We start from the raw sequence: 55,514 nt of genomic DNA on the forward strand, positions 1-55,514 counted from the left end.
GTCCGCGGCCGTGCTGCCGCGGTCGGTCCTCCGGCACATCCGCGAGCTCGCCGCCGAAGCCGCCGCGACGGGAGCCGACCCCGACGACGTCATCGACGTGCTGCGGGTCGTCTGGCGAACGGGCTCCGCGCCGCCGGACTGACACCGGCCAGGGGTGCGGTCAGTCCACTCGGCGCCCACCGATCGCGTGCCGCGGGGAGACGGACGAGCGAGCCGCGTGAGACCTCAGCCGCGCAGCGCGAGTGAGAACGGCAGGACGGCGGTCGCACCGGCCCTGCGCAGCTCGCGCGCAGCGACCGTCATGGTCCACCGGCTGTCCACGAGGTCGTCGACCAGCAGGACGGGACCGCGCGGGACGTCGAGACCCGCGGCGCTGAACCGTCCCCACACGCCCGCGAGCCGGAAGGCGCTGTTGCCACCGGGGCCACCCGTCGGGCCGCCGTCCACCGGGTCGAGGGCGCCCAGCATCGGCATGCGGCCGACCTCGGCGATGCCGCGCGCCAGGGTGGCGACGAGCTGCGGCTTCGAGCGCGACGGCATCGCGACGACGGCGACGGGACGCTCGGCCCAGCCCCAGTCGGCCAGCACGCGCACGCACGCGGCCAGCACGTTAGGCGGCACGGGGACATCGGAAGCGCCCGCCGCGAACATCTCGCGCAGGGTGCCGCCCCAGCCGAGGTCGGTAAGGCGGGCGAGCGCTCTGCCCTCGTCGGACTGCTCGTCGGCCGGGATGCGTCCGCGCGCCGGAACACCGAGCCGGTCGGCACCGGTCGGCCACTGCCGCCGGGGTTCGATCGGGACTCCGACGCGGTCCAGGGCGCCGGATGCGGCATCCGTCGCCTCTCTGCTCACCGTCGTCGGGAACCAGGCGCCCGCGCAGTTGTCGCAGCGACCGCAGGGCGTCGCGGTGTCGTCGTCGAGCGAGCGCTGCAGGAACTCCATGCGGCACGCGCCGGTCTCTTCGTACTCGATCATGTGCTGCTGCTCGGCGATGCGCTCCGCGGCGATCCGGCTGTAGCGGTCCTCGTCGTACGTCCAGGGCTCACCGGTCGCGCGCCAGCCGCCCTGCACGCGGACGACCGCCCCGTCGACGTCGAGCACCTTGAGCAGCAGCTCCAGCGGAGTGCGACGGATGTCGACCATGGCCTCGAGCGCGGGAGTCGAGAGCGGAGAGGTGGATGCCGACAGCGCGGAGAGGACGCGCTCGGCTCTGTCGCGGTCGGGCATCGAGGCTGTCGCGAAGTAGTGCCAGATGTCGTGGTCTTCGACGCCGGGGAGCAGCAGCACATCGGCGGAGGCCGTCGCGCGGCCCGCGCGCCCGACCTGCTGGTAGTACGACACGGGCGACGACGGCGCGCCGAGGTGGACGACGAAGCCGAGATCGGGCTTGTCGAACCCCATGCCCAGAGCGCTCGTCGCGACGAGCGCCTTGACGCGGTTGTCTTTGAGGAGCGCTTCGGACTCCTCGCGCTCGTCGGGGTCGGTCTGACCCGTATAAGCGCGGACGTCGTACCCGCGATCGCGCAGCAGCCGGGCGGTGTCGTTCGCCGCGGCGACGGTGAGCGTGTAGATGATGCCCGAGCCGGGCAGGTCGCCCAAGTGACTGATGAGCCACGCGAGCCGGCTCGGTGCGTCGCGCAGCCGCAGCACGCCGAGCCGCAGCGAGCTGCGCGCGAGCGGTCCGCGGATGACCAGGACATCGGAGCCGGCGCCCTGGTCGAGGTCGCCGAGCTGCTCGGCGACATCCGCCACGACTCGGCTGTTGGCCGTCGCGGTCGTCGCGAGCACGGGAACCCCGGCGGGGATGCGCGCGATCAGGTCGCGGAGCCGCCGGTAGTCGGGACGGAAGTCGTGACCCCAGTCGCTGATGCAGTGCGCCTCGTCGATGACGAGAAGACCGATGCGCGGCACGAGCTGCGGCAGCTGCTCGTCGCGGAACGACGGGTTGTTGAGCCGCTCGGGAGACACGAGCAGCACGTCGACCTCGTCACGGTCGAGCTGCGCGAGCACGTCGCTCCACTCGTGCGCGTTGGTGGAGTTGATCGCGACAGCCCGCACCCCGGCCCGCCGGGCCGCGGCGATCTGGTCGCGCATGAGGGCAAGCAGCGGCGAGACGAGCACGGTCGGCCCGGCGCCGCGACGACGCAGCAGCAGCGTCGCCACGAAGTAGACGGCGGACTTTCCCCAGCCCGTCCGCTGCACCACGAGCGCCCGGCGGCGGCCCTCGACGAGCGCCTCGATCGCCTCGAACTGGCCCTCGTGGAAGTCGGCGTCGTCACGGCCGACGAGCGAGCGGAGGACGTCGAGCGCCTGGGCCCGGGCGGATGTCGTCGCGGTCATGCGCTCTACTCTTCCTCGTGTCACGGACACCGGGCTCCCCGTGTCTGCGTCAGCCTCGCCGATCGGGCTGCCCGCGCACGCCGTCCAGGGCCCGCGACCAGGCGACCTCGCGCTCGAGCTGGCCGCTCACGGTGAAGAGTCGCACCTGATGGGCCAGCGGGAGCACCGAGGCGAGTTCGTCCCGGTCGGCCGGAGTGAAGCCGAGCTGCTGCCAGAACGGTCCCGATCGACGGGAGAACAGCCACGCACGATCCGCGCCGGCCGCGTGAGCCTGCGCCAATGCGTATCGTGCGAGCCGCACTCCCGCGCCCGCCCTGCGCAGCGGCGGTGCGACGGCGACGCTGCGGATCAGGGCATGCCGGTGGTCCGCGCTGAGCTCGAAGCCCGTGCTGCCGACGATGGCGCCGTCCTCACCGCGCTCCACCCACAGCCGGACGGTCGGTGCGTCGAGGCCCGCGACCGTCAGGTCGGCTTCGTGGAGGAACGCCTGCAGCGCCTCCACATCGTCCGCCGATACGCGCGTCAGGGCCACACGTCCATGTTCCCCGATCCGGCGGGCTGTCCGGGGCGTCGCGTAGTCTGACCCGCAGATCGGGTCGACGACGGCTGCCCGGCCGCTTGTGCGTCGGGTGGATTCCATGACGGCCCACGGAGGCCGCAGAATGCACGACGACCCACTCAGCCGATACGCGAGGGATCGCGCCGACGAACTGCCCGGCGCGGGGCTCGAGCACCCCTTCGGACCGGAGTGGGACGTCTTCAAGGTGCGGGGCAAGGTCTTCATGCTCATGACCTCGTCCACGGGCGACCCCATCGTCAACCTCAAGGTCGACCCCGAGGACGGCAAGGCGCTGCGCGAGGCGTACGCGAGCATCACGCCGGGGTATCACATGAACAAGCGGCACTGGATCACGCTGCGCCCCGACGGCAGCCTGCCGAAGGACCTGATCGACGACCTCGTCACCGAGTCGTACCTCCTCGTCGTGCGCAACCTGCCGCGCGCGAAGCGCCCCGTCGACCCGGACACCTTCGGGAGGTGACGCGGGCGCGTGGCGCATTCGTCAGCCGAGCCGGACCGCCATGCCGAGCTGCGCCAGGACGGCGTTCTCGACGATCTGCACGATGTTGTAGAGCACGAGCGTGATGAGCGTGATGATCGCGATCGCCCCCCACAGCTGGGCGAACTGCGCCTGCGCGTTGAACTTGAGGATCGCGCCGCCGATGCCCAGGCCCGTGGAGAGCCACTCGGCCAGCAGCGCGCCCGTCACGGCCGCGGGCACCGACACGCGCGCGGCTGCGAAGACCGAGGGCATCGCTCCCGGCAGGTTGACCTTGCGCATCGCCATGGGCCGGTTGCCGCCGAACACGTGCACGACATCCAGGCTCTGCTGACTGGCGCGGCTCAGGCCGAAGAGCACATTCGCGAGCGCGGGGAAGAGCACGACGATCGTCCCGATGACGGCGACGGACGCCGTGGTCCCGCGTCCCGTGATGAGGATGATCACGGGGGCGATCGAGACGAGCGGAATCGTGCGCAGCAGGAGGACGAGCGGCATGACGCCCGCCTCGACGGCCTTCGAGAGGCTGAACCCGATCGCGAGGATGACGGCGACCGTCATGCCGACGGCGAAGCCGATCGCGGAGTCCACGAGCGTCTGCCACACAAGAGGGAACAGGATGGCACGATGCTCGGCGGCGTCCTCGTCCACGAAGAGGTAGTTCCATACGTCGACGGGGCCCTTCGCGATGTAGGGCGAGATGCCGGTGAGGCTCACGACCGCCTGCCACAGCACCAGGAGGACGATGATCGTGATCGCAGCATTGCCGAGGGCGCGGAGCACGGCCTTCGAGAGGGCTCGTCGACGGTCCGCCTTCAGGCGGCTCTGGGCGGCGGCATCCGCTGCCAGCGCCAACTGGCCCGTGGGCGCTGCCGGCGGGTGGAGGGTATCGACCCGCTCGGGCTTTCCGGTCATGACGGCCTCCCCGCGACCCAGGGTGTGACGAAGCGGACCAGCAGGCCCACGAGGCCGTAGGCGGTGAGCGCGAAGACGCCGCACAGAAGGAACACCGACCACACTCCCGCCGAGTCGAGCTGACCCTGCAGCCGGATCAGTGTCGGTCCGACACCCGCCGTGATCGAGCCGAGGTACTCACCGAGGACGGCGCCGAGGAAGGCGGTCGGCACGGCGATCTGCAGGGAATTGAGGATCGAGGGCAGGGCGGCGACGAGCCGGACCTTGACGAGCTGAGTCCAGCCGCTCCCGCCGAAGACGCGGACGACGTCGAGCGAGGCCTTGTCGGCGGATTTGAAGCCGAGGATCGAGCCGACGACCGTCGTGAAGACGCAGACGATCGCCGCGAGGAAGATCGCGGTGGCCGAAGGATCGCCGGGATTCTTCGCACCGCCCGCGACGACGATCGAGATGCCGCCGATCGCGACGATCGGGAGGCAGTAGGTCACCACGGCGATCTGCGTGATGAGCGTCTCGAGCGCGGGGAGGAGCAGCACGAGCGTCGCCAGGATGAGCGCGATGCCGTTCCCCCACGCATAGCCGATCGCGGCCGCCGTGACCGTCGGCTGGAAGACGTTCCACGCGCCCAGGATGTTGCCCTGCACGAACAGCCAGTCGAAGACGGCGAACGGCGACGGCACGGGCGTGAAGGTCGTGCCCTCCTGCTGCTGGAAGGCGAGAAGCGAGAACACCCACCACAGCAGGAGGAGTGCGACCACGCCCAGGAGCGCCGACAGCCAGCCCGGGAAGCGCGTCCGGGTCACGTCAGGCCTCTGCCTCGGCGCGCCCGTCGACCCCGAAGAGCAGCTCGGAGGCGCGGTCCACGAGCGCGTGGAACTCGGGAGTCCGCATCATCTCGGGAGTGCGCGGGCGAGGAAGGTCGACCTCGATGATCTCCTTGATGCGGCCGGGCCGGGGCGACATGACTGCGACGCGGTCCGCGAGGAAGATCGCCTCGCTGATGCCGTGCGTCACGAGCAGCGTCGTCGCGGGCTTCTGGGTCCAGATGCGGAGGAGCTCGAGGTTCAGGTTCTGGCGCGTCATGTCGTCGAGTGCGCCGAAGGGCTCATCGAGCAGCAGCACGGAAGGCTTCAGCACGAGAGCGCGGGCGATGGAGGCACGCTGGCGCATGCCGCCCGAGAGCTGCGCGGGCTTGGCCGTCGCGAAGTCCTTGAGGCCCACGAGCTCGATGAGCTCGTCGACATAGTCCTTGTCGACCGGGCGTCGCGCGACCTCGAAGGGGAGCTCGATGTTCTTGCGGATGCTTCGCCACGGCAGCAGCGCATGATCCTGGAACGCGATGCCGAGCTCGCTTCCGGCGCGCATCTCGTCGGGTGTCTCGCCGTCGACCAGGACGGTCCCCGTCGTGGGGTGATCGAGCGCTGCGAGGATGCGCAGGATCGTCGACTTGCCGCAGCCCGACGGACCCAGGAGGGCCAGGAAGGATCCCTTCTCGGTGTGCAGATCCGTTCCCTGCAGGGCGAGGAGCGACTTGCCTCCGCGCAGCGTGAACGACTTCGAGACGCCAGTGATCTGGATGCCGGTGCCCGTGAGGGCACCGGCACCGGCATCCAGGTTTTCCGAGATTGTCATGATCCCTCAGGGGTGTGCGACAGCGAACCGGGGGTTCGGGGCGGAGCCCCGCTAGGGAAGGTAGTCCTTGAGCTCGGGATTCTCGCTGTAGATCTCGTCGATGATCGAGGTGTCGAACAGCTGGTCGGCCGTGAGCTCCCAGCCTGACGCCTTGAGCGACGCGAGAGTCTGCTTCTTCAGCGCGTCGGAGATCGTGAAGAGTCCGTTCGCCTCGGTCTCGTCGGTCGAGATGAGCAGCTTCTCCGCGTCGACCGCGGCCCCGGTCTTGTCGGGATCCAGATCACCGAAGGTCAGGTCGCCCGCCGCCGCCGACTCGTTGTAGTACTTGATCACGAGGTCGACCGTGTCTGCCGTCGGCTCGGTGAAGACGTCGGTCCAGCCCTTGATCTCTGCGATCAGGAACGCCTTGATGAGGTCGCGGTTCTCGGCGAGGTACTGGTCGGTCACCGTGAACGTCTCGGCCACGTACGGCAGGCCGTTCTCGGCGTAGGCGAGGTTCGTGACGGGGTAGCCCGACAGTTCGACGGTGATCGCCTCGTTGGTGAGGTACGCCATGAAGCCGTCGACCTCGCCGTTGATGAGCGGAGTGGGGTCGAAGTCGACCGGCACGATCTCGAGCTCACTCGGGTCGATTCCGTTCGCGGCGAGGAGCGCGGCGAACACCGACGCGTTCGAGTCCTGCACGCCGATCTTCTTGCCCTTGAGGTCCTCGGGCGTCTCGATGTTCCCGCCGTCCTTGAGCGACAGGATCGTGAACGGGTTCTTCTGGAACGTAGTGCCGATGATCTTGAGCGGCGCGTCCTGCTCGGCGACAGCGGCACCGACCGAAGCCGCGTCGCTCAGCGCGAACTGGACGGAGCCGGACAGCAGCTTCGCGACGCCCGTGTCGGGGCCCGCGATGCCCGTGACCTCCGAGAAGCCGGCCTCGTCGTAGTAGCCGTTGTCGTACGCGTAGAACTCGCCCGCGAACTCCTCGTTCTTGATCCACGAGTACTGCACGCTGATCTCGCCGTACGAGGCCGCCGCGCCGTCGCCGGAGGGGGCCGCCGAGCCGCTCGACGTGGCGCACGCGCCGAGCACGAGGCTCGACGCCGCCAGGCCGACGGCGAGGGCGAGGATGCGACCGCGGAGTCCGCGGCGCGCTGCTGTGGGATGTGATGCCATCGGAGGCCTTTCCAGGGTGGGTGCTGTTGCGCCGACGCTATTCCCCGCACGTTTCCGCACACGCCCTCGCGTGTTTCGGCGGTGTGACACTCGGCACGAAGGGTCGCGGGACTCAGGCTCGCGGCATCCCGAGCGTCCGCTGCGCCGTGCGCCACACGCGATCGCGCGAGAACGGCTGCTCGTAGACGCGGGCTCCGAGGGCGCGCGAGATCGCGTTGCCGATCGCGGGGGCGACGGGGTTGTACGGCGATTCGCTCATCGACTTCGCGCCGAACGGTCCGAGGTCGTCGGAGGTCTCGGCGAAGTACACCTCGGTCACGGGCACATCGCCCATCTGCGGCACGCGGTACAGGCGGAACACGGGGTTCACGACCTGCCCCTCGTCGACCATGACCTCTTCGTAGAGTGCGCTGCCGATGCCCTGCGCCGCGCCGCCCTCCACCTGCCCGCGGCACTGCGCGGGGTTCATGACGAAGCCCGCGTCGGCCGCCTGCACCGACTGCAGCACGCGCACCGTCCCGGTCGCGGGGTCGACCGCGACACGCACGGCGTGAACGTTGAAGACGAGCGAGCGCAGGTCGCCGAACTCGCGGCCGTCCGCGACGAGGCCTTCCGCCGTCCGCTCGGCGGCGGGGGCCGCCGCGACGATGCGCGCGAAGTCCACGAGACCCGCGGGGGTGCGGACGCCCTCCGGCGCGAGGGCGCATTCGTCGACGGATGCTCCCACGAGCACCGACGCGATGTGCAGCATCCGCTCCCGCAGTGCGACGCATGCCGCGTGCAGCGCCTTGCCCGCGACCGTGATGCCCGCCGACGCGAAGGCGCCCGTGTCGTGCTGGACGGCGTCGGTGTCGGAGCTGCGCAGTCGCAGGCGATCGAAGGATGCCGCGAGCACCGTCGCCGCGATCTGCCGGTGCACCGTGGTCGTGCCGTTGCCGAACTCGGCCGTGCCCGCCGCGAGCAGGTAGATGCCGTCGGGGCGCAGCGTCGCCGTCGTGTGCGAGATGTGCCCTCCGGGGGCCATCGTGGACAGCATCCCGAGCGCCATGCCCTCGCCCGTGAGCCAGCCGGCCGGCGCCTCGACGCCGTTGCCGCGGACCAGCGCCGCCTCGGCGAGGTCGAGGCACTGGTCGAGGCCGTAGCTGCCCCACACGAGGTCGCCCTCGTAGTCGTCGTCGGTCTCGTGCAGCGGATCGCCCTCCTGCACGACGTTGCGGCGGCGCAGCTCGAACGGGTCGATCCCGAGCCGCTCGGCGAGCAGATCCATCGCCGACTCGACGCCGAGCATGACCTGCCCGAGGCCGTAGCCGCGGAACGCCCCGGAGGGGATGTTGTTCGTGTACACGACCTCGGCGTCGACGCGCTTGATGGGCGCCTTGTAGACGGCGATCGACTCGGCGCATCCGTGGAACATGACGCCGATGGCGTGATTGCCGTACGCGCCCGTGTCGCTCAGGACGTCGACCTTCATCGCCGTCAGCTTGCCCTCGCGCGTCGCGCCGAGCGAGACCGAGACGCGCATGGGATGCCGCACCGACGAACGGCGGAACTCGTCGGTGCGCGAGAACTCGTACGCGACGGGCCGGCCCGTGCGCAGCACCGCGAGCGCCACGAGATCTTCCGTGAAGATCTCCTGCTTGCCGCCGAAGCCGCCGCCGACCCGCGCCGCGAAGACGCGCACGCGGTCGCGGTCGAGCCCGAACAGGTGCGCGATCTCGTTGCGGGTGAGGAACGGCACCTGCGTGCTCGAGCGGATGACGAGCCGCCCGTCCTCGTCGAGCCAGCCGATCGAGCCGTGCGTCTCGAGCTGCGCGTGCGACACCCGCTGCGTCTGCCACGTGCCGGTCACTGCCGCGTCGGCGTCGGCGAGCGCGGCATCGACGTCGCCGCCGAAGCCGTCGTGCAGCTCGGCGATGACGTTGCGGGATGCCGCGGCCACGCGGTCGGCCGAGGTGAGCCCGGGATGCACGAGGGGTGCGCCGGGACGCCGCGCCTCCTCGGGGTCGAAGACGGCCGGGAGCGTCTCGTAGTCGACGCGGATGCGCCGGAGGGCCTCTTCGGCCGCGGCGCTCGTCTCGGCGACGACGGCCGCGATCCGCTGCCCGACGTGGCGCACGATGTCGTCGAGCATGCGCATGTCGTCGGGGTCGTCCTCGCGGTGCTCGTGCCGAGCGCTCGAGTAGCGCAGCGGCGGGACGTCCTCGTGGGTGAAGACGGCGACGACGCCCGGTACTGTCCGTGCTGCGGCGGCGTCGATCGCGGTGATGCGCGCGTGCGCGTGCGGCGAGCCGAGGACGCGCAGCACGAGCGCACCGGGAACGACCGTGTCGAACGTGAAGGGCTCGAGCCCCTGCACGATCCGGTGCGCCGCCTCGGGGGTGGCGGAGCGGCCGACCCGCTGGTCCGGTGCGGAGGAGCGGCCGACCCGGTGGTCGGTCTGTCCCCGGTCGTCGAGCGTTCCGCCACGGCCGGTCTCACGGACGGGGCCGAGCACCGACTCCGTGATCGCATCGCGGATGGGGCGGTAGCCCGTGCAGCGGCAGAGGCTCCCCTTCATGCGCCGGTCGAGGTCGGGCAGGTCCTCCGCCGTGAGGGTCGAGGCCGTGACGCTCATGCCGGGCGTGCAGAACCCGCACTGGAATCCGAAATGCCGGGTGAGCGCCTCCTGCACGGGGTGCAGGTCGTCGCCGGGGGCGAGGCCTGTCGCCGTCGTGACGGCGGCGCCCTCGACCCGGACGGCCGGGATGAGGCATGAGTGCACGGGCTCGCCGTCGAGGATGACGGCGCACGCTCCGCAGTCGCCCGCGTCGCAGCCCTTCTTGACCTCGTGATGCCCGTGCTCGCGCAGGAGCGTGCGCAGGCACTGGCCCGGCCGCGGCTCTGTGTCGACCGGCTCGCCGTTGACCTCGAACCTCATGCGGCGGCGCCTTCGAGCTCGGCGCGGATCTGCTCCGCGAGCACGCCTGCGACGCCGCGGCGCCAGTCCGCGGCGCCGAGCGGGTCGGTGTAGTAGCCGCGGGCGGCCTGGATGTCGGCGGCGAGCGTCGCGCTCTCCGGCAGCGCGGCGTACCGCAGCACGACGGGAGTCAGGGTCGCGGCCGTGATCCCGAACACCGCGGCGCCGCCGACGTCGACCCGGCCCGTCACGACGGCGCCCGAGCGCCCGTGCTCGGCGAGCGCGATCTTGCGCAGCGCGGCGCGCGCTTCGAGCGCCCGCGCAGGCAGCTCGACGGCCCGCAGCACTTCGCCGGGCTCGAGGCTGTTCGTGCCGTTCCCCGTCACGAGATCGGCGACCGGGATGCTGCGTTCGCCGCCGTCCGGAGTCCACACGATCGCGACCCCGTCGAGCCCTGCGCACAGCGACACCATCGCCCCCGCGGCGAACGAGCGGCACACGTTCCCTCCGACGGTCGCGGTGTTCCAGATCTTGAACGAGGCGAGCAGCGCGTTCGCGGCATCCGGCACGATCGACAGTGCCGTCCACGCGGCGGGGGGCGCGGCATCCGTCGCCCGTCCCCGTGCCCAGGCGACCAGGCGCGCGATCGTGCAGGTCGCGCCGATGCGCAGCCCCTCGTCGGTGACCTGGAGGTCGGGCCAGTCGAGGGTCGTGAGGTCGACGAAGCCGGTCGTGTCGGGCTGCGGTTCGCTCATGAGCCACGTGCCGCCCGCCATCACGGTCTCGCCCGGCGCGAGGGCGAGGTCGGCGCGTGTCAGGGCCCGGCGATAGCTCGTGACGGTGTCGATGTCCACGGATGCCTCGCTACAGCCGCGCCGCGAGCGCGCGCGAGGCGGCCGCGACCTCTTCCGCGATGATCGGCTCCTCGGCGGTCGCGAGCGCGCCCTCGACGACGATCGCGCGGCCGCCGACGAAGAGGCGGTGCAGGGGAGGGAGCGCGCCGAGTCCGAGCGCCGCGACGGGATCCAGGATGCCGGCGTGCTCGACGCCGTCGACGCGCCACACGGCGATGTCGGCGAGCTTGCCCGGCTCGAGCGAGCCGATCTCCGCGTCGCGTCCGAGCACGCGGGCGCCGCCGATCGTCGCGACGCGCAGGCCGTCGCGCACGCTGAACGAATCGGCGCCCGTCCGCAGCCGGTTCATCAGGACGGCCTCGCGGATCTCGACGCCCAGCTGTCCCGACTCGTTCGACGCCGCGCCGTCCACTCCGAGCCCGACGGGCACGCCGGCGCGCAGCAGGTCCCGCACGGGCGCGATCCCCGAGGCGAGTCGTCCATTCGACGACGGGCAGTGCGCGACGCCCGTGCCGGTTGCGGCATATCTCGCGATCGCGGTGTCGTCGAGGTGCACGCAGTGCGCCATCCACACGTCGTTCCCGAGCCATCCGAGGTCTTCGAGGTACTGCGTCGGCGTCTTGCCGAAGTGCTCCGCGCAGTACGCGTCCTCTTCGATCGTCTCGGACGCGTGCGTGTGCAGCCGCACATCGAGCGACCGCGCGAGCACGGCGGCCTCGCGCAGCAGATCCGCCGTCACCGAGAACGGCGAGCACGGCGCTATCGCGACCCGCACGAGGGAGCCGAACGACGGGTCGTGCCAGCGTTCGACCGCCTCGCGCGAGGCCTCGAGCGCGGCATCCGTAGTCTCGACCGCGAAGTCCGGCGGCAGTCCGCCCTGCGAGGCGCCGAGGTCCATCGACCCGCGTGTCGCGTGCAGACGCACCCCGACGCGCGTGGCCGACTCGACGATCGCGCCGACGATGTCGCCCGAGCCCTTCGGGAAGATGTAGTGGTGGTCGCCGACGGTCGTGCACCCCGAGCGCGCGAGGACGGCCATCGCACCCGCCGCGCCCGCGCCAGTGAGTCCCGCGTCGATGCGCGACCACAGGGGATACAGCGCCGTCAGCCAGTCGAAGAGGATCGCGTCCTGCGCGTAGCCGCGCGTGAGCCACTGGTACAGGTGGTGGTGCGTGTTGACGAGACCCGGCGTGACGAGGCATCCCGTCGCGTCGACGATGTCGGCTCCCGCGCGCAGATGCTCGGGAGCGCGACCCGCGCCGACCGCCGAGATGATCCCGTCGTCCACGACGACGTGGCCCGCCGCGTGCTCGGTGCCCGACGGGTCGACCGTCGCGATGAAGCCGCCTTCGATGATGGTGCGCGTCATACCCAGAACCCTTCGTGGACGGTGCGGGCGCCCTCCCGCGCAACGGGCCCGATGACGTCGACCGGGCGCCCGCCGCGGGCGAACACCTCTCGGCACGGCAGTGCCAGAGTGGGTATGCCCTCTTGGGCATGTACCAGCTCGCGCAGCTCGTCCTCGCCGAAGGCGTAGACGATCCGGGCGATCCCCGCCCAGTAGATCGCGCCCGCGCACATGGCGCACGGCTCGGTGCTCGTATAGAGGACGGATGCCGCGAGCGTCGCCGCATCGAGGGCCGCGGCGGCCGCGCGCACGACGTTCGTCTCGGCATGCCCCGTCGGGTCGCGCCGGGTGACGACCGAGTTGAGGCCTTCGACGACCGTGCCGTCCGGAGCCACCACGATCGAGCCGAAGGGGTGGTCGCCGCGATCGCGCGCGCTCTGCGCGAGAGCGATGGCGTGATCGAGGTGCGCGATGTCTGCCGGTGACGCGTGGGTCATGGTGCCGTTCGGATCGGGGTGCAGGAGGCAGCGGCATCGAGCTCGGGAGCGCCCGCCGCATCGCGGGAGTGGAGGGGGCCCTCGCGCTCCCGGAGGGGCAGACCGCTTCCGCCGTGCTGCGCCGCGACGATCTCGGCGAGCACCGAGACGGCCGACTCGAGCGGGGACGCTCCGCCGAGGTCGAGACCGAGCGGGGAGTGCAGTCGCGCGAGCGTGACGTCGTCGACACCCGCGTCGCGCAGGAGGGCCGCGCGGTGCGCGACGGTCGGCCGCGCGCCCATCGCGCCGACGAAGCCGACCGGCAGTCGGAGTGCGGTCGCGATGGCGGGGACGTCGATCCGCTCGTCGTGCGTCAGGACGCACACCGCCGTGCGGGCGTCGAGCGCCGACTGTTCGAGAGACCCGAGGTACTCGTGGGGGAGCGCGACGACGACCTCGACGGCGTCGGGGAACCGCTCGCGCGTCGCCATGGTCTGCCACACGTCGCACACCGTGACGGCGAAGCCGGCAGTGGCCCCGACGCGGCACAGGGCCGCCGCGTGCTCGCCCGCGCCGACGATGATGAGGCGCGGGCGCGGTGCGTGCGACAGGACGAGCGTGCCGTCTGGGAGGAGAAGGCTCTCGCGGTACGCGACGGCGTGTCCGAGCGCGTCGGCGGGGTCGCCGGCCGCGACGGCGCGGAGGCGCGGGTCGGCGGCGAGGTCGAGGGCGATCGTCACGGCCTCGTCCGCCGCGGCGGCTTCGAGGGCCGCGCGGGCTGCGGCATCCGTCGATCCGATCCGATACGCGAAGACCTCGACCGATCCGCCGCACGCGAGGCCCGCGGCGTGCGCCGCGTCGTCGCTGAAGCCGAAGCCCGCCGTGCGGCCCTGACCGTCGGCGAGCACCGCGAGGGCGAGGGCGACCGCCTCGGACTCGACGCAGCCGCCCGAGATCGATCCGATGACCCGGGCGTCGCGGGTCACGGCCATCGACGCGCCGACCCCACGCGGAGCGCTGCGGGCGACGCGGGTCACGGTCACGACCGCGACCGGCTCGTCCGTGCTCAGCACGGGGAGCAGATCGCGCGCGATTTCGAGCATGACGTCACGCTAGTCCCGACGTGTTTCCTCCGCGCTACGCTGTCGTGACCATGAGCGAATCCGCGCCGGCGCTGTGCGGGCTCGTGCTCGCGGCGGGTGCGGGAACGCGCTTCGGTGGTCCGAAGGCCCTCGCCCGCACGCCCGACGGAACCCCCTGGGTCGCCCGGGCTGTTCAGACGCTGACGGATGCCGGCTGCCGCCGCGTCGTCGTCGCGCTCGGGGCCGCCGCGACCGAAGCGCGGGTGCTCGTCCCCGCCGCTGCCGAGGTCGTCGAGGTGCCGGATTGGGCGGAGGGCCTCTCGGCGACGCTCCGCGCGGGGCTGCGTGCGGCCGTCGCGGGCGCCGACGCTGCCGTCGTGGTGCCGGTCGACACTCCGGAGCTTCCTGCATCGGCCGTGCGTCGGGTCGTGGCGGCGGCGGGTCCCGCGCGGCGGGCGCTCGCGCAGGCGGTGTACGGCGGCGAGCCGGGTCATCCGGTCTTCATCGGCGCCGACCATGTCGACGCGCTCGTCGACGGTCTCTCGGGCGATCGCGGGGCTCGGCGATTCCTCGTCGCGCACGGCGCCGTCGAGGTCGAGTGCGAAGACCTGTGGTCAGGCGCCGACGTCGACACCCGCTGACCCGACCAGCCTCCCGGCCGCCGTTCGCCCTCGGATGCGGCACGTCGCGCTCCGCTCGCCACATCGACTCGCACGTCGACGCGCCGGCAGGCTCAGCGACCGTGGCCGGGCGCTGCGGCTCAGCCGATGACGACGTTCTCGGGCTCCTCGCCCGCGAGCAGGTGTCCGATCTGCCGGCGCACGAGCCGCGCGATGCGGGGCCGCATGGCGGTCGAGGCTCCTCCGACGTGCGGCGAGATCAGCACGCCGGGCAGGCCCCACAGCGGGTGGCCGTCGGGGAGCGGCTCGGGGTCGGTCACGTCGAGCGCCGCGCGGATCCGCCCCCGCTGCACGTGCTCGACGAGCGCGTCGGTGTCGATGAGGGGACCCCGGCCGACGTTGACGACGAGCGCGCCGTCCGGAAGGGCCGCGAGGAACGCGTCGTCGACGATGTGCCGTGTCGACTCGCCACCCGGCAGCGAGACGATGACGATCTCGGCGTGGGGGAGCAGGTCGGGCAGTTCGGAGACGGCGTGCACCGGCATCCCGTCCTCTTCGCGTGCCCTGCTCGCGACCGCCGTGAGCTCGACCTCGAATCCGGACAGTCGCGCTGCGATCGCCTTGCCGACGCCGCCGAAGCCGAGCAGCAGCACGCGCCGGTCGGCGAGGCTCTCGGCGAACACCGGCGCCCAGACGCCGCGGTCCGTGTTGACGGCGAAGACGTCGATCTGCCGCTGCGCCGCGAGCGTCAGGGCGACGGCGAGCTCGGCGGTCGAGGTCTCGTGCACGGACGCGGCATTGGCGAAGCGGAGACCGTCGGGCAGCACGTCGGCGACGCCCTCGTAGCCGATCGACTGGCTCTGCACGAGCCCGACGCGCACGTCGCGCAGGCGCTCGAGCACCCTCGCCATCTTCATGTACGGCGGCACGACGAGATCGAAGGCGTCGCGCGGCGCGGGGTCATCCATGGTCCAGACGACGACCTCGACGCCCTCGGGGAGGGGCTGGATGTCGTGGGCGAGCTCGTCGGTCGGCACCGAGACAGCGAGCCGACGTGTGCGGGTGTTCACGGTGCAACGCTACCGGCGCGACCCGGCGCGGCGCCCGGAGGCGGTCGGAGCCCGGCGATACGCTCCGGGCAGCGGACCGCCTGCCCGGGCGGCGGTCGTAAGGAGGCGGACGATGGTTCCCGAGATCAACTACTGGGCCGTGCTCATCGCGACGGCGTCGAGCATGGTCGTCGGCTCGATCTGGTACACGCCGAAGGTCTTCGGCACGCGCTGGGCGGCCCTCGCGAAGGTCGACATGAACAGGCCCGGAGCGAGCGCCGTCATCCCCATCATCGTGACGGTGGTCGTGAGCTTCGTGACGGCGTGGGTGCTCGCGGGCGCCTCGGCGATCGCCTGGCACTTCTACGGCGGCAGCTGGCTGTGGGGCGCCGTCATCACCGCCGCGACGCTGTGGGCGGGATTCACGGCGGCGCGCTTCATCACGCACGACGCGTTCGAGGGCCGCCCGACGGCTCTCACGACGATGAACATCGCTCACGAGCTCGTGACGGTGCTGGTCATGGCGCTCATCATCGGCGTCTGGCCGCCCGCCGGCACGGTCTGACCACCGGACGGTCTCCCCAGCCCCGCATGAGATCAGGTGATCTCACCGGTGCAGGATGATCAGCCGACCGAAGCTCCTGCAGCCGTGACATCACCTGTTGCGGTGACGCCGATCGAGAGCAGGGAACGGATGCTGCGCCGCTAGGCCGCGGCGCCGACGACGGCCGCGACGGCCGACGTGAAGAACGACAGGCCGTCGACGCCGGAGCGCATGGCGGCGGCGGTGTCGGGGCCGAAGCCCGGCTCGACGGCGTGCTCGGGGTGGGGCATGAGGCCCACGACGTTGCCGCGCTCGTTGGTCAGGCCCGCGATGTCGTCGACCGACCCGTTGGGGTTGACGCCGAGGTAGCGGAACGCGACGAGGCCCTCGCCGTCGATGCGCGCGCGGGTCTCGTCGTCGGCGATGTAGCCGCCGTCGCCGTTCTTGAGCGGGATGACGATCTCCTGGCCCGCCTCGAAACCGCTGGTCCACGCCGTCGACGCGTTCTCGACGCGCAGGCGCTGATCGCGGCAGATGAACTGCTGGTGCGCGTTGCGGATGAGGCCGCCGGGCAGCAGGTGCGCCTCGACGAGCATCTGGAAGCCGTTGCAGATGCCGAGGATCGGCATGCCTTTGGCGGCGGCATCCTTCACTTCGGCCATGATCGGCGCACGCGCCGCGATGGCGCCGGCGCGCAGATAGTCCCCGTAGCTGAAGCCGCCGGGCAGGATGAGCGCGTCGACGCCCTGCAGATCGTGGTCGCCGTGCCAGAGCGGGACGGCTTCGGCGCCTGCGACGCGGACGGCGCGCTGCGCGTCGCGGTCGTCGAGTGAGCCGGGGAAGGTGATGACGCCGATTCGGGCGGTCATTCCACGACCTCGACGCCCACGACGTCCTCGATCACGGAGTTCGACAGCACGTCGGCCGCGACCTGTCGGACGGTCGCGAGCAGTGCCTCGTCGACCGCGCCCTCGACGGCGAGCTCGAAGCGCTTGCCGATCCGGACACCGCTGAACCCCTCGACCCCGAGACGGGAGAGAGCGCCGGCCACGGCCTTCCCCTGCGGGTCCAGAAGCTCGGCCTTGGGCATGACGTCGACGACGATCGTGGGCATAGGGATCCTCCTGGCTGCCGCCTGCGGCCGCAGCTGTCGGTCGTTGTGCGACGAGCGCAGCGAGGAAACGAGGCGCCGGATGTCGCGGGAGGGTGTGCGACTCCAGTCTACGGCCCCCGACCACCCGTGTTTCCCGGCGTCCGCAGAGGGCACTCGCACCGGTGTCGAAGGCCCGTGACGCATCCGTGATCGAACCGTGACCAATTTGTGGGAGCGCTCCCTTGACATCCGTGGGAGCGCTCCCGTAACGTCCACTGACAGACGTGAGAGCGCTCCCACCGCGGAGTCGATCACGTTACTGGGGGCACCCGTTTCCGATGCCCTGGACCCGCACCAAACACCTGAAACACACAAAGGAGTGACCGTGAAATCACACGCTTTCCGGCGTACTGCCGCAGCCGTCGCCGCTGTCTCGGCTACGGCCATCGTTCTGGCCGGCTGCAGCAGTGCAGGGGAAGAGGCTGAAGGCTCGAGCGAGCCCACGACGCTGACCCTCGCGACGTTCAACGACTTCGGCTACACCGACGAGCTGCTCGCCGAGTTCACCGCCGAGACCGGCATCGAGGTCGTGCACAACAAGGCGGCGACGTCGAACGACGCTCGCGCCAACTTCTTCCAGAAGCTCGGCAAGGGCGGCCTGGCCGACGTCGAGGCGATCGAGATCGACTGGCTCGCCGAGGGCATGCAGTACGCCGACCTGCTCACGCCGGTCGCCGACGACCTCAAGGGCCGCTGGCTCGACTGGAAGGAAGCCGCCGCGACCGACAGCGACGGCAACCTCGTCGGATACGGCACCGACATCGGCCCCCAGGGCGTCTGCTTCCGCTCCGACCTGTTCGCGGCGGCGGGCCTGCCCACCGACCGTGAGGCCGTGGCAGACCTGTTCCCGACGTGGGACGCCTTCTTCGAGGTCGGCGCGCAGTACACCGCTGCCACGGGCAAGCCCTTCATCGACTCGGCCAACGCCGTGCTCCAGGGCATCATCAACCAGGAAGAGTTCACGTACGAGGAGCCGGACGGCACCATCATCGCGACGGAGAACCCCGCGGTCGAGGACGCCTACAACACGGTCGTCGAGAACGCGATCCCGATCTCGGCATACGCCGGTCAGTGGAGCGAGGACTGGTTCGCCTCCCTCGCGAGCGGCGAGTTCGCCACGATGCTCTGCCCGGGCTGGATGCTCGGCGTCATCTCGGGCAACGCGCCCGACACGACCGGCTGGGACATCGCGAACGCGTTCCCGGGTGGCGGCGGCAACTGGGGCGGCTCGTACCTCGTCGTCCCCGCTGACGGCAAGAACACCGAGGCGGCTTCGAAGCTCGCTGCATGGCTGACCTCGCCCGAGGTCCAGGTCAAGGCGTTCGAGAACGCCGGCACCTTCCCGAGCCAGGTCGAGGCCCTCAAGAGCGACACGCTCCTGAGCGCGACGAACGAGTACTTCAACGACGCGCCGACCGGTCAGATCCTGACCGACCGCGCCGACGCCATCACGGTCAGCCCCTACAAGGGACCGAAGTACTTCCAGTACCACGACGCTCTCCAGAACGCCGTGACGCGAGTCTTCGACGGTCTCGAGGACCAGCAGACCAGCTGGGACACCTGGGTCACCGAGGTCTCGGCCTTCTAAGCCGAACCCCTGCCGGGGTGCGGGGCGCGTGCAGCGCTCCGCACCCCGGTGCACACCCCGAACCCCTCACCCGAAGGACGTGACGTGACCACTACAGAATCGCGCCCGGCGCGCACCGAGGCATCCGCCCCGCCGCCTCGACCGCCCCGCGTGCTCTCGTTCTCGCAGCGACTGAGCAAGTGGGATCTCAAGATCTCGCCCTACCTGTACATCTCGCCGTTCTTCATCATGTTCGCGATCGTGGGCCTGTTCCCGATCGGGTACACCGCCGTGATCTCGTTCATGGACTGGGATCTTGTGCGCAACTCCGGCACGTTCGTCGGATTCGACCAGTACATCTGGATCCTGACGCAGCCACACTTCTGGACGGCGCTGCGCAACACCTTCAGCATCTTCCTGCTGTCGACGATCCCGCAGCTCGTCGCGGCCCTCTTCATCGCGGCCGTCCTCGACAAGAACCTCCGCGCCAAGACCTTCTGGCGCATGAGCGTCCTGCTGCCCTTCGTCGTCGCCCCCGTCGCGGTCGGCCTCATCTTCACGGCGATCTTCGCCGACAACTTCGGCCTCGTGAACACGTGGCTCGGCAACCTGGGCCTGCCCGGCATCCCGTGGCACAAGGACCCGTTCTGGAGCCACGTCGCGATCGCGACGATGGTGAACTACCGCTGGACCGGCTACAACGCCCTGATCCTGCTCGCGGCCATGCAGGCCGTCAACCGGGAGTACTACGAGGCCGCGACTGTCGACGGCGCCGGCGTCATCCGCCAGTTCTTCTCCATCACGCTTCCCTCGCTCAAGCCGACGCTCATCTTCGTCATCATCACCTCGACGATCGGCGGTCTGCAGATCTTCGACGAGCCACGCGTGTTCGACCAGTTCGGGCGCGGCGGTGCGGGTCAGCAGTGGCTCACGATCGCGCTGTACCTGTACGACATCGGCTGGGGCCAGTGGAACTTCGGCCGCGCGGCCGCCATGGCCTGGATCCTCTTCATCATCATCATCCTCGTCGGCGTCGTGAACCTGCTGCTCACCCGGACCTTCGTCCGCGATGAGGGCCTCCGATCCGAGATATCCAAGCGCCAGGCGAAGGAACTCGCCAAGCAGGCCAAGAAGGAGGTGTCGGCATGAGCCTCAGCACGCCTCCCCCGGTCGCGATCGTCGAGTCCATCCCGAACGAGCCCAAGCGTCGACGCAACGAGAGCCGCGCCACCAAGATCCGCGGCTCGCGTCCCACCTTCTGGACCTACGCGATCCTCGCGATCGTGTTCGTCGTCGGTGTCTTCCCCCTCTACTGGTCCTTCATCATCGGATCGGGGGATGCCTCGAGCCTGCGCCGTCCGTTCGGCTGGGTGCCCGGAGCGAACTTCATCGCCAACGTCACGGCCGTCGCGAACAACGAGGCAGTCAACTTCTGGCCCGCCCTGTGGAACTCGATCTACAGCTCCGGCCTCATCGCCGCGGCCGTCGTCATCACTTCGACGCTCGCCGGATGGGCGTTCGCGAAGCTCAAGTTCCTCGGCGGTCCCGCGCTGCTCATCTTCGTCGTCGCGACGATGGCGGTCCCCGCGCAGCTCGGCGTCGTGCCGCTCTACATCCTCTTCTCGGAGCTCGGCTGGACCGGCCAGGTCGGCGCGATCATCGTTCCGGCGCTGACGAGCGCATTCGGCGTGTTCTGGATGACGCAGTACCTGCGTCAGGCCGTGCCCGACGAGCTCATCGAAGCCGCGCGCGTGGACGGGGCATCCCAGATCCGCACGTTCTGGACCGTCGGCGTGACCGCCGCCCGTCCGGCAGCCGCGATGCTGTTCCTGTTCACCTTCGTGGGCGCGTGGAACAACTTCTTCTGGCCGTTCATCGTGCTCGACCGGCAGAACCCGACCCTCCCGGTCGCGCTCTCGCTCCTGCAGTCGAACTACTTCGTCGACTACTCGGTCGTGCTCGCCGGCGTCGTGCTGGCCACGATCCCGCTGCTGCTGCTGTTCATCTTCGCCGGCAAGCAGCTCGTGAGCGGCATCATGGCGGGGGCGGTCAAGGGATGACGTCTCTCGCACCCTCCCACTCGAAAAGCGCTCCCGACCGGGCCAGGCTGGACAGCGACAGCACTGTGATCGACACCTCCGTGAACAAGGACATCCAGCCCATGACCGAAGCCCGCGCGTTCCCGACCGACTTCCTCTTCGGCGCGGCCACGGCCGCGTACCAGATCGAGGGCGCCGCGTTCGAGGACGGCCGCAAGGCCTCGATCTGGGACGCCTTCAGCCGCGTGCCCGGCGCCGTCATCAACGCCGACAACGGCGATGTCGCGTGCGATCACTATCACCGCTACGAGGGCGACGTCGCGCTCATGAAGCGGATGGGTCTTCAGACCTACCGCTTCTCGACGTCGTGGTCGCGCGTCCGCCCCGACGGCGGCGCGCTCAACCCGAAGGGCATCGACTTCTACAGCCGTCTCGTCGACGAGCTGCTCGAGGCCGACATCCTGCCGTGGCTCACGCTCTACCACTGGGACCTCCCGCAGGCCCTGCAGGACAAGGGCGGCTGGACGAACCGCGACACCGCCGACCTCTTCACGGAGTACGCGCTCGACATGCACGACGCCCTCGGCGATCGCGTCAACGTCTGGACGACGCTCAACGAACCGTGGTGCTCGTCGTTCCTGAGCTACACGGCGGGGCTGCACGCGCCGGGTCACTACAGCGTCGAGGAGGGGCTGCTCGCGGCGCATCACCTTCTGCTCGGACACGGTCAGGCCGTCACGGCCCTGCGCGAGCGGGACCCCTCGCTCAACCTCGGGATCACGCTCAACCTGACGGTCGCCGAGCCCGCCGACCCCGCGAAGCCCGAGGACGTCGCCGCCGCGCGTCTCGTCGACGGGCAGTTCAACCGCTGGTTCCTCGACCCCGTGTTCCTGGGCTCGTACCCCGCCGACATCGTCGAAGACCTCCGCACCGCGTTCCCCGACGCGCTCGAAGCGCTCGAGGCCGCGATCCACCCCGGCGACCTCGAGACGATCGCGACGCCGCTCGACTCGCTCGGCGTGAACTACTACCACGGCGAGTTCGTGGGCGGCACGCCGTCGCCGAACCCCCCTGCCGGCGGCGACGCCCCCACGGACCGACCCGGCGCGCCGGCGTTCCCCGTCTCGAAGAACATCCACTGGTACGACCGCGGGCTGCCGCGCACGTCGATGCACTGGGAGGTGCAGCCCGAGCGGCTCACCACCCTGCTCAAGCGCGTGTCGGACGACTATGCGGCCCCCGTGGGCACGACGCTCTACGTCACCGAGAACGGCGCCGCCTACGACGACGTCGCCGTGATCGAGGACGGCGAGACGCGCGTCCACGACGCCGAGCGCGCGGAGTTCCTGCGCGGGCATGTCTCGGCGATCCTCGACGCGATCGAGCTCGGCGTCGATGTGCGCGGCTACTTCTACTGGTCGATGCTCGACAACTTCGAGTGGGCGTGGGGCTACGAGAAGCGGTTCGGTATCGTCCGCGTCGACTACGAGACACAAGAGCGGTCCCTGAAGGACAGCGGACGGGAATACGCTCGGATCATCGCCACGCGGGCGGTCGACGCGGAGTCGGCCATCGCCCGCTCATAGCATCCGGGGGGAGGCTGGTCGTATGAGCACTGACGCGTCGTCTGCGCCCGCCACGATCGAGGAGGTCGCGGCTGCGGCGGGAGTCTCGCGATCGACCGTGTCGCGCGTCGTGAACGGATCGACCTCGGTCAGTCCGAGCGCCCTGGAGGCCGTGCAGCGCGCGATCTCCGAGCTCAACTACGTGCCGAACCGCGCGGCGCGCTCGCTCGCGAGCCGCCAGACGCAGGCGATCGCGCTCGTCGTGCCGGAAGACACGACGCGCTTCTTCGGAGACCCGTTCTTCGCGGCGATCGTCTCGGGCATCAACGCGCGGCTCACGCGCTCGGACTACGTCCTGAACCTCTTCATCGCGAGCGACGACCCGGGCGACAAGACGACGAGCTACCTGCGCAGCGGTGCGGTCGACGGCGCGATCATCGTCTCGCACCACACGAGCGACACGTTCATCGACCGCATCGCGACGGCCGTCCCCGTCGTCTACGGCGGCCGGCCCGTGCGCGAGCGCGAGCGCGACTTCTACGTCGACGTCGACAACGTGCGCGGGGGACGGGATGCCGTGGCCTTCCTGGTCGCGCGCGGTCACCGCCGCATCGCCACGATCACGGGCCCGCTCACGATGCCCGCGGGCGTCGACCGCCTCGCGGGCTACCGGCAGGCGCTCGCGGAGGCGGGACTCGACGAGGGGTTCATCGAAGAGGGCGGCTTCACGGCCGACGGCGGCGCCGACGCGATGCGTCGCATGCTCGACCGCGGTCCCGCGCCCGACGCGATCTTCGTCGCGAGCGACCTCATGGCCCGTGGCGCCCTCTCGGTGCTCGCGGCGGCGGGCCTGCGCGTGCCCGAGGACGTTGCGATCATCGGCTTCGACGACTCGCCGGTCGCGACATCCGTCACCCCGCAGCTCACGACGATGCGTCAGCCGTCCTTCGAGCAGGGCGAGATGATGGCCAGCACGCTGCTCGATATCCTCGCGGGCGCGAGCGCGCGCCACGTCACGATCCTCGAGACCGAGCTGATCGTCCGCGACTCGGTCTAGCGCCGGGCCCGCGCCGGTCCCGACGCATCCCGATTGCCGACCCTTCCGCCGCGGAGGGCACAATGGCGTCATGACGTCGACCGACCGCACCAGAGGCATCCGATGACGAGTCACATCAGGGTCGTGTACTGCACGCAGTGCGCGTGGATGCTGCGCGCGGCCTGGGTCGCGCAGGAGCTGCTCACGACCTTCCAGGACGAGCTCATGGGGGGCGGTGCGACGCTCGAGCCGGGCACGGGCGGCATCTTCGAGGTCTACGCCGACGACGAGCTCGTCTGGTCGCGCAAGCGCGACGGCGGGTTTCCCGACATCGTCGAGCTCAAGCGCCGCGTGCGGGACCGCATCGCACCGGGCCGCACGCTCGGTCACGCCGATCGGGCCGCGCGCCCCGCGACCTGACCTTCCGGCGTCGGCGTGGCCGCGCCGCGAGTCAGCGGACGGACGCGGTCGCGAGGATCGCGTTGCTCCACGGGTCGTCGAACGCGAGCGTGCGCCCGTCGTCGCGCACCGCGAAGCCGTGGTGGCTCAGGCGCTCCTCGAGGGCGCCGAGCGCGTCGGAGTCGGGCAGCGCGAGGTCGACGCGGCCGAGGCCGAGTGCCGGCATCCGGGGTCCTGCTCCTCGGGAGTTCCACACGTTCATCGCCATGTGGTGGTGGTAGCCGCCGGCGCTGACGAACACGGCCTGGTTGCCGAGGGTCGCGGTCTCGTCGAATCCGAGAGCGTCGACGTAGAAGGCGCGTGCCGTGGCGACATCCCCCACCGACAGGTGCACGTGACCGACGGATGCCGCGTCCGCCGCCGTACCGCCCGCGAGCGCTCGCTCGCTGAGGTGCTCCTGCAGGTACCGGTTCGGGTCGAGGTAGAGGGTCGCCATCTCGACCTGACCGTGCGTCCACGACCACTCGGTGCGGGCGCGGTCCCAGTAGAGCTCGATGCCGTTGCCCTCGGGGTCGGTGAAGTAGAACGCCTGGCTCACGAGGTGGTCGGCGCTGCCCGTGAAGGTGCCGGGGGCGTGCTGCGCCACGGAGTGGAGCGCCGCGGCGAGGGCCTCCTGCGACTCGAACAGGATCGCCGTGTGGAACAGGCCTGCGGCCCCCGCGGCGGCATGGCGCAGCGCCGGCTCGTGCCGCAGAACGACGATCGCGCGTCCCGCGCGGCCGAGCGTGACGGTGTCGCCCTCGGCCGACAGCACGTCGAGCGTCACGACGTCGCGGTAGTAGCGGGTCATGCCGTCGAGATCCCCGACGAGCAGCGTCACGGCGCCCATCACGGTGTCGGCCGCGAGGCGCTCGGCGGGGGCGGTCAGTTCATGCATGTGAATGTGTAACGCCGCGGCATCCGTCATTCTTCCCCGCTCTCGCGAGCGTGTCCCGAAGTTGGTCGCCTGCCGGCCCATCGGGCGACAAACAGTGGGACACGATCGCGACGCGCAGGCGACGGATGCCGCGGGCTACCGGACCTCGAGGCCCTGCGGGTCGCCGCCCAGGGGTCCGACGGCCGGGATGGGTCCGCCGTCGTCGGCGCCGGTCCTGCGCCAGCGGGCTATCGCGTTGCCGCCGTGGTAGATGATGAGCGCCGCGGCGGCCGCGATGACGATGGCGCCGAGCTGGAAGTCGCCCCACTGGATGGAGAAGCCCGCGATCGCCATGACGAGCGCGACGGCGCCCGTGTACTGGTTGACGGGGCGTGAGAAGTCGACGCGGTTGTCGACCCAGATCTTGATGCCGATGATGCCGATGAGACCGTAGAGCGCCGTCGTGACCCCGCCGAGCACGCCGGGCGGGACGGAGTTGAACACGGCGCCGATCTTGGGCGAGAGGCTCAGCACGACGGCCGTCGCGCCGGCGACCCAGTACGCCGCGGTCGAGTACACGCGCGTCGCCGCCATGACGCCGATGTTCTCGCCGTACGTCGTCGTGCCCGACCCGCCGAACATGCCGGCGAGGGCCGTCGCGGCGCCGTCGGCGATGAGGGCCCGGCCGGTGTGCTGGTTGACCGCGGCATCCGTCATCGTCGCGACTCCGCGGACGTGCCCGACGTTCTCGGCGATGAGCACCAGGACGACCGGCAGGAACATCGCGATGACCGACCAGGTGCCGGGGGAGGCGAAGTCCGCGAGCTGGAACTCGGGGAGGCCGATCCAGGCGGCCTTCTCGACGGCGGAGTAGTCGATCTCGCCGGCGATCGCCGCCACGACGTAGCCGACGACGACGCCGAGCACGATCGAGATGCGTCCGAGGAAGCCGCGGAACAGCACGCTGAAGACGATCACGGCGACGAGGGTGATCGTGCCGGTGAGGGGCTGCTGCTGGAAGTTGTCCCACGCGACGGGAGCGAGGTTGAAGCCGATGAGCGCGACGATCGCGCCCGCGACGACAGGCGGCATGAGCCTGTCGATCCAGCCGATGCCCGCGAACTGCACGATGAAGCCGATCGCTGCGAGCAGCACGCCGACCGCGACGATGCCCGCGAGGGCCGAGCCCGTCCCGGCGGTCGCCGTCGCGGCGGTGACGGGAGCGATGAACGCGAACGACGAGCCCAGATAGCTGGGCAGCTTGTTGCGCGTCACGAGCAGGAAGAGGATCGTGCCGACGCCCGAGAAGAACAGCGTCGTCGAAACGGGGAAGCCCGTGAGCACCGGCACGAGGAAGGTCGCGCCGAACATCGCGATGACGTGCTGCACGCCGATCGCGACAGTCGCGCCCCAGTTGAGGCGCTCGTCGGGCTTGACCACCTTGCCGGGTTCGACGGTGCGGCCGTTGCCGTGCAGGGTCCAGGTGGGCATGCGGGCTCCTCAAAGTCGCGGGGGTGCACCCGCCACGATACCTGGGAGTTCGCTGTGAGCGGCTCGGGCGGGCCGGGCAAAAGCCGGGTCCGCCTGGGTCGTCAGGCGGAGGTCAGCAGCTCGAGGAGCTCGCGATAGCGGGCGGCCGTGCGTTCGACGATCTCGGCCGGCAGCTCCGGGGGAGTGCCCGTCTTGTCCCAGTTCGCGGCGAGCCAGTCGCGCACGATCTGCTTGTCGAAGCTCGCCATGCGCTCGGCCGGAGTCGTGCCCGATGCCCAGGCCGCGGCATCCCAGTACCGCGACGAATCGCTCGTGAGCACCTCATCGGCGAGCGTCAGCACGCCGGCTGCATCGACGCCGAACTCGAACTTGGTGTCGGCGAGGATCAGCCCGTGCTGCTCGGCCGTGCGCGCGGCACGGGAGTAGATCTCGAGCGAGAGGTCGCGCAGCTGCGTGGCGCGCTCGGCGCCCACGAGCTCGACGGTCTGCTCGAACGAGATGTTCTCGTCGTGCTCGCCCATCGGCGCCTTGTAGGCGGGGGTGAACAGCGGCTCGGGAAGTCGGTCGCCGTCGTTCAGGCCATCGGGGAGCGCGATGCCGCACACCGTGCCCTGCGCGCGATACTCCGCCCAGCCCGAGCCCGTGAGGTACCCGCGCACGACGCACTCGACGGGCAGCATCTCGAGGCTGCGGACGACCATCGCGCGACCGGCGACCTCGGCCGGAATGAGGCTCGCGAGGTCGTCGGGGGTGTTCGGCACGCCGTCCGCTCCGTCGGTCAGGATCGACGACGCCGCGAGATGATTCGGGATGCTGCGCCCCCCGTCGGCTCCCGCGAGCAGGTCGAACCACCACAGGCTCAGGGTCGTCAGCAGGACGCCCTTGTCGGGGATGCCGGGGCTCAGGACGTGATCGAACGCGCTGACGCGGTCGCTCGCGACGACGAGCATGCGGTCGGCCGCGCCGTCCTCGGTGGGCACGTAGAGGTCGCGCACCTTGCCGGAGTAGACGTGCCGCCAGCCGGGGAGATCGAGGGGTGAAGCCACCCAGCCATTATCGCGGCTCGCGGTTCAGGGCGTGATCTCGTCGAGATACGCGAAGGCCTCGGCCATGAGCGGGGCCCAGTGATCGGCTGACGCGACGGGCACGACGAGCCACTCGCGCGCGGGGCGGCCGCGCATCTCCATGCGGGCCGCGACACCCGATGCCTCGACCTCGTCGGCGCGCGCCGCGGGGACCTTCACGACGAGCCCGCCCGCGAAGCCGACGAAGGCGAAGACCTTGCCGCGGATGCGCAGGCCTTCGCTGCCGAACATCGGGCCGATGTCGACGCCATCCCTCGCGAGGTACTCCTCGGCGATCGGATCGAAGATCGCATGCGCGCGCTCGCGCTCGGCGTCGTCCTTCATGAACGCGACGCTAGTCGGGACGGAGCGCGGGCGGAACCTCGAAGCACGGTCCCCGAGCCTGCCGAGGGATCGATGCTTCGGCAAGCTCAGCGACCCGGCCTCGACGCCCGGTCCGCTCAGCGGCGCCGCTCGTGCGCCCAGATCGCGAGTTCGACCCGGTTGCGCGCGCCGATCTTCGTCATGACGCTCGCGAGGTGCGTCTTGACCGTGCTGAGCGAGATGTGCAGCCGCGCGCCGATCTCGCTGTTGCCGAGTCCGCGCGCGACGAGCGCGAGCACGTCCTCCTCGCGCTCCGTGAGCGGGCTCGACGGCGGGGCGACCGCCTCCCGGGCGGTGCCCGCGAACTCCTCGATGAGCCGCACCGTGACGTTCGGGTCGATGAGTGCGTCGCCTCGCGCCGCGGCGCGGACGGCCTCCGCGAGGAGGGTCGGCCCGGCATCCTTCAGCAGGAATCCTCGCGCCCCCGCCCGCAGCGCGGCGTAGACGTACTCATCGAGGTCGAACGTCGTGATGACCACGACGGGGATCGGGTCGGTCACCCCGGCGCCGGCGAGCGCACGCGTCGCTTCGAGCCCGTCGAGGACCGGCATCCGGATGTCGATGAGGCAGACGTCGGGGCGCGTGCCGCGCGCGAGCGTGATCGCCTCGGCGCCGTCGCTCGCCTCGCCGACCACCTCGAGGTCGGGCTGCGCGTCGAGGATCATGCGCAGTCCTGTGCGGACGAGGTCCTGGTCGTCGGCGATGAGCACGCGGATCGTCACGCGGTCCACCGCTTCCGCGGGAGAGATGCGGCGACCGTCCAGCCGCCGTCCGAATCGGGTCCCGCGTCGCACGTCCCGCCGAGCAGAGCGGCGCGCTCGCGCATCCCCGTGAGGCCGTAGCCGTCGCCGACGGATGCGGCCGCCTCGCCGTCGTCGTGCACTCTGACGCGAACTCCTGCGTCGTCGATCGCGACCTCGACGTCGACGCGCGTAGCACCGGGCGCGTGCCGTCGCGCGTTGGTGACGGCCTCCTGCGCGAGCCGGAAGACGGCAGCCGAGACGGCCGGCGGCACCGAGTCGACGTCGCCCGTGATGCGGACGGCGACGGCCGGGGCATCCGTCCGCTCGAGCTCCCGCAGCGCCGCGAACCCGGGAGTCGGAGCGAGGTCGGCCGCCTCGGAGGTCCGCAGGACGCCGACCATCGCGCGCATCTCGCGCAGGGTGCGGGATGCCTCGCCCTCGATCGTCCGCAGCACCTCGGCCGTGGCATCCGGATCCGACTCCGCGACGGTCGCCCCCGCCTGGGCCTGGATCGCGATCGCCGAGACGTGGTGCGCGACGGTGTCGTGGAGGTCGCGCGCGAGCTGCTCGCGCTCGAGGAGCCGCACGCGGTCGAGCTCGCGGGCTCGGGAGCGGGCGCGCCAGCGCAGCGCGAGGCCCAGCGTGCCCGTCGTGACAGCGACCGCGATGCCGCCCACGACGTCGCCCGGCGTCGGGGTGGACGCGACGAAGGTCAGGAGCGTGCCGATCGCGACGAGCGCGCCGCCCGCGAGCATCGCGCGGCCCGAGCCCCAGCGGAACACGGCGTAGACGAGGATCAGGAAGTACGCCGTCGTGAACAGCTGCGGGTCGCCGCCCAGGACGAGGCTCACGGCGGTGCCGATCGCGAAGGCGGCCGCGAGCATCGTGAGGGGCCGGTGCCTCCGCCACAGGAGCGTCGGCGCGAGGCCCGCGAGCACGATCGCCCACAGCCAGCGCCACGGGACGTCGGGGCGCAGCCACGCCTCGAGCAGCGCGAGGGCGGGGATCGCGGCGACGAGCGCCCAGTCGCGCCAGACGCGCCGAGGCGGCGCCGGGAAGGCCGCGGGCGCGTCCCAGATCGCGCGGACGGGGCTCGTCATGCGCTCATGATAGGCGCGCGGGAGTCGCAGCCGAGGGGGTCGCGGCCCGCGCCCGACGCCGGATGACGACCTCGGCCGCCGCGAGGTTGATCGCCCACCCGGCCGCCATGAGCACGGTGTGCATGACGCGGCTCGGCGTGCCGATGAGCAGCGTGTACGGCAGGAACATCAGCACCTGGGTGCCGGCGCCGAGCCCGATGGCGTAGGCGCGCGTCATCCATGCGCTGTGGGTCGCGACATCCCCTCTTCGGATCGCGAGGACTGCGACGACGATCGCGGCGGCCATCGCCGTGGCGAGCACGATGCGGATGGCCGACAGGCCAGGCCCTGTGACCGTCGCCGGCAGCGCGTAGAAGAGCGTCATCCACAGCGCCGACAGCGCCGAGGCGAGCCCCGCCGGTGCGACGATGCGCCCCGCGATGCGATGCCAGCGCCGTCGGCGCAGCGACGGCGCGAACTGCAGCGCGCCGAGCACGAGGAAGACGCTCGAGCCGACGATGTGCACGATGACGGGCGCCGGCGAGTCGAAGAACCGCGCGCTCTCGGCGGTCGGGGCGCCGGTCGTGAGCTGACTGAGGCGCGACGCGCCCGCGATCATCGGCACGAGGCTCAGCGTGATGAGCCCCGCGGGGACGAGCCATTCGGGGCGCCGCCGCGTCGTGCGGCGCGGGGCGGTTGCGGTTGTCATGCCGCCATGTTCGCGATCCGGGATGCCGCGCCGCATCGGCCGCGAGGCCCGACTCTCTCGTGCTTTCGGCCGATGTCTGCGCGGGCTCGACGAGGTCGCCCGTCCCGCGCCCGCTGCACCAGATCAGGTGATCTCTCCGGTGCAGGTGGTGGGAGCGGTCCCTCGTCCTGATTCCGCGAAATCACCTGATCTCGCGACGGATGGGGAGAGGGGAACGGATGTCGCGCGCGGCGCCCGCCCTCCCGCGGGCGCCGCGCGGAGCCTCAGAGAACCCGGGCCGCGAGGGCGTCCGGGTTGCCGAACCGGTGCGCCGTGATGCTCACGGCCTGCTCGTGCAGGAACGGCAGCAGCTCGACGCGGCCCGCCCGGGTGACGGGTCCGTCGAACACGGCGATGTCGGGGCGTCCCGCCGCGGCGCGGTCGAGTACAGCGGCCGTCGCGCCGAGCAGCCGGACGCGCGGGCGCGGCAACGCCGCGAGGCGGGCGTGGGCCGCGGCGGCGTCCTCGCGGACGATGCCGACTCCGCTCGCACGCACCGTCGCGTCGACGGCGCCCGGCAGGGCGTCGGCGACCGACAGGCGCACCGCACCGCCGGCGCGGACGGCCGCCGCGACGACTCGGGCGATCTCGACGAGAGGCACGCCCGCCTCGGCGCGGATCTCGGTCTCGGCCGGGAGGTAGCGGAAGACGTTGCGCTCGCTCGCGAGACCCGACCGGTCGCGCAGCGCGCCGAACTCCTCGTTCCACGCGGACGCGTCCGAGGCGACCGCCTGGGCGAGCCACACCTTCTCGGCGGGATCGAGGGCGGGCCGGGTCGCGGCGACGATCGCGGCGACCGGCGAGGCCGACGGGGCGGCGGCATCCCGAACCGGCTTGGCGTCGGTCCAGCGACCGAGGCCCGCGAGGTAGTTGGGTCCGCCGGCCTTGAAGCCTGCGCCGACGACCGACTTCTTCCAGCCGCCGAAGGGCTGGCGCTGCACGATGGCGCCCGTGATCCCGCGGTTGACGTAGAGATTGCCGGCCTGCACGCGCGCGAGCCACTGCTTCACCTCGGCGGCGTCGAGCGAGTGCAGGCCCGCCGTCAGGCCGTAGTCGACCTCGTTCTGGATGGCGACGGCCTCGTCGAGCGTCGCCGCCGTCATGATGCCGAGGATCGGGCCGAAGTACTCGGTCAGGTGGAACTCCGAGCCGCGGCGCACGCCGTCGCGGACGCCGGGCGTCCAGAGCCTCGACGCTTCGGCGGGGTCAGCGGCCGAAGAGGCGAGCGCGCGGGGCTCGATGAGCCACGACTCGCCCTCGCCGATCGTCGTGAGGCCCTCGAGCAGCTTGCCGCTCGGCGGCGCGATGACGGGACCCACCTGCGCGGTCGGATCGGTCGGCAGCGCGGCGTGCAGCGAGCGAACGGCGTCGACGAGCTGCGTGCGGAAGCGACGCGAGTCGGCGACCGAGCCCACGAGGATCACGAGCGACGCGGCCGAGCACTTCTGGCCCGCGTGCCCGAACGCCGAGTGCACGACGTCCTTGACGGCGAGGTCGAGGTCGGCGCTCGGCGTCACGATGATCGCGTTCTTGCCGCTCGTCTCGCCGAGCAGGCGCAGGTCCTGGCGGAAGCCGCGGAACAGCTCGGCGGTCTCGTAGCCGCCCGTCAGGATCACCTGGTCGACCACGGGGGAGGCCACGAGCCCGGCGCCGAGTGACGAGTCGCTCAGCTGCACGAGCTGCAGGACGTCTCTCGGAACACCCGCCTCCCACAGCGCCTCGACCATGACGGCACCGCACCGACGGGCCTGGCGGGCCGGCTTGATCACGACGGCCGAGCCCGAGGCGAGTGCCGCGAGCGTCGAGCCCGCGGGGATCGCGACGGGGAAGTTCCACGGCGGCGTCACGAGCGTCACGTGAGCGGGCGTGAAGACCGCGCCGTCGACGTCGTCGAGCTCCCGGCCGCGCTCGGCGTAGTAGTGCGCGAAGTCGATGGCCTCGGATGCCTCGGGGTCGGCCTGGTCGAGCGTCTTGCCCGCCTCGGACGCCATGACCTCGAGCAGCTCCGCGCGCCGGGCTTCGAGCACGTCGCCCGCACGGTGCAGGATCGCCGCGCGCGCGTCGGCGCCGAGCGCCCCCCAGCCTTTGGAGGCCGCGTGGGCCGTCGCGAGCGCGTCGTCGACGGCTGCGGCATCCGTCAGGATCGCGGCGTCGGCCGTCGCGATCCCGAGCTGCGAGTCCGGGACGCGAGACAGGATCTCGAGGCCCCACGCGCGGTTCGCGGGGACGGCGGGATCCGTGTCGGCCGCGTTCGCGAAGCCGGTCTGCGGCGCGGGGGCGAGCGAGCGGTCCTGCACGCGATTCGACGGCGGGATGCTGTCATCGAGAGCCCTCAGCGAGGCCAGGAAGCGCTCGGTCTCACGTGCGAGCAGCGCTGCGTTCGAGTCGAGCTCGAACAGCGCCGACATGAAGTTGTCGCTCGACGCGCCCTCCTCGAGGCGGCGGATGAGGTACGCGATCGCAACGTCGAACTCGCGAGGGTGCACGACCGGCGTGTAGAGCAGGAGCCCACCGACCTCGCGTCGCACGACCTCGGCGATCGACTCGGCCATGCCGAGGAGCATCTCGTATTCGACGCCGGCCGTGACATCGCGCTCCTTCGCGAGCAGCCACGAATGCGCGATGTCGAAGAGGTTGTGCCCCGCGATGCCGAGGCGCACGTTCGCGATGCGCTCGGGCTCGAGCGCGTAGTCGAGGATGCGCTTGTAGTGCGTGTCGCTTTCCTGCTTGGTCGACCACGTCGCGAGCGGCCAGCCGTGGATCTCGGCGTCGACGCGCTCCATCGAGAGGTTCGCGCCCTTGACGAGCCGCACCTTGATGCCCGCGCCGCCGCGCGCACGACGGGCCGCGGCCCATTCCTGCAGGCGGATCATCGCCGCGAACGAGTCGGGCAGGTAGGCCTGCAGCACGATGCCGGCCTCGAGCTTCTCGAACTCGGGCTCGTCGAGCAGCCGCGTGAACACGGCCATCGTGAGGTCGAGGTCGCGGTACTCCTCCATGTCGAGGTTGATGAACTTCGCGGCCGGAGACGAGGCCGCGAGCCGGAACAGGGGCGTGAGGCGCAGGGCGATCGCCTCGACGGCCTCGTCGAAGCCCCACGCGGAATGCGGTCCGACCATCGCCGAGACCTTGACCGAGACGTAGTCGACGTCGTCGCGCGCGAGCAGGCGCATCGTGCCCTCGAGCCGGCGCTGCGCCTCGGCCGCACCGAGCACTGCCTCACCGAGGAGGTTGATGTTGAGGCGCACGCCGTCGCGCTTGAGCGCGCTGATCGCCGTGCCGAGCTTCTCGTCGCGCGCGTCGGCGATGAGGTGGCCGACCATGCGGCGCAGCACGGTGCGGGCGATCGGCACGACGACGCCGGGTGCGATGGGACCCGCGACGCCGCCGAGGCGGACGGCCGTGCGCAGGGGAGCAGGCAGGAAGCCGGGGACGAGCGGGGCGACGCGGCGGAGGGCCTGCGCTGCGACCCGCAGGTCTTCGGGGCGGACGACGCCGTCGACGAACCCGGTCGTGAACTCGAGGCCCGCAGGGTCGCTCAGCACGCCCGCGAGTCGCTGCGCTGCGACGCTCGCGGGAATCGTGGACGCGTCCTTCAGCCAGCGGTCGACGAGAGCGATGGTCTCGTCGGCGAGGTGCGGGGTGGTCTCGGGAAGGACGGTCGTCGTCATGGGCTGCTCCTGGATCACAGAGGTCTCTATCCAGTGTCCGCGTCGCATCCATGAAAGAAAAGCGATGCTTTCTTCCGTATTCTCTTCATGATTACTTACGTATTGGAGGGCGACGGATGCTGGACCTCAAGAAGCTCAGACTCCTGCGTGAACTCCATCTGCGCGGAACGATCGCGGCCGTCGCCGAGTCGGCGGCGTACAGCCCCTCGGCCGTGTCACAGCACCTCGCCCAGCTCGAGCGCGAGGCCGGCGTCGAACTGCTGCGCAAGTCGGGGCGCGGGCTGCGGCTGACCCCCGCAGCGGAGCGCCTCGTGGCCCGCACGGCGGATCTGCTCGACGTCATGGAGCTCGCGGAGGCCGAACTGCGGACCTCCGGCGAGGACGTCGTGGGCACCGTGCGCGCTGCCGTCTTCCAGTCCGCGATGCTCGCACTCATGCCCGCGGCGCTCGAGGCGATGCGCACCGTCGCACCGGACGTGCGCGTCGAACTCGTACAGCGCGAGCCCGAGACCGCGCTGCGCGAGACGTGGCTGCGCGACTTCGACCTCGTCGTCGCGGAGCACTACCCCGCGCACGCCGCGCCGCACCACCCGGGCCTCGATCGCCAGCCGCTCACGACCGACGCGATCCGTCTCGCTGTGGCCGTGGAGCACTCCGCCATCGACTCCGTCGCCGCCGCGCGCGACCTGCCGTGGGTCATGGAGCCGCGCGGCGCGGCCTCGCGTCACTACGCCGAGCAGCAGTGCCGCGCTGCCGGCTTCGAGCCCGACGTGCGCTACGAGACGGCCGACCTGCAGGCGCACGTGCGGCTCGTCGAGACGGGCAATGCCGCAGCACTCCTGCCCGATCTCATCTGGACGGGTGCCGAGCCGAGTGGATGCCGCCTCGTCGACCTCCCCGGAAGCCCCCGCCGGACGGTCTTCACGTCGGCCCGTTCCTCAGGAAGCGAGTTCCCCGCCGTCGCGGTCTTCCGCCGCGTCCTGGCCGAGGTCGCCGCGGCCCTCACGGCCCGCTGAGCCTTCCCCGTGTGACCGACCGCACATTCTGGCGAGTCGCCAGAATGTGCGGCCCGGCACCGCGCTTCTTGGCGAGTCGCCAGAAAACGCGAGGCTCGCGCGCCGAGCGTCAGTCGGCGACGCGGGCCGCGATGTCGGTGCGGAACTGCCCGCCCTCGAGGCCGATCTCGGCGAGCGCGCGGTAGGCACGATCACGCGCCTCGGCGAAATCCTCGCCGACCGCGACGACGTTGAGCACGCGCCCGCCCGTCGCGACGAGTCCGTCGCCCGACTCGGCGGTGGCCGCGTGCGCGAGGTGCACGCCGTCGACGGCGGATGCGGCATCCAGTCCCGAAAGCGGCTTGCCCGTGACGGGCGCCTCGGGGTAGCCCTCGGAAGCGAGCACGACGGTCACGGCGGCGGAGTCCGAGAAGGCGGGGCGAGAGCGGTCTTCGAGATTGCCGGATGCCGCTGCCAGCAGCAGCTCCGACAGCGGGTCGAGGAGCCGCGGCAGCACGACCTGCGTCTCGGGGTCGCCGAAGCGCGCGTTGAACTCGATGACCTTGACGCCCTGCGGCGTGAGGATGAGGCCCGCGTAGAGCAGGCCGATGAAGGGCGTGCCCTCTTCGTCGAGGCGGCGGATGACGGGCTCGGCCACTTCGCGGGTCACGAGGTCGACGAACGCCTCCTCGGGGTCGCTCGACTCGCCCTCGACCGCCGGCGCGACGTGATCGCCGAGCCAGGGGAGCGGCGAGTAGGCACCCATGCCGCCCGTGTTGGGACCGGCGTCGCCGTCGCCGAGGCGCTTGAAGTCCTGCGCGGGGCTCAGCGGCAGCACGTGGTCGCCGTCGCTCAGGAAGAAGAGCGACACCTCGGGGCCGGAGAGGAACTCCTCGACGAGGATCGGGCCGCTGGGCAGGTACGACTCGGCGTGCGCGAGGGCCGCCGCGCGGTCCTCCGTCACGATGACGCCCTTGCCCGCGGCGAGGCCGTCGGCCTTGACGACGTGGGGAGCGCCGAGCTCGTCGAGGGCCGCCTCCACCTCGGCGAGCGAGTGCGCGCGGACGGCGCGGCCGGTCGGGACCCCCGCGGCCTCCATGATGCGCTTCGCGAACGCCTTCGAGCCCTCGAGCTGCGCCGCGGCCCTGCCGGGTCCGAAGACGGGGATGCCGTGCTCGCGCAGCGCGTCGGCGACGCCCGCCACGAGCGGGGCCTCGGGCCCGATCACCACGAGATCGATCGCGTGCGCGTTGGCGTGCTCCGTGACGGCGGCGGGGTCGTTCGCGTCGAGCTCGACGATCGTCGCATCACGCGCGATGCCGGCGTTGCCGGGGGCCGCGAACACCTCGTGGCCCGCCTCCTCCGACCGCAGGGAGAGGATGATGGCGTGCTCGCGAGCACCGGAGCCGAGGACCAGGATGCGCATCGTTCCAGCCTACCGAGCAGGGGCCGGGGCTACCGTGGACGCATGGCGAAGAAGATCGGCCTCGACGAAGGCCGCGCGGCCCTCGACGCGGTGCGGGCGGCGGGAGCGGCATCCACTCCGCCCTCGCGCACCGATCACGCGACGGCCGTCCGCTACCTGCTGCAGCTGCTCGTCGAGAAGGCGCCCGGCAACTCGGTCGAGATGCGCGTGCCCCCGTTCGGCGCCGTCCAGGTCGTCGAGGGCCCTCGGCACACCCGTGGAACGCCGCCCAACGTCGTCGAGACCGACGCCGACACGTGGATCGCGGTCGCGACAGGAGCCGAGCAGTGGACGGATGCCGCTGCCGCCGGCCGCATCGTCGCCTCGGGCGTGCGCTCGGACCTGTCCGACCTCCTCCCGCTGCGCCCCTGATCCGCGGCCGGGGCGACCGGACAACCCCGCCGACCGGCGAAGGCCGCGACGGGCGGTGAGACAATGGAGACATGGCCGACAAGCCGAACACCCCCGAGATGCCCGAGCCCGAGGCATCCGCTCCTCCTGAGACCGTCGTCGAGGATCACCTCGAGCGCGTGCGCGTGCGGCGGGCCCCGAAGTTCTCGGTCTTCGTCGTCGCCGGCGGGCTCCTGGGGCTGCTCACGGCCCTGATCCTGACCTTCGCGTACGACGGCACGGTCAACCAGAGCCCCAACACGGGCCTCGTCTACTCGTCGGGCCAGGTGTTCGGGTTCCTCGCGCTCATCTGCGTCGCCGTCGGCATCGCGCTCTTCGGCGTGCTCGCGATCATCCTCGACCGCAGGAGCAGCAAGAGCTCGCGCGAGGTCACGGTCGACCGCGAGACGGTGCAGCGACTCCCCGAGGTCTGAGCCGCCGCTCGGTCGAGCAGGCTCAGGCGAGCTCGGCGATGATCGGGTGGATCGCGGCGTCGAAGGCCGCGACATCCCCCCGCAGTCCGTCCGTCACGGCGATCGTGAGCGAGCCGATCCACCACACGCCGCGCTGCGTCAGCGGGAGCACCTGCACGTTGAGCTCGAACGAGTGCGCGCGCCGGCCGACCTGCCGCTCGTGCTCGGCGATCGCGCTCGCGTACGCGCGGTACGAGACGCCGGGCTTGGCCGCGGCATCCTTCCGGTATCTCTCCTTCGCCGACTGCGAGTACGCGAGAGCCTCGGAGGCCCACGGCGCCATCGCCTCGCGCAGGTCGTCGCAGCCCTCGAGGGGCAGCGCGACGAGGGTCTCGTAGCCGTCGACGAGATCGAGCGGCACGGGGGAGGGATGCGCCTGCGGCTCGACTGTCATGGCCCAGTACTCGCGCCACTGACGCTCGAGGCGCGCCTGCGCGTCGTCGTCCCGCAGATTCTCACGGGCCGGGATGCCGCGCAGCTGCGGCAGCTCGTCGGGCGAGCGGATGCCGAGCACCTGGCGCAGGTAGAGGGCGAGCAGCACGGGCTGACTCGCGTCCTCGCGAATCACCCACTCCGGGGAGCCACCGCTGCTCATGCCGTCAGTCTAAATCGCGCACTCCGACATCGGGCAGGCCGGAATGCCCTCTTCTGCCGCCACATCACCCCAGGCGCGGCGAGATCGGGCCGCGCGAGGTGGGCCCGGCGCCGGCATGACTCCGGGGCATCCGTCCCGTCGAGCCGCCGGTAGGCTTGGGTGGTGGCCAATCCCACCGACGACGCGCCCGTGACGGGCGCCCCCGCCGACTCCTCCGCAAACCCGTACGCTGCCGCCGGTGTCGATACCGCCGCCGGCGATCTCGCGGTCGAGCTCATGAAGTCCGCAGTCCGCCGCACGCACGGTCCCGAGGTGCTCGGAGGCGTCGGCGGCTTCGCCGGCCTCTACGACGCGTCGTTCCTGCACGCGTACAAGCGCCCGCTCCTCGCGTCGAGCACCGACGGCGTGGGCACGAAGGTCGCGATCGCGCAGGCGATCGACAAGCACGACACGATCGGGCTCGACCTGGTCGGCATGGTCGTGGACGACATCGTCGTCGTGGGGGCCAAGCCGCTCTTCATGACCGATTACATCGCGTGCGGCAAGGTGTTCCCGCAGCGCATCGCCGACATCGTCCGCGGCATCGCGGCGGGCTGCTCCGAGACGGGCACGGCGCTCGTGGGCGGCGAGACCGCGGAGCACCCCGGGCTGCTCGGACCCAACGACTACGACGTCGCGGGAGCCGCGACAGGTGTCGTCGAGGGCGAGGCGCTGCTCGGCGCCGACCGCGTCCGCGATGCGGATGTCGTGCTGGCGCTCGCCTCGAGCGGTCTGCACTCCAACGGCTACTCGCTCGTGCGGCACATCGTCGCGCGCGCCGGCATCCAGTACGGCGACAACGCCGCCGACTTCGGCACGACGTGGGGCGAGGCCCTGCTCGAGCCGACGCGCCTCTACACGGCCCCCCTGCTGCGCCTCATCGCCGAGACCGGTGACGGCGTCCACTCCCTCAGCCACGTGACGGGCGGCGGCATCGCGGCCAACCTCGCCCGCGTGCTGCCGCAGGGAACGTTCGTCGAGGTCGACCGCTCCACGTGGTCGCCCTCGCCCGTGTTCCGCGTGCTCGCCGATCTCGGCGATCTCACCCTCGAGCAGACCGAGGGCACCTGGAACCTCGGCATCGGCTTCCTCGCCGTCGTCTCGCCCGAGACGGCGGATGCCGCGATCACGGCACTCGCGAGCGACGGCATCCACGCCTGGCGCGTCGGCACGGTCCAGGCCGGCACGCGCCCCGACGGCGAGTTCGAACAGGGCGCCAAGGGCGTCGACGGCGGGGCCGTGCGCCTCGTCGGTACCTACAGCGGAGCGAAGTAACACCACATGTGCGGAATCGTCGGGATGGTCGGGCGCGGATCCGTCAACCAGGAGATCTACGACTCCCTGCTGCTCCTGCAGCACCGCGGCCAGGACTCGACCGGCATCGCGACGGCCGAGCGCAGCGGCGTCGTCCACATGGCCAAGGCCAAGGGCCAGGTGCGCGAGGCGTTCCGCACGCGCGACATGCGCTCGCTGCTGGGCGACATCGGCCTCGGGCACGTCCGCTATGCGACGAAGGGCACGGCGTCGAGCGAGGAAGAGGCGCAGCCCTTCTACGTCAACGCCCCCTACGGCATCGTGCTGGTGCACAACGGCAACCTCACGAACACGCGCGAGCTGACCGGCGAGCTCTTCCACAAGGATCGCCGTCACCTCAACACGTCGAGCGACACCGAGCTGCTCGTCAACGTGCTCGCGAATGAGCTGCAGTCCTCGATCTCGGGCCTCGAGCTCGACCCCGAGCAGGTGTTCCAGGCGGTCACCCGCGTGCACGAGCGCGTCGAGGGCTCGTACGCGACGATCGCCCTCATCGCGGGCTACGGTCTGCTGGCGTTCCGCGATCCGTTCGGCATCCGTCCCCTCATCCTCGGAACCCGCAAGCACGAGGACGGCCACTACGAGTGGGTCGTCACGAGCGAGTCGCTCGTGCTCGAGAACGGCGAGTTCGAGGTCGTCCGCGACGTCGACCCCGGCGAGGCCGTCTTCATCGACCTCGAGGGACGCCTCCACACCAAGCAGTGCGCGCCCGAGACGCAGCTCGCGCCGTGCTCGTTCGAGTACGTCTACCTCGCGCGGCCCGACTCGGTCATGAACGGCATCTCGGTGTACGAAGCCCGTCTGCGCATGGGCGACCGGCTCGCGGACACGATCGCGAAGTACACGCCCGAGGGCACGATCGACGTCGTCATGCCGATCCCCGACTCGTCGCGGCCGGCCGCGATGCAGGTCGCCCGAAAGCTCGGCATCGAGTACCGCGAGGGCTTCTACAAGAACCGCTACATCGGCCGGACGTTCATCATGCCGGGCCAGGCGGTGCGCAAGAAGAGCGTGCGCCAGAAGCTCAACGCGATGTCGAGCGAGTTCAAAGGCAAGAACGTCCTGCTCATCGACGACTCGATCGTGCGCGGGACGACCTCGAAAGAGATCATCCAGATGGCTCGGGATGCCGGTGCCAAGAGCGTGACGTTCGCCTCGGCCGCCCCACCCGTGCGCTACCCGCACGTGTACGGCATCAACATGCCCTCGCGGCACGAGCTCGTCGCGCACGGCCGGACGATCCCCGAGATCGCCGAAGAGCTCGGCGCGGACTTCATCGTCTATCAGGAGGTCGAGGACCTCAAGGCCGCGATCATCGAGGGCTCCGACCTCGACGACCTCGACATGAGCTGCTTCGACGGCCGCTACGTCACGGGCACCGTCTCGGACGAGTACCTCGCCTGGGTCGAGGGCTCGCAGGAGTCCTGACTTCGATCCACCCCGGCATCCGCAGGTCGACCACGGATCTGCAGGACGGATCTGCGATCTTTCGCCTCCGGACGCGTGGTTGACCTGTCGATCGGGTGTCGGCGGAGGCGGCGGCCCGGGGTGTCGCGAGGGCCCGTAGGCTCGTACGAGTGACTTCTCCCTCCCGTCCGCTCTGGCGTGGGAGGGCCCTCGCACTCGTCGGCATCGTCCTGCTGGCCTTCTCGCTGCGGTCGGCCGTGGCATCCCTTTCGCCGATCCTCGACCACGTCGCGGTCGACTTCGACGTGCCCGCGTGGGCGATCGGGCTCATCGGCACGGCGCCGCCCGTCTGCTTCGCGATCTTCGGCATCCTCACGCCGCAGTTCGAGCGCCGACTCGGCCTCGAGCGGCTCGTCGTGGTCGCGCTCGCGGTCGCCGCGTTCGCGATGATCGCGCGCGCCCTGGCGGTCGACGGACTGACGCTGCTGCTCGGGACGGCGCTCATCTTCGCTGCGGTCGGCGTCGCGAACGTGCTGCTTCCGCCCCTCGTGAAGAAATACTTCCCCGATCGGATCGGCCTCATGACTGCCGTGTTCTCGACGACGATGGCGGTCTCGACATTCCTGCCGCCGCTCATCGCCGTGCCGGTGGCGGATGCCGCGGGCTGGCGGCTCTCGCTGGGACTGTGGGCGGTCTTCGCGCTCGCGGCGCTGGGCCCGTGGATCGCGCTGCTCGTGCGGTCACGCAGCAACGGGGCGGACGAAGCCATCGAAGGCGCGAGCCCCGCCGTCTTCGGCCGGCTCTGGCGGCTTCCGCTCGCCTGGGCGCTCACGGTGTCGTTCGCCGTCTCGTCGACGATCGCCTACACCTGCTTCGCCTGGCTGCCGACGATCCTCGTCGACATCGCGGATGTCACGCCCGCCGCCGCGGGGGCCCTGCTGTCCCTCTTCGCGGCGATGGGCCTTCCCGCGTCGCTCCTCGTACCCGTGCTCGTCGCGCGCCACCGGATCGTGCGCTCCCTCTACACCGTGGCGGTCGTCGCGGGTCTCGCGGCCGTGGCGGGGCTGCTGCTGGCCCCGGCGGCCGCGCCGTGGCTGTGGGTCGCGCTGCTCGGCATACCGCCGCTGCTCTTCCCGCTCGTGCTCGTGCTGCTGGGGCTGCGCACGCGCACGCACGAGGCATCCGTCGCTCTCAGCGGGTTCGTGCAGAGCATCGGCTACGCGATCGCGGCCGTCTTCCCGCTCGCCATCGGACTTCTGCACGATGCGACCGACGCGTGGGTCGTGCCGCTCCTTATCCTCGCGGCCGTCGTCGTGGCCGCGATCCCGGCGGGGTTCGTCGTGGCGCGCCCGCACACCGTCGAGGACGAGTGGGAGCGCCGGCACGGCGCGTGGGCATGAGACTGCCCGGCCCGTGGCGAGCGGACCGGGCAGACGGGGGACGGCTCAGGCGGTGACGCGGGCTCCTTCGAGCACGTCGATGAAGGCCTTCATCCAGATGCCGTTGTCGGGCCACGCGCGCGCCGTCACGAGGTTGCCGTCCACGACAGCGCCGCCGTTCTCGAACAGGCCGCCGGCCGTCTCGACGTCGATCGCGAGCTCGGGGTAGGCCGACGACGTGCGACCCTTCAGGACACCCGCCGCAGCGAGCAGGAGAGGACCGTGGCAGGTCGCCGCGACGGGGGAGTTCGCCTCGAAGAAGTGCCGCACGATGCGCTTGGCGTCCTCGTCGTTGCGGATGTACTCGGGCGCACGTCCGCCGGGCACGACGATTGCGACGTAGTCGGCGGGGTCGACGTCGGCGAACGCGACGTCGGCGTCCCACGCGTGGCCCGGCTTCTCGGTGTAGGTGCCGAATCCGTCGACGAAGTCGTGCACGACGAACTGCAGCTTGCGCTTGACGGGTGCGCCGATGTGCACTTCGTAGCCCGCCTCCTGCAGGCGGTGGTACGGGTAGAACACCTCGAGGGTCTCGGCGGCATCGCCGGTGAGGATGAGGATCTTGTCGGTCATGGTGGTTCCTCTCGTAGACGACCGTGTCTGCCACCAGCGTCGAGCCGCGCGGGCCCGCGCCGCGACATCCGTTCTCACGATGTGCGAAAGTCGCCGCGACATACACTGTCGCCATGAGCGCCCCCACCCGCGATGCCGCGGGCATCCGTTCCGCCGACCGCGTGCTGCGGATCCTCGCCGAGATCGGCGCGACGCCCGACGGGCTGACGGCCGCCGAGCTGGGGGAGCGACTCGACCTCTCGACCGCGACGACGTACCGCCTGCTCGCGTCGCTGCAGACGCAGGACTACCTCGTGCGCGGCAGCGACGCCCGGTACATGCTCGGCCGGGCCGTCGACGGCCTCGGCCGCGCTGTGCGCTCGCAGCTCGTCGCGACGCCCACCGTGCGACGCATCCTCGAGGACATGCGCGACGCGGCGCGCACGCCGGCCTACCTCACGGTCTTCCGCGGCGATGACATCGCCGTCGCGCACGTCGCCGAGTCGGCGGCGCATCCGAGGATCGGCCAGCTGCACATCGGATTCGCGGATGCCGCACACGTGACGGCGTTCGGAAAGCTCATGCTCGCGGCGCGCGACGACGACGGCGTCCGCCGCTACCTCGAGCGGCACGGCGCCGCGGCCGTGACGTCGCGCTCCGTGACGAGCGAGCGGGCACTGCTGGAACAGCTCGACGACGTGCGGGCGCTGCAGATCGCGGTCGAGGTCGAGGAGTACATGCCCAAGCTCGCATGCATCGCCGCGCCCGTGAGGGCGCGCAACGGCCGGACAGTGGGCGCCGTGTCGCTCTCGACGACGGCCGATGACTTCGCGTCCCGCGCGCACGAGCTCGAGAGGATCGCGCGACGCGGCGCGTGGCACGTCTCGAGCAGCCTGCATCCCTGACGGGCATGCCTCCCAGCAGTCACGCGAGATGGCTTGCTACCGTCGGAGCATGACGCTGACGGCTCCGCAGGCCTCCACCTCGCAGGCGCCGACCGACGCCGTCCGACGTGGCGAGGTCGCGGCATCCGCTCCCGACGGCGAGCAGCGCGATCACGCCGTCTTCCGCCGCCTCGCGCGCATGCGCGCGTGGGTGACCGAGCGTCCGCGCCTCGAACTCGCCTACCGTGCCGTCGTCGCGGTGATCGGCGTGACGCTCACCCTCGTGGGCATCGTCCTGCTCGCGCTACCCGGACCCGGATGGATCACGGTCTTCCTCGGGCTCGCGGTGCTGGGCACCGAGTTCCACTGGGCGCGCCGCATCTCGGCGTGGCTGAAGGTGCGCCTCGACCGCGCGTGGACATGGTGGCGCGCACGGCGGGCGCGACGGAAGTCGAGCGCAGTCGGCTCCCAGAGCTGACCGGCGCGCGCCGAGGGGCGGGTCAGGCCCGCTCGTCCTCGAGTTCGTCGGCGTACTGATCCGCCCACTTGTCGACGTACTCGACCTCGTGATGACCCAGCTCGCGCTCGAGCGCCGAGTAGTTGACACTCGGACTATAGGACTTCAGTTCACGGGCGATCTTCGTGTTCTTCGCCTTCTGACGGCCACGCCCCATATGCGAGACCCCCTCATTTCCGAGTAGCGGGCTGGTGTGCGGGCGTCCCGCTGTCCATAGCCCGGGCAATCACATCCGGCGGCAAGGCCGGTAAGAGTAGCATTCAGAATAACACGGCGCTCCGGGGCGACGGTGTCTGCACACGCATGCGGAAGGGGCGATGCACAGATGGCGCAGGAAGAATCCGAGGTCGTCGGCGAGGGAGCTCCCGCGCCGGAGGTTCACGGCGCGGTCATCGTGGGCGTCGTCCCGGGTGAGCCCGCACGGGTCGTGAAGGAGGCTGCGCGCTACGCCAAGGTGCTCGGCGCCCCCCTGCTGGTCGTGCACGTCGACGTGACGCGATTCGTGACCTACGAAGACCCGGACGGGTATGTGCACTCGGCGCCGATCGACATGCACGTCGGCGGAGGCGAGGCCGAACTCGACCTCGTCAGGAACGAGACGGCCACGGCGCTCGAGGGTCACGAGGTGACCTGGACGGCCCAGCAGCTGGTCGGAGACCCGGCGATCGCCATCAAGCACCTCGCCGAGCAGGTCGACGCGCGTCTCATCGTCGTCGGCACGCGCAAGCGCGGTCTCGGCGAGTCGATCCGCGAGTTCTTCACCGGTTCGGTCGCCGCGCGCCTCGCGCACCGCCAGCACCGGCCGATCCTCGTCGTCCCGCTCGGCGACCCGATCGCCGACGACGAGGAGATCTGGCCGGCGTAGCCCGGCTGAGGTCAGGCGCTCGCCGTCTCGGCGTGCGCACCCTCCTTCGCCCAGTTCGTCGAGCCGAACCAGTCGACGACGATGACGGGCTCGTCTCCGACGACCCAGGCATCGTGCCCCTCCGGCAGGCTCGTGACGTCTCCGGGGCCCGCGATGAACTCCGTGCCGTCGTCCATGCGGATCGCCAAGCGACCCTGCACGTGGTACTGGAAGTGCGGGGCCAGGCAGGATTCCGTCCCTGCGATGGGTCCCACGTCGTTCGACCAGCGCCACCCGGGTTCGAGGATGAGGCGACCGATCGTGCTGTCGCCGACCTCGAGGATCTCGGCCTTGCCGTGCGTGAACGTCCGCACCTCGGACGGCTTCGCGAACGTCTCGTGCTCCACTGTCTGCATCTCGTCCTCCTCGACGAATCCATCTACCTACTAGTAGACAGATTATCTACCTACCAGAAGGTAGATACAAGAGGCGGTGCGGCATTACTATGGCGACCATGGGCGACACTCCGACCATCGCGACGGCCGACCGCATCCTCGACCTCGCCGAGGAGCTCGTGCAGACGAGGGGCGTCAACGGCATGTCGTACGCCGACATCTCGGCGGGCCTCGGCATCACGAAAGCGTCGCTGCACTACCACTTCGCGACGAAGGCCGACCTCGTGCGGGCTCTCATCGACCGGTACTCGAGTCGCTTCTTCGCTCAGCTGCACGTGATCGAAGAGGGCGAGACGGATGCGGCAGTCAGACTGCGGGAATACGCCCAGGTCTACGGCGGAGTGCTCGCCCGCGGCCGCATGTGCCTGTGCGGCATGCTCGCGTCGGACTATGAGACGCTCTCGCCCGACGCGCAGTCCGAGGTCGCGCAGTTCTTCGAGCGCAACACGGAGTGGCTCGCACGCGTCATCGCCGAAGGCGTGCGTGACGGCGAGCTGACCGAGACGGCTCCGCCGCGGGATGCCGCCGAGACGCTTCTCGCGGGCCTCGAGGGGGCGATGCTCGTCTCGCGTCCGTTCGAGGGCTCGCAGCGGTTCGACACGATCTCGGCGGCACTGCTGAACGCGCTCGGCGCCGCGCCGCGTCCTGCGGCCTGACGCCGAGGCGGCCGGCCGCCGGACGAGCAGAGGAGAACCAGCGAGGGGAGGGCGGGATGCGACATCCCGCCCTCCCCTCGTCGTATTCCTCAGCCGCGCAGGGCGCGGGTGACGGAGCGGGCCGCCGAGTCGAGCGCCGACTCGAGGTCGTCGACGGTCCACTCGGCGATGACGCCGCCGCGGGCCACGTACGTCCGCAGGTCGCTGCGCACCTGCGCGCGGAACTCGGCCACGAGGGCCTCGGCGCGATGCAGCTGCTCGCGGCTCGCCGTGCGCGCGTCGTCGACGGCGGATGCGGCATCCGGCGCCGACTTCGGCTCGGCACGCTCGTCTTGCGCGGCCGCGGCGAGGTCGGCGCGCAGGCTCTTCATGGCCTCACGGACACTGCCGCGCACTTCGTCGGCGATGAGGCGGACGGAGTCGGCGAGACCCGCCTCGATGCCCTCGAGCTCGCCCGCGCGGGACTGCACCTCGGCGTGTCCGGCCTCGGTGATCTGGTAGACCGTCTTGCGGCCGTCGACGGACTTCGTGACGAGTCCCTCTTCCTCGAGCTTCGCCAGGCGCGGGTAGATCGTGCCGGCGCTCGGGGTGTAGGTGCCGCCGGTGCGGTCCGAGAGCGCCTGCATGATGTCGTAGCCGTGGCGGGGACCCTCGTCGAGGAGGTTCAGCAGGTAGAGGCGCAGGTCGCCGTGCGAGAAGACGGGAGCCATCACCATTCCTTCGCTTCGTCGTGGGGCTCGGGCGTCGGCGCTGCCGCGCGGCGGAGCACCGTGACATCGCCCGACACCGAGTTGGCGCGCACGTCCGCGAACGTGCCGCTCAGCTCGCCGACCGAGCCGGTGTAGTTGGTCGTGATGCCGCCCTGGCCCGAGCGGACGATGCCGTCGACCTGGACGCGCCCGCCGACGCTGCGGATGGCGTAGTTGGCGGGCAGCCCCTCGTCGAGGCGGATCGTGGCGTTGCCGCTCACGCTGTTGAGCGTCACCGTGTGCACGCCGCCGGTCGAGTCGACGAGCATCGCGCCCGAGACGGTGTCGATCGTCGCGCGGCGCAGCGCACCGGTCGCCGCGACGTCGCCCGAGACGCTGTTGGCGTTGAGCGTGCCCGAGAGGCCGCGCGCATTGACGTCGCCAGAGACGGCGTTGACCGAGACGTCGCCTGTGATGCCGTCGACCATGATGTCGCCCGACACGGTGTTGAGCTTGGCATCGCTGTGCAGCCCCGACACGAGCGCGCTCGCCGACACGACGCCCAGGGTCAGCGCGATGTCACGGGGGACGGCGACGCTGATCTCGGCCTTCGGCCCGCTCACGCCGAAGTTGCGGAACACCTCGAGGAAGTTGTCCCAGCGCAGCTGCGGATGGTCGATCTCGAGCAGGTCGCCCGAGGCCTCGATGCGCAGGTCCTTGATGGTGACGCCGTGCACTTCGATGCGCACGCCCGGCTCATCGTGCGCGACGACGTCGATCTGGCCTCCGACGAGGCCGACTTTTAGCTTGCGCACGTCTTCGATGTCGATGACGCGCGTCTCGCCCGGGTGGATGATCCACTTCTCGAGGGTCATGGTGTGTCTCCTGTGGGTTCGTCTCGCGATATATCGCGTTCCACCAGAGTAACACGATATATCGCGAGTCAGTCAAGAGGAGGCATTCGTTCGTCTTCTGAGAAGTTCCGGATGCCGCCGCTTGACCTTGCCGCGACGTCAACCTTTACCGTGGAACACAAGAGAGGAGGTCGCCATGGAGTGGTCGATCCAGCAGGTCGCGAAGCTCGCGGGCACGACGAGCCGCACGCTGCGGCACTACGACGACATCGGGCTGCTCGCGCCGTCGAGCGTCGGGCACAACGGCTATCGGCACTACGACCAGGCGTCGCTCGTGCGGCTGCAGCGGATCCTGCTGCTGCGCGATCTGGGCCTGGGCCTCCCGCAGATCGGCGAGGTGCTCGCGCGCGAGACCTCGGAGGCGAGCGCCCTCGAGAGCCACCTCGCGTGGCTGCGGCAGGAGCAGGACCGGCTCGCCCGCCAGGTCGGGTCGGTCGAGGCGACCATCAGAGCATTGAGAGGAGGTGAACGACTCATGGCACAGGACATGTTCGACGGCTTCGACCACACGCAGTACAAGGACGAGGTCGAGGACCGCTGGGGCAAGGACGCGTACGCGCGCTCCGACGCGTGGTGGCGCGGGATGGATGCCGGCGAGAAGGCCGCGTTCAAGGAGCGCGTGCAGCGCCTCGGCGCCGACTGGATCGCCGCGGCGGAGTCCGGCGCAGCGCCCGACGGCGCCGAGGCGCAGGATCTCGCCCGACGTCACGTCGAGTGGCTGACCGGCATTCCCGGCACACCCGCCGAGGTGCCCGGCGGCGACGTCAAGGCGTACGTCATCGGGCTCGGCGAGATGTACGTCGCCGACCCGCGGTTCGCGAAGAACTACGGCGGCGAGACCGGAGCCGCATTCGTGCGCGACGCACTGCGCGTCTACGCGGAGGAGAGCCTCTAGACGGCTCGAAGAAAGGAGAGCGGATGCCTGGGTCTAGGCATCCGCTCTCCTGGTCTCGGGGCTAGACGCGATTGCGTCCGCTGATGAGTCGGAACAGGAAGACGATCAGGGCGATGACGCCGATGATGATCGCGACCCACAGCAGCCAGCTGAGGGCGGAATTCAGTCCTCCGAAGATCGCGAGGATGACCGCGATCACGATGATGATGATGAGGGCGAGGTTCATGAGAGGGTTCTCCTTCTCCGCTGTGGGCCGCTTCGGGAAGCGGATGCCTGGGTCGGCATACGACAACGCTCGCACCGACCCCGAGCACCGGGGAGGCCCTTGACGGCGCTCGATCCGCGGTGCTAGTCGCGGGAGATCCGGCTGGGATACCGACGCCGCGGGCGCTGTCAATCCCCCCAGCCCGGGCCTCCCGGCGGACTAGGTTCGCAGGCGTGCCGCGGCTTTCGAGGGTGCGCCCGGGGGAGGACCCCGGGCTGCGCCGCGTCCGCGCGGGATCGGGCTTCCGCTACCTGACGCCCGACGGCTCGGCGGTCGGCGACGACGATCGCGAACGCATCCAGGCGCTCGTCATCCCGCCCGCGTGGCAGGACGTGTGGATCTCCTCCGACCCGTTCGGCCACGTCCAGGCGGTGGGCACCGACGACGCGGGGCGGCGCCAGTACCTCTACCACCCGCACTGGCGCGAGCGCCGCGACCGCGGCAAGTTCGCCCGCGCGCTCGACCTCGCCGAGGCGCTCCCGTCGGCCCGCCGACGCGTCACGACGGCGCTCCGCCGTGAGGACCTCGACCGCGAGAAGGTTCTCGCCGCCTCGTTCCGCCTGCTCGACGAGGGCGCGCCGCGCATCGGCTCGGCCCGCTACCTCGAGAGGCATGGCAGTCGGGGGCTCACGACGCTGCAGAGACGGGATGCCGCGGTCGAGGCATCCGTCATCACACTGTCGTTCCCCGCCAAGAGCGGCCAGCGCGCATTCATCCAGCTCGACGACGAAGACCTCGCCGCCGTCATCTCGGACCTCACGGCGGGGCGCCCGCAGTCCCGCCTGCTCGCGTATCGCCGGGGTCGCAAGCGCGTCGCGCTCACCCCCGGAGAGGTCAACGCGCACGTGCGGGCCATGACGGGCGCGACCTTCACGGCGAAGGACTTCCGGACGCTGCGCGGCACGATCCTCGCGGCGGAGGCGCTCGCGCAGATCGGCACGGTCGACACGGAGCGGGACCGCAAGCGCGCCGAGGTGCTCGCCGTGCGCGCGACGGCCGAGGCGCTCGGCAACACGCCCGCGGTCGCGCGGTCGAGCTACATCGATCCGCGCGTGTTCCGGGAGTACGCGAAGGGGCACGTCCTCGAGCTCGGGGTGTCGCGCGAGTCCGCCATCCGCGGCCTCCTGCGCCGATAGCCCGCACTCCCGGCGCGCTCCCGCCGGGCCGCGGCGTCCAGCTCCTACAGTGAGCGCATGGCACGCCGTCGCGCGTTCACCCCGGCGGGTCTCGTCGCGGTCGTCCTCGGCGGGACCATCGGGGTCGCCGCGCGTGCGGCGCTCGCTCTGCCGCTCGCGGACGCCGAGAACCCCCTCGCCGTCCCGACCGCGACGCTCGCGATCAACATCGTCGGCTCGTTCCTGCTCGGCATGCTCGTCGGCTTGGTCGACGATCATCGCCCGCTGCTGCGCGCCTTCGTCGGCACCGGAATCCTCGGCGGCTTCACGACCTACAGCGCGTTCGCGGTGCAGGTCGTCGAGCTCGGGGGATCCGCGCCCGTCGTGGGAATCATGCTCGCCGTCGCGGCGATCTTCGGCGGCGTCATCGCTGCGGCCGTCGGCCTGCGTGTCGGCCACGCCGCCGCGCGCGTGCCGGCCGACCGCGTCGAGATCCCGGAGGCCGCCGAATGACCGGATGGATGCTGCTCCTCGTCGTCGCAGGCGCGGGAGGCCTCGGCGCGGGCCTGCGCTACACGATCGACGCCCTCGTCATGCGGGGCCGCCGCGGGGTGTTCCCGCTCGGCATCCTCATCGTCAACGTCACGGGATCCCTCGTGCTGGGAGTCCTCACGGGCCTGGGCGCGGCGATCGAGGGGGACTGGGCGACGGCCATCGGCATCGGGCTGCTCGGCGGCTACACGACCTTCAGCACGGTGTCGGTCGAGACCGTCCTGCTCGGCCGCAGTGGGCGCCGGGACTGGGCGTGGGTGAACCTCCTCGGGACGCTCATCGCATCGGCCGCGGCAGCCGCGCTCGGCGTGGGTCTCGGGCGTCTCGTGGCGGGCTGGCTCCCGGCCTGACGCGCACGATCGCCGTGCGATACTGACTTTCGATACATTCACGTATCGGCCGCGCCACTCGTCGTCCGGACGGCGCGGAGCCGCAGCATCCGGCAACCCTCCCTGCACCCGCGAAGGGCCATCCGTGTCGAATCTCGCCGTCCTGAGCCTCAAGAACCGCGCGCTGATCGCGCTCGTGACGATCGTCGCCGCGGTGTTCGGAGGGCTCGCGCTCACGAGCCTCAAGCAGGAGCTCATCCCCTCGATCGAGTTCCCGCAGCTCTCGATCGTGACGACCTACCCGGGGGCCTCGCCCGAGGTCGTCAGCAACGACGTCTCGTCGCCGATCGAAGGGGCGATCCAGGGCATCCCGGGGCTCGAGTCCACGTCCGCGACGAGCACGACCAACGCCTCGATCGTCCAGGCGTCCTTCACGTACGGCACGGATCTCGCGACCGCCGAGCAGAAGATCACGCAGGCGATCAACCGCATCAAGAGCACGCTGCCCGCGAACGTCGAGCCGAACGTCGTCTCGTTCTCGTTCGACGACCTGCCGGTCATCCAGCTCGCCGTCACGGGCTACGACGACGAGGCGACGATCCAGTCGCAGCTCGAGGCATCCGTCATCCCGGACCTCGAAGACATCGACGGCGTCAGCGCCGCGGGGATCGTCGGCGGTCGCGGGGAGCGCGTGACGATCACGCCGGATGCCGCGGCCCTCGCCGCGGCCGGGTACTCGCAGCAGGCGATCAGCGACGCCCTCGAGCAGAACGGCGTGCTCTTCCCTGGTGGCACCGTGACCGAGGGCGACCAGACGCTCACGGTGCAGACGGGTGCGAAGCTCACGTCCGCCGACGAGATCGCGGCACTGCCGCTCGTGCCCTCGACGCCCGCGCAGGCGCAGTCGGGTCCCACGACGATCGCCGATGTCGCGACTGTCGCGCAGGAGCAGGATCCCGTCACCTCGATCTCGCGCGTCAACGGCGAGCCGGCCCTCACGGTCGCCGTCACGAAGCTGCCCTCGGCCAACACGGTCGACGTGTCGAAGGCCGTCAACGCGGCGATCCCGGCGATGCAGGACGCGCTCGGCGAAGACGTCGAGATCACCGTCGTGTTCGACCAGGCCCCCTACATCCAGCAGTCGATCGACTCGCTCGCGCAGGAGGGTCTGCTGGGCCTGCTGTTCGCCGTCATCGTCATCCTGATCTTCCTCATGTCGGTGCGCGCGACGCTCGTGACGGCGATCTCGATCCCCACGAGCGTGCTGCTGACCTTCATCGGCATCCAGGCGTTCGGCTACTCGCTCAACATCCTGACGCTCGGCGCCCTCACGATCGCGATCGGCCGCGTCGTCGACGACGCCATCGTCGTGATCGAGAACATCAAGCGCCACTACGTCGGCGATGCCGAGAAGCTGCCCTCGATCCTGCGCGCCGTGCGCGAGGTCGCGACGGCCATCACCGCCTCGACGATCACGACGGTCGCGGTGTTCCTGCCGATCGCGTTCGTCGGCGACGTCACGGGCGAGCTGTTCCGGCCGTTCGCCCTCACGATCACGATCGCGATGGCCGCCTCGCTGCTCGTCGCGCTCACGATCGTGCCGGTGCTCGCGTACTGGTTCCTCAAGCCCGGCAAGCCGATCCTCGATGCGACCGGCCGCGAGGTCGATCCCGAGGCTCCGGATGCCCCGCCCACGCGTCTGCAGAAGGGCTACCTGCCGATCCTCCGCTGGACGCTGCACCACTCGTGGGTGACGCTCGGCCTCGCGGTGCTCGTGCTCGTCGGCACGATCGCCGCGGCCCCGCTCATGAAGACGAACTTCCTCGGCGACTCGGGGCAGAACACCTTCACCGTGACGCAGGAGGTCGGCCCCGCCGCGAGCCTCGAGGCCGAGGACGAAGCGGCACAGAAGGTCGAGGAGGCGCTGCTCTCGGTCGACGGCGTCGAGACGGTGCAGACCTCGATCGGCTCGAGCGGATCCGCCCTGCGCGACGCCTTCACGGGCGGCGGCGGAGGCATCACGTACTCGGTCACGACCGACGCCGACGCCGATCAGGTGCAGATCCGCGAAGACGTCCAGACGGCGGTCGCCGACCTCGAGGACGTCGGCACCGTGACCGTCGCGTCCGGCGGGGGCGGCTTCGGCTCGAACGACATCGAGGTCGACGTCACGGCTCCCGACCAGTCCACGCTCGATGAGGCGACCGACGCCGTCGTCGCCGCGATGGAGGACGCCGAGGGCGCGGGCCAGGTCACGAGCAACCTCTCGGCCTCGCTCCCGTACGTCGCCGTGACGGTCGACCGCGATGCGGCCGCTCAGCTCGGGCTGTCGGAGGTGGCGGTCGGCGCGCTCGTGTCGAACACGATGCAGCCGCGCTCGATCGGCGCCGTCGAGATCGACGACACGTCGCTCACCGTCTACCTCGCAGCCTCCGAGCCGCCGACGACGATCGAGCAGCTGCAGCAGCTGACGATCCCGAGCGCCGCCGGGCCCATCCCGCTCGAGCAGGTCGCGACCGTCGAGGAGTCGCAGGGCCCGACCTCGATCACGACGCAGCGCGGGCAGCGCACGTCGACGGTCACCGTGACCCCGTCGACCGACGACCTCAACACGGCGACGGCCTCGGTCACGCAGGCGCTCGCCGACGTCGACCTGCCGACGGGTGCCGACGCCACGCTCGGCGGCGTCGTGACGCAGCAGCAGGACGCCTTCTCGCAGCTCGGACTCGCGCTGCTCGCGGCGATCCTGATCGTCTACATCGTGATGGTCGCGACGTTCAAGTCGCTGCGCCAGCCGCTCCTGCTCCTCGTCTCGGTGCCGTTCGCCGCGACGGGCGCGATCCTGCTGCAGATCATCACGGGCGTGCCGCTCGGCGTCGCGTCGCTCATCGGCGTGCTCATGCTCATCGGCATCGTCGTGACCAACGCGATCGTCCTCGTCGACCTCGTCAACCAGTACCGCGAGAAGGGCCTGTCGGCCCAGGAAGCGACGATCGCGGGCGGTTCACGCCGCCTCCGCCCCATCCTCATGACGGCGCTCGCGACGATCTTCGCGCTCACGCCCATGGCGATGGGCATCACGGGTCACGGCGGATTCATCTCGCAGCCGCTCGCGATCGTCGTGATCGGCGGTCTCATCTCCTCGACGGTGCTGACACTGCTCGTGCTGCCGACGCTGTACAACCTCGTCGAAGGCGCGCGCGAGCGTCGCGAGGCGCGCCGGTCCGGGGGAGGGGATGCCGCGTCCCCGCGGTCGGACGACGATGAGCCGTCGCTGCCCGGAGCCGCGGTGCCGGCGCTCGCCTCGTCTGGTCTGACGCCGGCCGCACCCGTGACGTCGGGCCTGACGCCCGCAGCACCCGTGAAGCAGACCCGCCGGACACGGCGCGACCCGCAGGAGTGACCGAGAGGCGCCGGACGCGTCCGGCGCCTCTCGCCGCCCGCAAGAAGCGGCGGGTAGCGACGCGGCGTGCGGCGACGTGGCTCGTCGACACGACGCGGGACGCGGCATCCCGTCGCGCCTGATCGTTCGCCGCGCGGCGCAGGGCGGTGCCGAAGGCCAGGAGCCACACGAAGATCAGGCCGAAGCCGATGACCTCGAGCGTCGCGAGGGTGATCACGCCGATCACGAGAAGTGCGATGGACGGCAGGAGGAGCACCGCGACCCCCGCCGAGACCACGCGCAGACGGCGGGGCGTCCAGGGGTTCGCGAGGACGACGACAAGGATGCCGAGGAACGACAGCATCATGCCCGACGCGACGCGCTCGTGCAGCGCCGTGTTGATGTCGAGGGGCACGAGTCCGACGAGCCCGAGGTGAGTGCCGAACGACGCGATCAGGGCGACGAGCAGCCGCGACACGTGCTGACGGCCGTGCACGACGGTGGCGAGGCGCAGCCGGATGTCGCGCATCTCGCGCCGCACACGCGCGGCGAACAGGATGAACATCACGCCCGCCGACATCGAGCCGATGTTGAAGGCGGTCCCCGAGAAGTCCCGGTGCGTGCCGAGCTCGCTGAAGTGCAGTCGCCACCAGCCGTAGTCGGTCGTCGTCGCGGCCGCGATTCCGGTGCACAGCACGAGCAGCGTGACCGACGTCACGGCGAGCTGGCGGGCGTCGAGGCGCGCGGCCCGCTCGCCGAGAGCGGAGAGCCCGTCCCAGGCCACGCGGGTGGTGCGAAGGATGCCGGGATCGACGGATCCCAGCATGATCGCACGGGGGACTCGCCGTCGGCTCGGTGAGATCGCAGACATCGGCACCTCGAAGATTCAAGGCGATCCACAAGTCGAAAGCCCTCAACCGGGTGACCCCGCGGACCGCCTCGCGCCTCCCGCCCCCGCCTGAGGTGACGGCACGCCGTCCCGACTACCGTAACCGCTCAGCGCGCGGCGTCTATCCGTACTCGATCACTAATACGGCGCGATGACTCGGGCGGTGCGGTCGTGAGGCTTTCGAGCGGGATGTCGCGCGCGCGGTGAAGGGCGCGTACAGCGGCCGCGTGGAGCCGCCGAACGGCGAGGCTCAGGCGCTCGTCTGCTGCTGCGCGGCGATTCCGAGGAACCGGATGAAGACCGCGATCCACGCGAAGACGAGCGCGAAGACGATGATCTCGAACGCCGTGAGACCGAAGAACTGCGTGATGAACAGTACGACCGAGAGCACGAGCGACGCGAGGAAGCCCCAGGTCACGACGAAGAAGGTGCGTGGCATCCCGCGCAGCACGCGCGGCGCCGCGATGAGCAGGCCGAAGAAGACGATCGCCATGCCCGTCGCCGAGAGGTTGTGGATCAGCAGGTTGACGTCGACGGGGACGAGCCCGACGCCCGCGAGCAGGATGCCCATCGCGACGAACACGGTCGACACGATGCGCGGGCTGTTCGCCCGCTCGAGGATCCCG

The 55,514-nt window shown here is 70.9% G+C and carries 56 protein-coding genes and 1 pseudogene (2 of these 57 cut by a window edge); 25 read left to right on the top strand and 32 right to left on the bottom strand.

The window, feature by feature from the left end; all coding sequences use genetic code 11:
• Window positions 1–142, top strand: partial view of a GntR family transcriptional regulator gene (locus tag MJ607_RS13190; RefSeq protein WP_243076054.1) — the end only. It extends 239 nt beyond the left edge of the window; 142 of the gene's 381 nt are visible here — the last part of the coding sequence; the start codon falls outside the window, past its left edge; the stop codon is at window positions 140–142.
• A gap of 83 nt (window positions 143–225) precedes the next feature.
• Here MJ607_RS13190 and MJ607_RS13195 read toward each other — a convergent pair whose 3' ends face one another.
• Together MJ607_RS13195 and MJ607_RS13200 are read right to left on the bottom strand one after the other, a co-directional pair.
• Window positions 226–2,340 carry a RecQ family ATP-dependent DNA helicase gene (locus MJ607_RS13195; RefSeq protein ID WP_243076055.1) on the bottom strand — a complete coding sequence of 705 codons (2,115 nt, stop codon included), beginning with the start codon at window positions 2,338–2,340 and terminating at the stop codon, window positions 226–228.
• Window positions 2,341–2,389: 49 nt separating this feature from the next.
• Window positions 2,390–2,872, bottom strand: coding sequence for a GNAT family N-acetyltransferase (locus MJ607_RS13200; RefSeq protein WP_243076056.1), 483 nt, complete (start codon window positions 2,870–2,872; stop codon window positions 2,390–2,392).
• A 130-nt stretch (window positions 2,873–3,002) separates the two neighbouring features.
• Between MJ607_RS13200 and MJ607_RS13205 the strand changes: the two genes are divergently transcribed.
• Window positions 3,003–3,380 (top strand): MmcQ/YjbR family DNA-binding protein, encoded by a 378-nt coding sequence (locus MJ607_RS13205; RefSeq protein ID WP_243076057.1) that lies wholly within the window; start codon window positions 3,003–3,005, stop codon window positions 3,378–3,380.
• Between the two features lie 21 nt (window positions 3,381–3,401).
• Here MJ607_RS13205 and MJ607_RS13210 read toward each other — a convergent pair whose 3' ends face one another.
• The 9 genes from MJ607_RS13210 to MJ607_RS13250 form a co-directional block, all read right to left on the bottom strand.
• Window positions 3,402–4,313: an ABC transporter permease gene (locus MJ607_RS13210; protein ID WP_243076058.1), complete on the bottom strand. Its 912-nt coding sequence runs from the start codon at window positions 4,311–4,313 to the stop codon at window positions 3,402–3,404.
• Entirely contained in the window at window positions 4,310–5,116 is an 807-nt protein-coding gene (locus MJ607_RS13215) for an ABC transporter permease (protein ID WP_243076059.1), read from the bottom strand. The genes MJ607_RS13210 and MJ607_RS13215 overlap by 4 nt, the downstream gene beginning before the upstream one ends.
• A gap of 1 nt (window position 5,117) precedes the next feature.
• Window positions 5,118–5,945 carry an ABC transporter ATP-binding protein gene (locus MJ607_RS13220; RefSeq protein ID WP_243076060.1) on the bottom strand — a complete coding sequence of 276 codons (828 nt, stop codon included), beginning with the start codon at window positions 5,943–5,945 and terminating at the stop codon, window positions 5,118–5,120.
• A gap of 51 nt (window positions 5,946–5,996) precedes the next feature.
• On the bottom strand, window positions 5,997–7,109 hold the full coding sequence (locus MJ607_RS13225; protein ID WP_243076061.1) for an ABC transporter substrate-binding protein: 1,113 nt from the start codon (window positions 7,107–7,109) through the stop codon (window positions 5,997–5,999).
• Between the two features lie 112 nt (window positions 7,110–7,221).
• Window positions 7,222–10,026: a molybdopterin cofactor-binding domain-containing protein gene (locus MJ607_RS13230; RefSeq protein WP_243076062.1), complete on the bottom strand. Its 2,805-nt coding sequence runs from the start codon at window positions 10,024–10,026 to the stop codon at window positions 7,222–7,224.
• Entirely contained in the window at window positions 10,023–10,859 is an 837-nt protein-coding gene (locus MJ607_RS13235; protein ID WP_243076063.1) for an FAD binding domain-containing protein, read from the bottom strand. The genes MJ607_RS13230 and MJ607_RS13235 overlap by 4 nt, the downstream gene beginning before the upstream one ends.
• A gap of 10 nt (window positions 10,860–10,869) precedes the next feature.
• Complete coding sequence (locus MJ607_RS13240; protein ID WP_243076064.1) at window positions 10,870–12,228, bottom strand: 8-oxoguanine deaminase; 1,359 nt, start codon at window positions 12,226–12,228, stop codon at window positions 10,870–10,872.
• On the bottom strand, window positions 12,225–12,704 hold the full coding sequence (locus MJ607_RS13245; protein WP_243076065.1) for a nucleoside deaminase: 480 nt from the start codon (window positions 12,702–12,704) through the stop codon (window positions 12,225–12,227). The genes MJ607_RS13240 and MJ607_RS13245 overlap by 4 nt, the downstream gene beginning before the upstream one ends.
• Window positions 12,701–13,786 carry an XdhC family protein gene (locus tag MJ607_RS13250; RefSeq protein ID WP_243076066.1) on the bottom strand — a complete coding sequence of 362 codons (1,086 nt, stop codon included), beginning with the start codon at window positions 13,784–13,786 and terminating at the stop codon, window positions 12,701–12,703. The genes MJ607_RS13245 and MJ607_RS13250 overlap by 4 nt, the downstream gene beginning before the upstream one ends.
• A 50-nt stretch (window positions 13,787–13,836) precedes the next feature.
• On the opposite strand from MJ607_RS13250, the gene MJ607_RS13255 reads away from it, so the two are divergent.
• Window positions 13,837–14,406, top strand: a complete 570-nt coding sequence (locus MJ607_RS13255) for an NTP transferase domain-containing protein (protein WP_243076067.1) — start codon at window positions 13,837–13,839, stop codon at window positions 14,404–14,406.
• A gap of 119 nt (window positions 14,407–14,525) precedes the next feature.
• Here MJ607_RS13255 and MJ607_RS13260 read toward each other — a convergent pair whose 3' ends face one another.
• Window positions 14,526–15,455 (bottom strand): 2-hydroxyacid dehydrogenase, encoded by a 930-nt coding sequence (locus MJ607_RS13260; protein WP_243076068.1) that lies wholly within the window; start codon window positions 15,453–15,455, stop codon window positions 14,526–14,528.
• Between the two features lie 112 nt (window positions 15,456–15,567).
• Here MJ607_RS13260 and MJ607_RS13265 point away from each other — a divergent pair, with 112 nt between their 5' ends.
• Window positions 15,568–15,999 carry a DUF1761 domain-containing protein gene (locus MJ607_RS13265; protein WP_243076069.1) on the top strand — a complete coding sequence of 144 codons (432 nt, stop codon included), beginning with the start codon at window positions 15,568–15,570 and terminating at the stop codon, window positions 15,997–15,999.
• 140 nt (window positions 16,000–16,139) lie between these two features.
• Here the strand turns inward: MJ607_RS13265 and purQ are convergent, their stop codons facing one another.
• Window positions 16,140–16,847 carry a phosphoribosylformylglycinamidine synthase subunit PurQ gene (gene purQ, locus MJ607_RS13270; protein WP_243076070.1) on the bottom strand — a complete coding sequence of 236 codons (708 nt, stop codon included), beginning with the start codon at window positions 16,845–16,847 and terminating at the stop codon, window positions 16,140–16,142.
• Window positions 16,844–17,092, bottom strand: a complete 249-nt coding sequence (gene purS / locus MJ607_RS13275; protein WP_243076071.1) for a phosphoribosylformylglycinamidine synthase subunit PurS — start codon at window positions 17,090–17,092, stop codon at window positions 16,844–16,846. Before purS ends, purQ begins: the two co-directional genes overlap by 4 nt.
• Before the next feature lie 364 nt (window positions 17,093–17,456).
• Between purS and MJ607_RS13280 the strand changes: the two genes are divergently transcribed.
• The 6 genes from MJ607_RS13280 to MJ607_RS13305 all read left to right on the top strand — a co-directional run bounded on the left by MJ607_RS13280 (window position 17,457) and on the right by MJ607_RS13305 (window position 23,758).
• Window positions 17,457–18,719: an ABC transporter substrate-binding protein gene (locus MJ607_RS13280; protein WP_243076072.1), complete on the top strand. Its 1,263-nt coding sequence runs from the start codon at window positions 17,457–17,459 to the stop codon at window positions 18,717–18,719.
• 84 nt (window positions 18,720–18,803) lie between these two features.
• Entirely contained in the window at window positions 18,804–19,847 is a 1,044-nt protein-coding gene (locus MJ607_RS13285; RefSeq protein WP_243076073.1) for a carbohydrate ABC transporter permease, read from the top strand.
• A complete protein-coding gene (locus MJ607_RS13290; protein WP_243076074.1) occupies window positions 19,844–20,758 on the top strand; it encodes a carbohydrate ABC transporter permease in 915 nt (304 codons plus the stop codon). Before MJ607_RS13285 ends, MJ607_RS13290 begins: the two co-directional genes overlap by 4 nt.
• A gap of 101 nt (window positions 20,759–20,859) precedes the next feature.
• Window positions 20,860–22,323 (top strand): glycoside hydrolase family 1 protein, encoded by a 1,464-nt coding sequence (locus tag MJ607_RS13295; RefSeq protein ID WP_243076075.1) that lies wholly within the window; start codon window positions 20,860–20,862, stop codon window positions 22,321–22,323.
• A 22-nt stretch (window positions 22,324–22,345) separates the two neighbouring features.
• Window positions 22,346–23,359, top strand: a complete 1,014-nt coding sequence (locus MJ607_RS13300; protein ID WP_243076076.1) for a LacI family DNA-binding transcriptional regulator — start codon at window positions 22,346–22,348, stop codon at window positions 23,357–23,359.
• Window positions 23,360–23,461: 102 nt separating this feature from the next.
• A complete protein-coding gene (locus MJ607_RS13305) occupies window positions 23,462–23,758 on the top strand; it encodes a SelT/SelW/SelH family protein (protein ID WP_243076077.1) in 297 nt (98 codons plus the stop codon).
• Between the two features lie 31 nt (window positions 23,759–23,789).
• Here the strand turns inward: MJ607_RS13305 and MJ607_RS13310 are convergent, their stop codons facing one another.
• The 8 genes from MJ607_RS13310 to MJ607_RS13345 form a co-directional block, all read right to left on the bottom strand.
• Complete coding sequence (locus MJ607_RS13310; protein ID WP_243076078.1) at window positions 23,790–24,674, bottom strand: VOC family protein; 885 nt, start codon at window positions 24,672–24,674, stop codon at window positions 23,790–23,792.
• A gap of 135 nt (window positions 24,675–24,809) precedes the next feature.
• Window positions 24,810–26,144, bottom strand: coding sequence for a uracil-xanthine permease family protein (locus tag MJ607_RS13315; RefSeq protein WP_243076079.1), 1,335 nt, complete (start codon window positions 26,142–26,144; stop codon window positions 24,810–24,812).
• Window positions 26,145–26,245: 101 nt separating this feature from the next.
• A complete protein-coding gene (locus tag MJ607_RS13320; RefSeq protein WP_243076080.1) occupies window positions 26,246–27,190 on the bottom strand; it encodes a phosphoribosylaminoimidazolesuccinocarboxamide synthase in 945 nt (314 codons plus the stop codon).
• Window positions 27,191–27,214: 24 nt separating this feature from the next.
• On the bottom strand, window positions 27,215–27,553 hold the full coding sequence (locus tag MJ607_RS13325) for a TfoX/Sxy family protein (RefSeq protein ID WP_243076081.1): 339 nt from the start codon (window positions 27,551–27,553) through the stop codon (window positions 27,215–27,217).
• 116 nt (window positions 27,554–27,669) lie between these two features.
• Entirely contained in the window at window positions 27,670–28,314 is a 645-nt protein-coding gene (locus MJ607_RS13330; protein WP_243076082.1) for a response regulator transcription factor, read from the bottom strand.
• Window positions 28,311–29,435 carry a sensor histidine kinase gene (locus tag MJ607_RS13335; protein ID WP_243076083.1) on the bottom strand — a complete coding sequence of 375 codons (1,125 nt, stop codon included), beginning with the start codon at window positions 29,433–29,435 and terminating at the stop codon, window positions 28,311–28,313. Before MJ607_RS13335 ends, MJ607_RS13330 begins: the two co-directional genes overlap by 4 nt.
• 4 nt (window positions 29,436–29,439) lie before the next feature.
• On the bottom strand, window positions 29,440–30,123 hold the full coding sequence (locus MJ607_RS13340; RefSeq protein WP_243076084.1) for a DUF2306 domain-containing protein: 684 nt from the start codon (window positions 30,121–30,123) through the stop codon (window positions 29,440–29,442).
• Between the two features lie 263 nt (window positions 30,124–30,386).
• Window positions 30,387–33,833 (bottom strand): bifunctional proline dehydrogenase/L-glutamate gamma-semialdehyde dehydrogenase, encoded by a 3,447-nt coding sequence (locus MJ607_RS13345; protein WP_243076085.1) that lies wholly within the window; start codon window positions 33,831–33,833, stop codon window positions 30,387–30,389.
• Window positions 33,834–33,949: 116 nt separating this feature from the next.
• Here MJ607_RS13345 and MJ607_RS13350 point away from each other — a divergent pair, with 116 nt between their 5' ends.
• Window positions 33,950–34,849: a LysR family transcriptional regulator gene (locus tag MJ607_RS13350; RefSeq protein WP_243076086.1), complete on the top strand. Its 900-nt coding sequence runs from the start codon at window positions 33,950–33,952 to the stop codon at window positions 34,847–34,849.
• Between the two features lie 109 nt (window positions 34,850–34,958).
• Here MJ607_RS13350 and purD read toward each other — a convergent pair whose 3' ends face one another.
• A complete protein-coding gene (purD, locus tag MJ607_RS13355) occupies window positions 34,959–36,254 on the bottom strand; it encodes a phosphoribosylamine--glycine ligase (protein ID WP_243076087.1) in 1,296 nt (431 codons plus the stop codon).
• A 42-nt stretch (window positions 36,255–36,296) separates the two neighbouring features.
• On the opposite strand from purD, the gene MJ607_RS13360 reads away from it, so the two are divergent.
• Complete coding sequence (locus MJ607_RS13360; RefSeq protein WP_243076088.1) at window positions 36,297–36,665, top strand: sterol carrier family protein; 369 nt, start codon at window positions 36,297–36,299, stop codon at window positions 36,663–36,665.
• Window positions 36,666–36,736: 71 nt separating this feature from the next.
• Window positions 36,737–37,117, top strand: a complete 381-nt coding sequence (locus MJ607_RS13365) for a potassium transporter Trk (RefSeq protein WP_243076089.1) — start codon at window positions 36,737–36,739, stop codon at window positions 37,115–37,117.
• Between the two features lie 22 nt (window positions 37,118–37,139).
• On the opposite strand, the gene MJ607_RS13370 is transcribed toward MJ607_RS13365, so the two are convergent.
• A complete protein-coding gene (locus tag MJ607_RS13370) occupies window positions 37,140–37,751 on the bottom strand; it encodes a zinc-binding alcohol dehydrogenase (RefSeq protein ID WP_243076090.1) in 612 nt (203 codons plus the stop codon).
• Window positions 37,752–37,913: 162 nt separating this feature from the next.
• Here MJ607_RS13370 and purM point away from each other — a divergent pair, with 162 nt between their 5' ends.
• The 3 genes from purM (at window position 37,914) to MJ607_RS13385 (ending at window position 41,911) form a co-directional block, all read left to right on the top strand.
• Entirely contained in the window at window positions 37,914–39,065 is a 1,152-nt protein-coding gene (gene purM / locus MJ607_RS13375) for a phosphoribosylformylglycinamidine cyclo-ligase (protein WP_374238055.1), read from the top strand.
• A gap of 6 nt (window positions 39,066–39,071) precedes the next feature.
• A complete protein-coding gene (gene purF, locus MJ607_RS13380; protein WP_243076091.1) occupies window positions 39,072–40,532 on the top strand; it encodes an amidophosphoribosyltransferase in 1,461 nt (486 codons plus the stop codon).
• A 149-nt stretch (window positions 40,533–40,681) separates the two neighbouring features.
• Window positions 40,682–41,911, top strand: coding sequence for a CynX/NimT family MFS transporter (locus tag MJ607_RS13385; protein WP_243076092.1), 1,230 nt, complete (start codon window positions 40,682–40,684; stop codon window positions 41,909–41,911).
• A gap of 45 nt (window positions 41,912–41,956) precedes the next feature.
• Here MJ607_RS13385 and MJ607_RS13390 read toward each other — a convergent pair whose 3' ends face one another.
• Window positions 41,957–42,523 (bottom strand): DJ-1/PfpI family protein, encoded by a 567-nt coding sequence (locus MJ607_RS13390; protein ID WP_243076093.1) that lies wholly within the window; start codon window positions 42,521–42,523, stop codon window positions 41,957–41,959.
• Between the two features lie 113 nt (window positions 42,524–42,636).
• On the opposite strand from MJ607_RS13390, the gene MJ607_RS13395 reads away from it, so the two are divergent.
• Both MJ607_RS13395 and MJ607_RS13400 read left to right on the top strand, forming a co-directional pair.
• Entirely contained in the window at window positions 42,637–43,407 is a 771-nt protein-coding gene (locus MJ607_RS13395) for an IclR family transcriptional regulator (protein WP_243076094.1), read from the top strand.
• A 49-nt stretch (window positions 43,408–43,456) separates the two neighbouring features.
• Complete coding sequence (locus MJ607_RS13400) at window positions 43,457–43,864, top strand: TIGR02611 family protein (protein WP_243076095.1); 408 nt, start codon at window positions 43,457–43,459, stop codon at window positions 43,862–43,864.
• Window positions 43,865–43,886: 22 nt separating this feature from the next.
• Here MJ607_RS13400 and MJ607_RS13405 read toward each other — a convergent pair whose 3' ends face one another.
• Complete coding sequence (locus MJ607_RS13405; protein WP_243076096.1) at window positions 43,887–44,060, bottom strand: DUF3073 domain-containing protein; 174 nt, start codon at window positions 44,058–44,060, stop codon at window positions 43,887–43,889.
• A 168-nt stretch (window positions 44,061–44,228) separates the two neighbouring features.
• Between MJ607_RS13405 and MJ607_RS13410 the strand changes: the two genes are divergently transcribed.
• Window positions 44,229–44,768 carry a universal stress protein gene (locus MJ607_RS13410; protein ID WP_243076097.1) on the top strand — a complete coding sequence of 180 codons (540 nt, stop codon included), beginning with the start codon at window positions 44,229–44,231 and terminating at the stop codon, window positions 44,766–44,768.
• Window positions 44,769–44,779: 11 nt separating this feature from the next.
• On the opposite strand, the gene MJ607_RS13415 is transcribed toward MJ607_RS13410, so the two are convergent.
• The gene (locus MJ607_RS13415; protein WP_243076098.1) at window positions 44,780–45,163 is read right to left on the bottom strand and encodes a cupin domain-containing protein; all 384 of its coding nucleotides are present in this window, start codon (window positions 45,161–45,163) and stop codon (window positions 44,780–44,782) included.
• Between the two features lie 98 nt (window positions 45,164–45,261).
• Between MJ607_RS13415 and MJ607_RS13420 the strand changes: the two genes are divergently transcribed.
• Window positions 45,262–45,858, top strand: a complete 597-nt coding sequence (locus tag MJ607_RS13420; protein WP_243076099.1) for a TetR/AcrR family transcriptional regulator — start codon at window positions 45,262–45,264, stop codon at window positions 45,856–45,858.
• Window positions 45,859–45,947: 89 nt separating this feature from the next.
• On the opposite strand, the gene MJ607_RS13425 is transcribed toward MJ607_RS13420, so the two are convergent.
• Window positions 45,948–46,568 (bottom strand): PadR family transcriptional regulator, encoded by a 621-nt coding sequence (locus MJ607_RS13425; protein ID WP_243076100.1) that lies wholly within the window; start codon window positions 46,566–46,568, stop codon window positions 45,948–45,950.
• The gene (locus MJ607_RS13430; RefSeq protein ID WP_243076101.1) at window positions 46,568–47,422 is read right to left on the bottom strand and encodes a DUF4097 family beta strand repeat-containing protein; all 855 of its coding nucleotides are present in this window, start codon (window positions 47,420–47,422) and stop codon (window positions 46,568–46,570) included. The genes MJ607_RS13425 and MJ607_RS13430 overlap by 1 nt, the downstream gene beginning before the upstream one ends.
• A gap of 175 nt (window positions 47,423–47,597) precedes the next feature.
• Between MJ607_RS13430 and MJ607_RS13435 the strand changes: the two genes are divergently transcribed.
• On the top strand, window positions 47,598–48,356 hold the full coding sequence (locus MJ607_RS13435; protein WP_243076102.1) for a MerR family transcriptional regulator: 759 nt from the start codon (window positions 47,598–47,600) through the stop codon (window positions 48,354–48,356).
• Window positions 48,357–48,417: 61 nt separating this feature from the next.
• Here the strand turns inward: MJ607_RS13435 and MJ607_RS13440 are convergent, their stop codons facing one another.
• Window positions 48,418–48,582 carry a hypothetical protein gene (locus MJ607_RS13440; protein ID WP_243076103.1) on the bottom strand — a complete coding sequence of 55 codons (165 nt, stop codon included), beginning with the start codon at window positions 48,580–48,582 and terminating at the stop codon, window positions 48,418–48,420.
• 212 nt (window positions 48,583–48,794) lie between these two features.
• Between MJ607_RS13440 and MJ607_RS13445 the strand changes: the two genes are divergently transcribed.
• From MJ607_RS13445 to MJ607_RS13460, 4 genes are all read left to right on the top strand, one after another.
• The gene (locus tag MJ607_RS13445) at window positions 48,795–49,757 is read left to right on the top strand and encodes a DNA topoisomerase IB (RefSeq protein ID WP_243076104.1); all 963 of its coding nucleotides are present in this window, start codon (window positions 48,795–48,797) and stop codon (window positions 49,755–49,757) included.
• Window positions 49,758–49,814: 57 nt separating this feature from the next.
• Complete coding sequence (locus tag MJ607_RS13450) at window positions 49,815–50,249, top strand: CrcB family protein (RefSeq protein ID WP_243076105.1); 435 nt, start codon at window positions 49,815–49,817, stop codon at window positions 50,247–50,249.
• Window positions 50,246–50,638, top strand: coding sequence for a CrcB family protein (locus tag MJ607_RS13455; protein WP_243076106.1), 393 nt, complete (start codon window positions 50,246–50,248; stop codon window positions 50,636–50,638). Before MJ607_RS13450 ends, MJ607_RS13455 begins: the two co-directional genes overlap by 4 nt.
• Window positions 50,639–50,762: 124 nt before the next feature.
• Window positions 50,763–54,020 carry an efflux RND transporter permease subunit gene (locus MJ607_RS13460; protein WP_243076107.1) on the top strand — a complete coding sequence of 1,086 codons (3,258 nt, stop codon included), beginning with the start codon at window positions 50,763–50,765 and terminating at the stop codon, window positions 54,018–54,020.
• 157 nt (window positions 54,021–54,177) lie between these two features.
• Here the strand turns inward: MJ607_RS13460 and MJ607_RS13465 are convergent.
• Window positions 54,178–54,870, bottom strand: a pseudogene (locus tag MJ607_RS13465) (DUF998 domain-containing protein); the annotation flags it as partial.
• 268 nt (window positions 54,871–55,138) lie between these two features.
• Window positions 55,139–55,514, bottom strand: the 3' portion of a protein-coding gene (locus MJ607_RS13470; RefSeq protein WP_243076108.1) for a DUF998 domain-containing protein. Its footprint extends 719 nt past the window's final position; 376 of the gene's 1,095 nt are visible here — the last part of the coding sequence; its start codon lies beyond the right edge, outside the window; the stop codon is at window positions 55,139–55,141.

Origin of the sequence: Microbacterium sp. SS28, from assembly GCF_022761035.1 — a bacterium.
Lineage (GTDB): Bacteria > Actinomycetota > Actinomycetes > Actinomycetales > Microbacteriaceae > Microbacterium.

Bases quoted from the DNA above. Each gene is read 5' to 3' on its own strand.
- purQ (WP_243076070.1), bottom strand. From the start codon at position 16,847: ATGACCGCCCGAATCGGCGTCATCACCTTCCCCGGCTCACTCGACGAC.
- MJ607_RS13315 (WP_243076079.1), bottom strand. From the start codon at position 26,144: ATGCCCACCTGGACCCTGCACGGCAACGGCCGCACCGTCGAACCCGGC.
- MJ607_RS13430 (WP_243076101.1), bottom strand. From the start codon at position 47,422: ATGACCCTCGAGAAGTGGATCATCCACCCGGGCGAGACGCGCGTCATC.
- MJ607_RS13225 (WP_243076061.1), bottom strand. From the start codon at position 7,109: ATGGCATCACATCCCACAGCAGCGCGCCGCGGACTCCGCGGTCGCATC.
- MJ607_RS13205 (WP_243076057.1), top strand. From the start codon at position 3,003: ATGCACGACGACCCACTCAGCCGATACGCGAGGGATCGCGCCGACGAA.
- MJ607_RS13240 (WP_243076064.1), bottom strand. From the start codon at position 12,228: ATGACGCGCACCATCATCGAAGGCGGCTTCATCGCGACGGTCGACCCG.
- MJ607_RS13410 (WP_243076097.1), top strand. From the start codon at position 44,229: ATGGCGCAGGAAGAATCCGAGGTCGTCGGCGAGGGAGCTCCCGCGCCG.
- MJ607_RS13450 (WP_243076105.1), top strand. From the start codon at position 49,815: ATGGCACGCCGTCGCGCGTTCACCCCGGCGGGTCTCGTCGCGGTCGTC.
- MJ607_RS13230 (WP_243076062.1), bottom strand. From the start codon at position 10,026: ATGAGGTTCGAGGTCAACGGCGAGCCGGTCGACACAGAGCCGCGGCCG.
- MJ607_RS13370 (WP_243076090.1), bottom strand. From the start codon at position 37,751: ATGAGCAGCGGTGGCTCCCCGGAGTGGGTGATTCGCGAGGACGCGAGT.
- MJ607_RS13350 (WP_243076086.1), top strand. From the start codon at position 33,950: ATGCTGGACCTCAAGAAGCTCAGACTCCTGCGTGAACTCCATCTGCGC.
- MJ607_RS13390 (WP_243076093.1), bottom strand. From the start codon at position 42,523: ATGACCGACAAGATCCTCATCCTCACCGGCGATGCCGCCGAGACCCTC.
- MJ607_RS13335 (WP_243076083.1), bottom strand. From the start codon at position 29,435: ATGACGAGCCCCGTCCGCGCGATCTGGGACGCGCCCGCGGCCTTCCCG.
- MJ607_RS13295 (WP_243076075.1), top strand. From the start codon at position 20,860: ATGACCGAAGCCCGCGCGTTCCCGACCGACTTCCTCTTCGGCGCGGCC.
- MJ607_RS13300 (WP_243076076.1), top strand. From the start codon at position 22,346: ATGAGCACTGACGCGTCGTCTGCGCCCGCCACGATCGAGGAGGTCGCG.
- MJ607_RS13345 (WP_243076085.1), bottom strand. From the start codon at position 33,833: ATGACGACGACCGTCCTTCCCGAGACCACCCCGCACCTCGCCGACGAG.
- MJ607_RS13250 (WP_243076066.1), bottom strand. From the start codon at position 13,786: ATGCTCGAAATCGCGCGCGATCTGCTCCCCGTGCTGAGCACGGACGAG.
- MJ607_RS13245 (WP_243076065.1), bottom strand. From the start codon at position 12,704: ATGACCCACGCGTCACCGGCAGACATCGCGCACCTCGATCACGCCATC.
- purF (WP_243076091.1), top strand. From the start codon at position 39,072: ATGTGCGGAATCGTCGGGATGGTCGGGCGCGGATCCGTCAACCAGGAG.
- MJ607_RS13340 (WP_243076084.1), bottom strand. From the start codon at position 30,123: ATGACAACCGCAACCGCCCCGCGCCGCACGACGCGGCGGCGCCCCGAA.
- MJ607_RS13255 (WP_243076067.1), top strand. From the start codon at position 13,837: ATGAGCGAATCCGCGCCGGCGCTGTGCGGGCTCGTGCTCGCGGCGGGT.
- MJ607_RS13455 (WP_243076106.1), top strand. From the start codon at position 50,246: ATGACCGGATGGATGCTGCTCCTCGTCGTCGCAGGCGCGGGAGGCCTC.
- MJ607_RS13435 (WP_243076102.1), top strand. From the start codon at position 47,598: ATGGAGTGGTCGATCCAGCAGGTCGCGAAGCTCGCGGGCACGACGAGC.
- MJ607_RS13420 (WP_243076099.1), top strand. From the start codon at position 45,262: ATGGGCGACACTCCGACCATCGCGACGGCCGACCGCATCCTCGACCTC.
- MJ607_RS13305 (WP_243076077.1), top strand. From the start codon at position 23,462: ATGACGAGTCACATCAGGGTCGTGTACTGCACGCAGTGCGCGTGGATG.
- purS (WP_243076071.1), bottom strand. From the start codon at position 17,092: ATGCCCACGATCGTCGTCGACGTCATGCCCAAGGCCGAGCTTCTGGAC.
- MJ607_RS13360 (WP_243076088.1), top strand. From the start codon at position 36,297: ATGGCGAAGAAGATCGGCCTCGACGAAGGCCGCGCGGCCCTCGACGCG.
- MJ607_RS13210 (WP_243076058.1), bottom strand. From the start codon at position 4,313: ATGACCGGAAAGCCCGAGCGGGTCGATACCCTCCACCCGCCGGCAGCG.
- MJ607_RS13310 (WP_243076078.1), bottom strand. From the start codon at position 24,674: ATGCATGAACTGACCGCCCCCGCCGAGCGCCTCGCGGCCGACACCGTG.
- MJ607_RS13365 (WP_243076089.1), top strand. From the start codon at position 36,737: ATGGCCGACAAGCCGAACACCCCCGAGATGCCCGAGCCCGAGGCATCC.
- MJ607_RS13290 (WP_243076074.1), top strand. From the start codon at position 19,844: ATGAGCCTCAGCACGCCTCCCCCGGTCGCGATCGTCGAGTCCATCCCG.
- MJ607_RS13425 (WP_243076100.1), bottom strand. From the start codon at position 46,568: ATGGCTCCCGTCTTCTCGCACGGCGACCTGCGCCTCTACCTGCTGAAC.
- purD (WP_243076087.1), bottom strand. From the start codon at position 36,254: ATGCGCATCCTGGTCCTCGGCTCCGGTGCTCGCGAGCACGCCATCATC.
- MJ607_RS13195 (WP_243076055.1), bottom strand. From the start codon at position 2,340: ATGACCGCGACGACATCCGCCCGGGCCCAGGCGCTCGACGTCCTCCGC.
- MJ607_RS13220 (WP_243076060.1), bottom strand. From the start codon at position 5,945: ATGACAATCTCGGAAAACCTGGATGCCGGTGCCGGTGCCCTCACGGGC.
- MJ607_RS13405 (WP_243076096.1), bottom strand. From the start codon at position 44,060: ATGGGGCGTGGCCGTCAGAAGGCGAAGAACACGAAGATCGCCCGTGAA.
- MJ607_RS13395 (WP_243076094.1), top strand. From the start codon at position 42,637: ATGAGCGCCCCCACCCGCGATGCCGCGGGCATCCGTTCCGCCGACCGC.
- MJ607_RS13265 (WP_243076069.1), top strand. From the start codon at position 15,568: ATGGTTCCCGAGATCAACTACTGGGCCGTGCTCATCGCGACGGCGTCG.
- MJ607_RS13400 (WP_243076095.1), top strand. From the start codon at position 43,457: ATGACGCTGACGGCTCCGCAGGCCTCCACCTCGCAGGCGCCGACCGAC.
- MJ607_RS13415 (WP_243076098.1), bottom strand. From the start codon at position 45,163: ATGCAGACAGTGGAGCACGAGACGTTCGCGAAGCCGTCCGAGGTGCGG.
- MJ607_RS13325 (WP_243076081.1), bottom strand. From the start codon at position 27,553: ATGAAGGACGACGCCGAGCGCGAGCGCGCGCATGCGATCTTCGATCCG.
- MJ607_RS13440 (WP_243076103.1), bottom strand. From the start codon at position 48,582: ATGAACCTCGCCCTCATCATCATCATCGTGATCGCGGTCATCCTCGCG.